Here is a 46531-nt window from a genome sequence, read left to right as displayed (position 1 = left end):
GGCTCGGCCCGCTCCAGCAGCGCCTCGTGTTCGGCGTCGTCCGTCACGGTCTCGGCCTCGGAGATCAACAGCACGGGCACACCCGCCTCGATCCGATATGCACGTCGCAGCCGCGGGTTGTACAGCCGGTCACCGATGAGAAGAAGCGGGCCGCGGTCCTCCGGGCACACCAGGATGCTTCGAAGCTTGCGGTCGAGCACGACTCAGCCGAGCGGAATCTGAATGGTGCCGTTTTGATTCGGATCGATGCCGTAGCCGGGCATGTTGCCGCCCGGGATGGTCTGCGGGTTCAGCACGGGGCCACCGCCCGCTGCCGCCCCTCGGGCTTGATTGCGCTTCTGATACGCCACCGTCTGCTCGAGGGCGGTGATCATCGGCACCTGGTTGGGGCGCTTCTCCATCGCGGCCTGAAGGTCGGTGATGTTGCCCTTGGAGGGGACGTAGCCAAGGGCGCGCAGCTTCATCGCGGTGTGGATGAGCTTCGAGACCTGGCCGCCGGCGGAACCGGTGTCGTACTGCTGGTAGATGTCGTCGAGGACGTCCGCGTTGGCGGTGCCGACGCCGGTGCCGATCAGGAGCCCGGCGGCCAGCGCACTGCTGGCCACGGCCCCTGTGACCGCACGACGCCAGCCGGTCGTCTTGCTGGACTGCGATCCCATCAATCCTCCATCGTGCAGGGTTCCCCGACCCTAGCGGCCGCGTGCCGCCAGCGGGAGCCTAACAAAGCGCCGCGACTGGGGCACCCCATTCACGTCTGGCCACTCGCCTCACTCGCGTCACTCGTCTGGGTCACGCCCCCGAGCTCGGCGCGGACGGCAGCGGTCAGCCGCCTGTACCCGCCCGTCTCCTCGTCGAGGTACCAGGCGTGGCGGGATGGCTTCGGAATCCCCGCGGCGCGCAGCGGGCCAAGCAGCGGCCGGTACGACGCGCTGAGCCTCATCTCGGTCACGTGCACGATGTCCGGCGGGCTCCCGACCGGAAGCGTCGCGAGCGCCGCGTCGAGGTCTGCGGTCGGCACGCTGCCGCCGGGGCTCAATGAGATCGCCGTGACGGCGAGCTCCCGGCCGTCGACCTCGACGCGGTAGGTGGCCGCGAGGTCGACGGCGCCGATCCGTCCGACGGCGTGGTTGATCGTGGCGCCGTAGACGGGTCCCCGAGCGGTGTGAATCACGGACCGCCGGGTGTCGACCAACCAGAAGTCACCGTCGTCGTCGCGGCGGAACAGGTACTCCGTCGACACCCAGGTGTCCGCAGGTGCGAAGACGCCGCGCTTCACCGACGCCGTCGGATCCACCGGCCCGCGCGGGCGGGCCAACAGCACGCCGACCTCGTTCGGGCCCGCGAGTCGGACGAACCCGCGCTCGTCTTCGAGGATCAGGTCGTCGACGGCGTCGTAGGCCGCCAACTCGATCTGGCCGCCGCCGGGCAGTGGCCTGCCCTCGCTGCCGATCTTCGCGGCCGACACGTTGGCCAGCACGGCTTGGCCGTCGGTGGTCGCGAAGAACTCGACGACGTGGGCGGGCGCGAACTCCTCCTCGACGCGCTTCCACAACCCGGTCGGCATGCCCGAACCGATGAACAGCCGGACCGGATGGTTGCCCCGCAGCGAGAACGCCGGATCGTCGATGACCTCCCGCAGCATCGCCCACGTGTAGGACACCACCGTCACGCCGTACTGCCTCAGCTCGTGGACGAACCGGTCGGGGCGCAGCCCGCGGGACAGCGCGATGCGGGTACCGCCGACCACCGCGCCGCCGAGGCTGACGAGCAGCCCGGACTGATGATGCAGGGGGGTCAGGCAGTAGACGGTGTCGCCGCCGCCGAGGTTGGCCGCAGAGGCAGTCCCGAACGCCGACAGCGCCCACCGGAAGTTCGTGATCTGGCGGGCGACGAGCTCGCCGCCGACCGTGGCGAACGCGACGTACGCCAGGTCCCTGGCGAGGCCAGGGTTCGGCCGATACCAGCCGGGCAGCGCGACGACGTCGGGATCGATCTTCTCCATGTCGACGACGTCGTCGTCGGCGGCGAGATCCAGATCTCGTGCCTCGCCGCCGCCGAGGACCAGCACGCGCAACGGCAGCTTGCGAGCGGCATCGAGGTGGACGGGGTCGGCGATGACGTCGGAGACCGAGCCGATCCTGGCGGCCTCCGTGAGGTCCGCGTCGGGTGGCATCAGGACGGCCACCGCGCCGAGCCGGGACAGCGCGGCGATCGCGACCAGCGCGCTGGGCCTGGTCTCCATCAGCACTCCCACGTGCGCACCTTGCCGCACGCCGACGTCGATGAGGCCACGCACGACGTTGTTGATGCGGCGGTCCACGGCCTCGTAGGTGTGAACGCGCCCGTCGAACAGCAGGAACTCGCCCTCCGGCGTCGCCCGCGCCTGCTCACTCATGATGCGGCCGAGCGAGATGCGGGTGTGCTCGTTGATCTGACCGAGCCGCGCCAGGCGGGGCAGGGTGCGCGCCGTCTCGACGACCAGCGCACGGGCCGACTTGTTGGCCGCCACGACGGCCGATCCGGCGGCCTTGGCGACGCCGAACGTCATCTCCGCCGCGGCGCCCGCACCGTGTGCGATGCGCGATGCCAGTGGCACGCCGGTCTCGTTGGTCTGGGTGGGCTGCAACGCCATCGGGAGAACGCCTTCGGGCATGTCGCCGTCACCGGAGATCCACTTCACCCACGCCGCCACCGTCGGCCACGTCTGCGTCGCCGCCTTTGACCCGACGACGAGCCCGAAATGCCCTGTGCGGATCAGGTATTCGTAGACATTTGCCTGCGGCGAGGCCCGCTTGATGCCTCGCACCGACGCGGGCTGACCGATGTCGTCGACCTCGCCGACGACCGCCAGAACCGGGCAGTCGATGTCACTGAGCGTGACCAGGTCGCCGCGAATGGCGAACCCGCCACTCATCATCCGGTTGTGCGCGATGAACTGCTTCAGCAACTCGGCGATCGCCGGGCCCGACCACGCGATCCACCCCTCGGAGGCCAGGAAGCGCCGTTGCTGCTCGCGCGGCAGCAGGGCCTCGCGGTCGTGGAGCTGGCGCACGAAGTCGATGCGCGACTGCGCCGTCTTGATGGGATCGAGCATCTGGAAACCCGCGCGTGCCAGCCAGCCGGGAATGTCGATGCGGCTGAAGACGTGGTCGGCCATGAAGTCCGCCGCGCCGACCGCCAGTCCGGCAGGCAGATTCATCGGCAGCGCGGCCAGGGTGTCGACGGGCGAACCGAACCCGACGATGCTGGCCAGGTCCTTGGACCGTCGATACGCAGCGGTCTGATACGCGAACATCCCGCCCTGGGAGTAACCAGCGAGATGGACGTCGCGGTCTGTGACCTTCTTCACGGTATCGATGGCTTCGCTGAGTGCGATCACGTGGTCGGCGAGGTTGCGCTGCATGCCACCCTCGACCCGATCCGGCGAGCCGAAGTCAATGACCCAGGGGTCGATGCCCGCTTGGTGCAGGATTCCGACCGCGCCCTCGGCGCGCGTCACGTCCCACATGTCGGCCGACATCATCATCGGGTGGACCATCAGTACCGGCGGCCCGGCTGGCTTGGCGCCCGGCCTGCTGTCCGGCGGAAAGTAGCGGCGCAGCCGGTACATCGGCACGCTCTCGACGATCTGGAACGGTGACGGCACCGCGCCGGTTTCGAGCCCGCCGTAGCGCAGCACCTCGAGACCGTTCTGTGCCGTTGCCACCAACCGGCCCACCGGCCCGGTGATTGCCGAAAGGTCAACCACGACGCTCCCCTTCCGCGCGACTGCCGTCCCTGGTTTGCCATCCCGGAAGCCAACCGTGGCAATCATGGCACAGCAGCCTTGGAGCCCCGCGGCGGTCGCACCCTATGATCGGCGGCTGATGGCGAACCTGATCAACCTCGAGCGCGCGACCGTCGGCTACGGCACGCGCACCCTCCTCGACGGCGTGAGCCTCGGCATCGACGAAGGCGAGGCGATCGGCGTCGTCGGCCGCAACGGCGACGGCAAGACCACGCTGCTGCAGCTCCTGACCGCGACCCGACCGCCCGACTCGGGTCGCGTCACGCACACGTCCGGATTGTCGGTCGGCTACCTCCACCAGTCCGACGACTTCCATCCCGACGCAACGGTGCGCGACGTCATCGTCCATGGGCAGGCCGATCACATCTGGGCCGCCGACGCGGAGACCAGGTCGGTGGTCGAGAACCTACTCACCGAGGTGTCGATGGACCGCGAGGTGAGCAACCTCAGCGGCGGTGAGCGACGCCGCGTCGCGCTGGCGGCGCTCCTGCTCGCAGGTCACGACGTCCTGGTGCTCGACGAACCGACCAACCACCTCGACGTCGAGGTCATCGGCTGGCTGGCAGGCCACCTCTCCAAGCAGACCGCCAAGACGATGGTCGTAGTCAGCCACGACCGGTGGTTCCTGGACGCGGTCTGCACCCGCATCTGGGAAGTGCACGGCGGCACCATCGACGCCTACGAAGGCGGCTACGCGGCGTACGTCCTGGCCAGGGCGGAACGTTCTCGCATCGCCGCGGGCACCGAGGCCCGGCGACGCAACCTGATGCGCAAGGAGCTGGCGTGGCTACGGCGCGGGCCGCCCGCGCGGACCTCGAAGCCGAAGTTCCGCATCCAGGCCGCCAACGAGTTGATCGCCAACGAGCCCGAACCGCGGGATTCGCTTGCGCTACAACGCTTCGCCACGGCGCGTCTGGGCAAGGACGTCTTCGACTTGCACCGGGTGACGCTCGAGTTGGGCGGCAAGCTCCTTCTCGACAAGCTCGACTGGTCGATCGGACCGGGCGTGCGGATCGGTCTCGTCGGCGTCAACGGCACCGGTAAGTCGACGCTGCTCAAGCTGTTGATCGGGGAGATCGAGCCGACGTCGGGCACCGTCAAACGCGGGAAGACCCTGCGCATCGGCTATCTCAGCCAGGCGCTGGTCGAGATCGACGGCGACGAACGCGTCCTCGACGCGGTCGAGAACGCGAAGCGGATCACCGAGCTCGCCGGCGGCAAGGAGGTCAGCACGGCCACCCTGCTCGAGGACTTCGGCTTCACCGGCGACAAGCTGACCACCCGGGTCTCGGAGCTCTCGGGTGGCGAACGCCGCCGCTTCCAGTTCCTGCGTCTACTTCTCGACGAGCCCAACGTGTTGCTGCTCGACGAGCCAACCAACGATCTCGACATCGACACCCTCAACGTCATCGAGGACTACCTCGACGGCTGGCCGGGCACGCTGATCGTGGTTACTCACGATCGGTACTTCCTCGAACGCGTCAGCGACGTGACGTACGCACTGCCCGGCGCCGGCCGGTGCGTGCTCCTGCCCGGCGGCATCGAGCAGTACCTGGCTGACCGCATCGCCGCCGAGAGTACGTCGGCCGCGCGAACCGGAGAGCGTCGCGAGACCGACTCGGCCCGTGAACGTCGTACGGGAAAGGAGCTGTCCCGCATCGAGAATCAGCTCGGCAAACTCGACGAGCGGATCGCGAAGCTGCATCTGGTGATGGCCGACGCCGCCGCCGACCACGTCCGACTCGGCGAGCTCAATGCGGAGCTCGCCGAGGTGATCGCCCGCAAGGAATCCCTCGAGGAGGAATGGCTCTCCTTGGCCGACGACTAGCCCCGGGGCTGCGGCGGCAGCGGGCACTAACGCATGTAGGGGCGCAGGCGGATCCGAAGCTCGTCGGTGGTGTCGCGAACGATGCCGAGTTGCTTGGCCACCTGGACCGGCGCGGTTCCACCCCGAGCGTCGCGGGAGTTGACCGACCCGGCGATGGTCAGCACGTCACGCACCTCGGCCGTCAGGCCGGGATGGATGGCCGCCAACTCGTCGTCGGCCAGTTCCTCGAGTCCGACACCTCGCGCCTCGGCCGCCTTCACCGCGGCACCCGCGGCCTCGTGCGCGACGCGGAACGGGATACCTTGGCGGACCATCCATTCCGCGATGTCCGTGGCCAGCGTGTAACCCTTCGGTGCGAGCTCCGCCATCCGGTCGGTGTCGAACCGCAGCGTGCCGATCAGACCGGCCATCGCGGGCAGCAATAGCTCGAGCTGCCCGACGGAGTCGAAGACCGGCTCCTTGTCCTCCTGAAGATCCCGGTTGTACGCCAGCGGTTGTGCCTTGAGCGTCGCCAACAGCCCGGTGAGGTTGCCGATCAGCCGGCCCGACTTGCCGCGCGCCAGCTCGGCGATGTCGGGATTCTTCTTCTGCGGCATGATCGAACTGCCCGTCGACCAGGCGTCGTGTAGGACGGCGTAGCCGAATTCGGTGGTGCTCCAGAGGATGACGTCCTCGGCCAGGCGTGACAGGTCGACGGCGATCATCGACAGCACGAACGCGGCTTCCGCCGCGAAGTCGCGGGCCGCGGTGGCGTCGATCGAATTATCGGCGGCGGCGGTGAAGCCGAGATCCGCGGCGATCGCGTCGGGATCGAGGCCCAGCGACGAACCGGCAAGGGCCCCAGAACCGTACGGTGACACTGCGGCCCTGTCATCCCAGTCGACGATGCGGTCGACGTCACGCAGCAGGGGGTGGGCGTGGGCCAGCAGGTGGTGCGCCAGCAGGATCGGCTGCGCCGACTGAAGGTGCGTCTTGCCCGGCATGATCTCGGTGGGATGCGACGCGGCCTGCATGGCAAGGGCGCCCACCACGTCGAGCCCGGCATTGCCGACCACCCGCATGGCGTCACGCAGCCACATCCGAAACAACGTGGCCACCTGGTCGTTGCGCGACCGGCCCGCCCGCAGCCGACCCCCGAGGTCGCCGCCGACCCGGTCGATCAGGCCGCGTTCCATGGCGCCGTGCACGTCCTCGTCACTGGGCAGCGGGCCGAAGCTACCGTCGGCGACGTCCTCGCCGAGGGAGTCCAATCCCGCCAGCAGGCCGTCGCGCTGCTCCTCGGTCAGCAGTCCGGCGCGGAACAGCACCCGCGCGTGGGCCTTCGACGCCTTCACGTCGTACGGCGCCAGCACCCAGTCGAAGTGCGTGGACTTGCTCAGCGCGGCAAGGGCGTCGGAGGGACCGTCGGCGAATCGGCCGCCCCACAGCGAACCCTCGTTGGTGCTCACTTGCCGCCCAGGTCCCGGCGCGCCGCGATCTTCGACGACAGCCCGTGCACGTGCACGAAGCCCTTCGCGCTGGACTGGTCGAACGTGTCGCCCTCGTCGTAGGTCGCAAGGTTGAAGTCGTACAGAGACTCCGTGCTGCGCCTGCCGTTGACGGCGATGTGTCCGCCGTGCAACACCATCCGAATCTCCCCCGTCACGTGCTCCTGTGTGTCGGCGACGAACGTCTCGAGTGCCCGCTTCAGCGGCGAGTACCAGAGGCCGTCGTACACCAGCTCGCCCCAGCGCTGGTCGGTGGTCCGCTTGAACCGGGCCAGTTCACGTTCCAGCGTGACGTGCTCGAGCTCGGTGTGGGCGGTGATCAACACCATGGCGCCGGGTGCCTCGTAGATCTCGCGGCTCTTGATGCCGACCAGCCGGTCCTCGACGACGTCGAGCCGTCCCACGCCCTGCGCCCCGGCGCGCCGGTTCAGCTCGACGATGGCCTCCAGCACCGTCACCGGCCTCCCATCGATCGAGACCGGCTTGCCTTTCTCGAAGCCGACGATGACCTCGTCGGGCGAGTTCCAGTTGACCGTCGGATCCTCGGTGTAGTCGTACACGTCCTTGGTCGGCGCGTTCCAGAGGTGTTCCAGGAAACCGGTTTCCACCGCGCGACCCCACACGTTCTGGTCGATCGAGAACGGGGACCGCTTGGAGACGTTGATCGGGATGGCGTTCTCCTCGGCGAAGGCGATGGCCTTCTCCCGCGTCCACGCGTAGTCGCGGACCGGAGCCAACACGTCCAGGTCGGGTGCCAGCGAGGCGAATCCGACCTCGAAGCGCACCTGATCGTTGCCCTTGCCGGTGCAGCCGTGCGCGACGGTGCCGCCACCGTGCTGGCGCGCCGCCTCCACCAGATGCTTGACGATCAGGGGGCGACTGATCGCCGATACCAGCGGGTAGCGGTCCATGTAGAGCGCGTTGCTCTTGATGGTGGGAAGGCAGTACTCCTCGGCGAACTCGTCGCGGGCGTCGACCACCACCGCCTCGACGGCGCCGCAGTCCAGCGCGCGCTGGCGCACGACCTCCATGTCCTCACCGCCCTGTCCGAGGTCGATGGCCACGGCTACGACCTCGCGGCCGGTCTCCTTGCCGATCCAGCTGATCGCGACCGAGGTGTCAAGACCACCGGAATACGCCAGGATGACGCGTTCGGACATGTTTTCAATCTCCTTTGGGCTGGGGGATTTTGGAAGTCTTTGGGCTACTGCAGGTGTTCGAGGGTGCTGGCGAGCTCGGCACCCGTCATGGGTTCGCGCGCCACCACCAGAATGGTGTCGTCGCCGGCGATCGTGCCGACGACGTAGGGCAGGGCCGAGCGGTCGATTGCACTGGCCAGGTAGTGGGCCGCACCGGGCGGGGTGCGGAGCACGGCGAGATTCCCGCTGGCATCGGTGGACACCAGAAGTTCGCCGAGAAGTCTCGACATCCGGTCGGTGCCGCCGGACACGCCGCGGACGGGGCTGCCATCCTCCGGCACGATGTACACCCCGGTACCGCCGTCGGCGCCGCGCAGCTTGACGGCGCCGAGTTCCTCGAGGTCCCGCGACAGGGTGGCCTGCGTGACCTCGATGCCCTCTTCGGACAGCATGGCGGCCAGCTCACTCTGGCTGCGCACGGAGTGTGACGACAGCAGCGTCACGATCCGCGCCTGCCGTCCGGCCCTCGTCGCGGTCGTCATGCGCCGCGCTCGCCGATCACGAGCGCTCCAGCAGCCATACCAACAGGGCCTTCTGCGCGTGCAGACGGTTCTCGGCCTCGTCCCACACGAAGCTCTGCGGTCCGTCGATCACGTCGTCGGTGATCTCGTGTCCGCGATGGGCCGGAAGACAGTGCAGGACAACGGCATCCGGGTCGGCCAATGCCACCAGATCGCCGTTGACCTGGAACGGACGGAAGGGGCGGACCCGATCCAGGCCGTCGTTCTCCTGTCCCATCGACGTCCAGGCGTCGGTCACGATGACGTCCGCACCCGTGGCTGCCGCCTTCGGGTCCGCGGTCACGGTGACGCTGGCCCCGGTCTCGACGGCGCGGCGTTCGGCCGCCGCGACGAATTGGCGCGCCGGGTCGAAACCCGTTGGTGCAGCGATGGTCACGTGGATTCCCGCCGTGACACCGCCCAGCATCAACGAGTGGGCCATGTTGTTCGCCCCGTCGCCGAAGTAGGACATCCGCAACCCCGCCAAGCTGCCCTTGCGCTCGACCAGCGTCTGCAGGTCGGCAAGTACCTGGCAGGGGTGAAACTCGTCGGACAACGCGTTGACGATCGGCACCGTCGAGCCCGACGCCATGGCGGCCAGGCGTTCCTGGGCGAAGGTCCGCCAGACGATCGCATCGACGTACCGGGACAGCACCCTCCCGGTGTCCTCCAACGTCTCCTCGCGGCCGAGTTGCGTGCTTCGGCCGTCCACGACGACGGCGTGGCCGCCCAGCTGAGCGATGCCCATCTCGAACGAGAAGCGCGTCCTGGTGGAGTTCTTCTCGAAGATGACCGCGACGCCGCGCGGACCCTCCAGCGGCCGCGCGCTGAACGGCGCCTTCTTGAGTTCGGCGGCCAGCGCCAGGACTTCGGCCTGCTCGCCGGGCGTGAGGTCGTCGTCGCGGAGGAAGTGGCGGCGTGTCGATCCCGCTCCGCTTCTCGCCCGGGGTGTCATGGCGTCTCCGCTGCGGTGTCGAGGACGGCGGGCAGTGCCGTCAGGAACGCGTCGATCTGCGCGTCGGTGACGACGAGTGGCGGCGCGAGCCGGATGACGTCGGGAGCGGCGGCATTGACGAGGAAGCCCGCGTCGCGTGCGGCGACCTCGACGGCCTTGCCCTTGGGCGCCGTCAGCACGATGCCGCGGAGCAGACCGCGGCCCCTGACGTGGTCGACGAGCGGATGTCCTAGCGCTTCGACGCCATGGCTGATCGTCTTGCCGAGCACGTCGGCGCGACTGATCAGGTCCTCCTCGGCGAGTGTCTTGAGGACCGCGAGTGCGGCGGCGGTGCAGACCGGGTTGCCGCCGAAGGTACTGCCGTGGAGCCCAGGGGTCAGTAGGTCGGCGGTGTCACCGATCGCCAAGCACGCGCCGATGGGCAATCCGCCGCCGAGCCCCTTGGCCAGCGTGACCACGTCGGGGGTGACACCGTCGTACTGATGGGCGAAGAACGTGCCGGTGCGCCCGACCCCCGTTTGCACCTCGTCGAGGACCAGCAGCGCACCATGCCTCGCGGTGATCTCCCGCGCCGCGACGAGGTAGCCCGCGGGCGGCGTGACGACCCCGCCCTCCCCCATGATCGGCTCGAGGAACACCGCGGCGGTCTCGTCGGTGACGGCGGCCTCCAGCGCCTCGACGTCACCGTAGGGAACGTGAGTGACGTTGCCGGGCAACGGCTCGAACGGCGCCTGCTTGGCCGGCTGCCCGGTCAGCGACAGGGAGCCCATCGTGCGTCCGTGGAAGGCGCCTTCGGCGGCAACCAGATTCGTGCGTCCCGTCAGCCGGGTGATCTTGAAGGCGACCTCGTTGGCCTCGGTTCCGGAGTTGCAGAAGAAGACCCTGGCCTTGACGTCACCGCCGAGGTGCGACACCAGCGCCTCGGCCAGTGCGATGCCCGGTTCGGTGGCGTAGAAGTTCGAGGTGTGGCCCAGCGTGTTGAGCTGAGTGGTGACCGCCTCGATCACGGCGGGGTGGCGGTGTCCGAGCACGTTGACCGCGATGCCGCCGAGCAGGTCGACGTAGGACTTGCCGTCGGCGTCGGTGACCACCGCGCCGTCCCCGCTGACCAGCGCGACTTGCGGCGTGCCGTAGTTGTCCATCATCACTGCCTGCCAACGCTCTTGCAGCTCTTGAGTATTGGATGTCACTTCACCACCCCACCCTTCCCGTCGCTTCGCTCGCCCTGGATCTTCGTTCCAGATCCTTCGTTCGTGAACAGTTCCACCAGCACGCAGTGCTCGACGCGACCGTCGATGACGTGTGCGCTGGGCACCCCACCTGCGACCGCCCGCAGGCAGGCCTCGATCTTGGGCACCATGCCCGCCTCCAAGGACGGCAGTAGGGCGGTCAGCGTGGTGACGTCGATCTCGCTGACCAGCGAGGAGCGGTCCGGCCAGTCGGTGTAGAGGCCCTCGACGTCGGTAAGCACCAGCAGCTTCTCGGCACCCAATGCCTCGGCCAGTGCGGCGGCCGCGGTGTCCGCGTTGATGTTGTGCACCACGCCCTCGGCGTCCGGCGCGATCGTGGACACCACCGGGATGCGGCCCGCGGCGATCAGATCCAGCACCGCCGCGCTGTTGACCGTCTCGACGTCGCCGACCAGGCCGATGTCGGTCAGCACACCGTCGACCGCCACACTGCGCCTCACCGCGGTGAACAGGTGCGCATCCTCGCCGGTGATCCCGACGGCATAGGGGCCGTGGGCGTTGATCAGACCGACCAACTCTCGGCCGACCTGCCCGAACAGCACCATCCGTGCCACGTCGAGGACTTCGGGTGTGGTGACCCGGAACCCGCCCTTGAAGTCACCTGCGATGCCGAGCCGTTTGAGCATGGCGCTGATCTGCGGACCGCCACCGTGGACGACGATTGGGTGAATCCCGCAGTTGCGCAGGAACACCATGTCCGCGGCGAACGCCGCCTTGAGGGCGTCGTCGGTCATCGCGTTGCCGCCGTACTTGACGACGACGATCTTTCCGTGCAGCTGCTTGAGCCACGGCAGCGCCTCGGCCAGCACCGCACCCTTGGTGTGCGAGACGGTCGAATGCCCTTCGCGCGAGCGCTCACCGGCACTCACGACGAGTAGGCCGAGTTCTCTTCGACGTAGGCGTGGGACAGATCGGTGGTGCGGACGGTGGCCTCGCCGGATCCGACGCCGAGATCCACGGCGATGCTGATGTCGGCGCCCGCCAGATCCACGTCACGGGCACCTGGCGCACCGGTTCCGTCGACGCACACGGGAAAGCCGTTGAACGACACGCCGATCCGGTCGGGCGCCATGTCGACCGGCGCCATCCCGACCGCAGCAAGTACCCGGCCCCAGTTGGCGTCGGAGCCGAAGATCGCGGTCTTCACCAGGCTGTCGCGGGCGATGACACGGGCGGCGACCAGGGCGTCGTCCTCGCTGGCCGCGCCGGTCACGGTGACCGCGACGCGCTTGGTGACGCCCTCCGCGTCGGCCTGCAACTGCGCGCACAAGTCGTCGCAGACGGCCAGCACGGCCGCATCGAGGTCGTCCTGGGAGGGGGCGATCTCGCTGGCACCCGATGCCAGCAGCAGCACGGTGTCGTTGGTCGAGCAGCTGCCGTCGATGTCGAGCCGGTCGAAGGTGCGTGCGGCGGCGTTGCGCAGCGCGCGGTCCAGGGCGTCGGCGTCGGCGACGGCGTCCGTCGTGATGACGCACAGCATGGTGGCCAGCGAGGGCGCCATCATTCCTGCGCCCTTGGCCATGCCTCCGACGGTCCAGCTGCCCGAGTGGTGCAGCGCAACCTGTTTCGGCACGGTGTCGGTGGTCATGATGGCCTGGGCCGCCTCCGCGCCTCCGGTGAGGCCACCCGCCATCTCGTGCACGACGTCCCTGACGCCGGCGAGCACCTTGTCCATCGGCAGTCGATCGCCGATCAATCCCGTTGAGCAGACCGCGACTTCGATGGCCCCGGTCTCGGTGCCCCAGTCCGACAGTGCGCTGGCGACGGCCTCGGCGGTGGCGTGCGTGTCCTGGAAGCCGAGCGCACCGGTGCATGCGTTGGCACCACCGGAGTTCAGGATCACGGCGCGCAGCCGCCTGGTGGTCATGACCTGCTGCGTCCACAGCACCGGCGCGGCCTTGACCTTGTTGCGGGTGAACACTGCGGCGGCGCCGTAGTCGGGGCCCTCGTTGAACACCAGCGCGAGGTCGGGCTTGCCGGAGGCCTTGATGCCCGCCGGGATGCCCGTGGCGCGGAATCCCGAGGGTGCCGTCACGCCCTGCGAGCGGACGAGTGCGTGCGTCTGCGTCTGTGTCACGGTGCCACACCCACGATCGAAAGTCCTTCCGTCTCCGGCCAGCCCAGCGCCAGGTTCATTGATTGCACGGCCGCCCCGCCCGTGCCCTTGACCAGGTTGTCGATGGCGCACAGCGCCACCAACACCCCTGCGTCGGCGTCGACGGCGACGGCGACCTGAGCTGCGTTGCTCCCGATCACCGAGCCCGTCGCGGGCAGGCGGCCCTCGGGGAGGAGGTGAACGAATGGTTCACCGCCATAAGCCTTTTCGTATGCCGCACGCACCTCGGACAGCGACGCACCGGTGCGTGCCGTGCAGGTCGCCAGGATGCCCCTGGCCGTCGGGATCAGCACGGGCGTGAACGACACCGTGACGTCCTTGTCGGTGACCTTGCGCAGCCCCTGGGCGATCTCGGGCGTATGGCGGTGGGCGCCACCGACGTTGTACGCGCGGGCCGATCCGATCACCTCGGAGGCCAGGAGGTCGACCTTGGCGGCGCGACCGGCACCGGAGGTCCCGCTGACGGCGACGACGGTGACGGCGGGTTCGACGAGGTCCTCGGCGACGGCGGGCAGCAGCGCGAGCAGGGCGGCCGTCGGGTAGCAGCCCGGCACGGCGATGCGCTTCGTGTTCTTCAGTGCCTCGCGGCCGCCGGCGAGTTCGGGCAGCCCGTACGGCCAACTGCCCGCATGGGCGGACCCGTAGAAGCGTTCCCATGCCGTGGCGTCGGTCAGCCGGAAGTCGGCGCCGCAGTCGACGATCAGGGTGTCGGCGCCGAGCTGGTCGGCCAGCGCCGCGGAGTGGCCATGCGGGAGGCCGAGGAATACCACGTCATGGCCGGCGAGCACGGCCGCATCGGTGGGCTCGAGCACGCGATCGGCGAGCGGCAGCAGATGCGGATGGTGTTCGGTGAGGCTGGTCCCCGCGCTGGAGGCCGCGGTCAACGCTCCGATGGTCAGCCGGCCGTCGGCGTACGCCGGGTGGCCGAGCAGGAGCCGCAGAATCTCGCCGCCGGCATACCCGCTGGCACCGGCAACCGCCACTGAAACCATGCAGCGATTCTGCATTGTTATGCAGTCAGGTGCAAATTCATTATCTAGCTCGCGGTCAGCGGCGTTGTTGGGCGCCGACACGCGCGGTCGCGACCGCCACGGCGGCGTCCCGAGCCGCGCTGGCCTCGTCCTCGGTCAACGTCCGGTCGGCGGCACGGAACCGCAGCGCGAGGGCCAGCGATTTGCGCCCCTCGCCGAGCTGCGGACCCACGTAGACGTCGAACAGGCTGACGGCTTCGAGCAGCTCGCCCGCGCCGTCGCGGACCGCGTCGACGACGTCCTGCGCGGCGACGTCGTCGGCGACGATCAGGCTGACGTCCTGGAACACGGCCGGGAACGGCGAGACCGCGGGCGCAGGCAGCGGCTCGGTGACGGGAACGGCGCTGAGGTCGAGCTCCACGGCACACACGCCCTTCGGCAGCCCGGTCCGCTCGATCACCGCGGGGTGCAGCTGGCCCGCGTGGCCGACGACCGCGCCGTCGAGCACGATCTCCGCGCACCGGCCAGGGTGCCATGGCAACCTCTGCGCGGCGCGGAACTCGAAGTCGACGTGGCACGCGCGGCCGATGATGCGCACGGCCTCGAACGCGTCCGTGGCGTCGACGGCACGACCGGGCCCCCACGGACCCGCGGGTTCCCGCAAGCCGGTCAGGACGACACCGACGTGGAGCGGTTGCCACGGCAGCGCGTCGTCGATGGCTGCGATCTCGGCGTCGGTGGGGCGCCGGTCGACGGGAATGGGATCCAGGGTCTTGGTTTGCGGGGTCGCAATGACCACCTGCTCGATGCCGAACAGGGCGTCATCGGGCGCACCGCGGGAGACGTTGCGCACCAACGCCTCCAGAAGGCCGGGCAGCAACGTCGTGGCCAGGTGTGGCCGGTCGGCCTCCAGCGGGTTGAGCACCGTCATGGTCGCCCGGCGTGGATCGTCTGCGGGCAGCCCCCAGGCGTCAAGGATTCCGGCGGGCAGGAACGGCGTCGGAAGGATCTCGACGAAGCCGTTGAGCGCCAACGACTTCCCGATCGCACGGCGCCGCTTCTGGGCTGGCGAGAGGCCCCGTCCCGCCGGAGCGGTCGGCAGCACCGACGGCACCTTGTCGAGACCCTCGAGCCGGAGCACCTCCTCGACGAGGTCGGCGGGCTGCTTGAGGTCGGTGCGCCAGCTCGGCGGGGTGACGGTGACGTACCCGTCCGAAACCTCCGCGACGCCGCCGATCTGAGTGAGTCGACGCACCGTGGCACCGGCCGGGTATTCGACTCCTGCCACGCGGTCCGGCAGGTCCTCCGGCATGCCGACCGGCGGGGGCGACCAGTCATCGCGCGGCGGGTCGCCACGCCAGTCGGTCAGCTTCGGCTCGACGGTACCGCCCGCGATGTCGGCCAAGAGGGTGGCGCAACGGTCGAGGGCGGCAACGGAGATCGCCGGATCGACGGTCCGCTCGTAGCGGCGGCCCGCCTCGCTGACGAGGCGTAGTCGGCGCTGCGTGCGCGACGTCGCCGCGGGGTCCCACACCGCCGCCTCGAGCAGGACGTTCGTGGTGCTGTCGCGAACCTCGGTGGTACCTGCGCCCATCACGCCGCCGATGGCCGCGGTGGCGACGTCGTCGACGATCAGGACGTCGCCCGAATCGAGGGTGCGCTTGACGTCGTCGAGGGTCACGACCGTCTCCCCCTGCGTCGCAAACCGCACGTCGAAGGCACCGGTGATGAGGCTGCTGTCGTGGGCGTGCAGCGGGTGGCCGAGTTCGAGCATCACGTAGTTGGTGACGTCGACGGCGGGCGAGATCGCGCGAATCCCGCTGAGCATCAATCGGCGTCGCAGCCACCACGGTGAGACGGCATCGGGGTCGATGCCCGTGACGGGGCGCAGACCGAAGCGTTGGACGCCGGTGCCGGGTTGGACGGTCAGCGGCCACGCCTCGCCCGTCACGGGAAGCGGCTCGACGTCGGCGGGGTCGACGAAGTCCAGGTCGTACGCGCAGGCGATCTCTCTTGCCATGCCGCGCACGGACAGGCAGTAGCCGCGGTCCGGTGTGATGGCGAGATCGAACACGACGTCGTCGAGCCCGACGACGTCGGCGGCCGGATCGCCGGGCTCGGCAGTGCCCGGGGGAAGGACGACGATCCCGGAGTGATCGCTGCCGAGGTTGAGCTCGGACGCCGAGCAGATCATCCCGTCCGAGACGTGGCCGTAGGTCTTGCGGGTGGCGATCTCGAAGTCACCGGGTAACACGGTGCCGGGCAGCGCCACGATGACGAGGTCACCGACGCTGAAATTCGTTGCCCCGCATACGATGTCACGAGGCTGACCGTCGACGTTGCGCGAGCCGACGTCGACCTTGCAGGCCCGGATCGGTTTCTTGAACTCGGTGAGCTCCTCGATCTCGACGACTCGACCGATGGTCAACGGTCCCGTCACGGGCCCGACGGGGACGACGTCCTCGACCTCGTGGCCGACGCTGATGAGCGCCCGCTCGAGCTCGGCGGGCGAGACGTCCCATCCTGGGGCGCCGGCCTGCACGACCTCGCGCAGCCAGCTGTAGGGAAGGCGCATCAGGCCTCGACCCCGAATGGCAGGGAGAACCGCACGTCGCCCTCCACCATGTCGCGCATGTCGGGAATCCCGTTGCGGAACTGGAGGGTTCGCTCCAACCCCATGCCGAAGGCGAAGCCGGAATACGCTGAAGGGTCGATCCCACAAGCCCGCAGGACGTTCGGGTTCACCATGCCGCAGCCACCCCACTCCACCCAGCCCGCCCCGCCCCTCTTGTTCTCGAACCAGACGTCGACCTCGGCCGACGGCTCGGTGAACGGGAAGAAGTGCGGCCGCAACCGGGTACGGCCCTGGGGCCCGAACTCGGCGCGGGCGAAGGCATCCAGCGTGCCGCGCAGATTGGCCATCGTCAGGCCGCGGTCCACCGCCAGGCCCTCCACCTGGTGGAAGACGGGCGTATGGGTGGCGTCGAGCTCGTCGGTGCGGAATGTCCGGCCGATCGACACGATGTAAACCGGCAACTCCCGTTCCAGCAGCGCCCGGATCTGCACCGGCGAGGTGTGGGTCCGGAGGACCTGCCTCGATCCGTCCGGCGCCACCTGGAAGGTGTCCTGCTCGCTGCGCGCGGGGTGATCGGGCGGAAAGTTCAGTGCGTCGAAGTTGAACTGCTCGGTCTCGACCTCGGGTCCCTCGGCCAGTTCCCAACCCATCGCGACGAAGACGTCGGCGACGTGGTCGGCCAGGATCGTGATGGGGTGGCGGGCGCCGATCGGCTGGCGGGTCGAGGGAAGTGTGACGTCGATCCGCTCGGCGACCAGGGCTGCGGCATCGCGCTCGGCGCGCAGCACCTCGATGCGGGCGTCGAACGCGGCTTGGGCCTCGGCACGGACGACGTTCACGCGGCGACCGGCGTCGGCGCGCTCGGTCTTGGGCAACGAGCCAAGCGCCTGGCGCGCCAGTGCGATCGGTGAGCGGTCGCCGAGGTGCTCGGTCTTGGCGCGGGCCAACGCGTCCAGGTCGGCGGCATCGTCGAAGGCCTGCCGGGCCGCGGCGACGGCCGACGTCAGGGCTTCCTGCGACAGTCCCGACGGCTCCGGCTGATCAACCACCCGGCGATCATAGCCACGGGCCGGTTGTGACTCGCGATACCCTCACGCCGTGATCACACGGCCCGTGATCGTCGCAGGTGTCTGGCTCGCCGCCGTGCTCAGCGTGGCGGCGGCCGTCAACGTGTCCTGGTGGTGGGCGCTGCCCGCCGGCGTCCTTGTCGGGCTCGCGGCGCTGGGCACCTGGGATCTGATGCAGACGCGGCACACGATCCTGCGGGTGTATCCCATCCTCGGTCACGTCCGGTTCCTGATGGAGTTCATCCGGCCCGAGATCAGGCAGTACTTCGTCGAGTCGAACACCGAGGCGACCCCCTTCGACCGCGAGACGCGGGATCTGGTCTACGAGAGGGCCAAGGGCACCAAGGGTGACGAGCCGTTCGGCACCGAACGCGACGTCAACGCCATCGGCTACGAGTTCCTGCGGCACTCCATCCGGGCGCACTTCGCCGAGACCCTGGATCCGAGGGTGCGCCTCGGCGGCCCCGATTGCGCGCAGCCCTACGACATCGCGATGCTCAACGTATCGGCGATGAGCTTCGGCGCGCTGTCCGCGAACGCGATCGAGGCGCTGAATGCGGGCGCGGCGCGGGGCGGTTTCGCCCACGACACCGGGGAAGGCGGTATCAGTCCCCATCACCTACGCGCCGGTGGCGACCTGATCTGGGAGATCGGGTCCGGCTACTTCGGCTGCCGCGACGCCGACGGCCGCTTCGATCCGGTCGCGTTCGGGGAGAAGGCGACGCTGCCGTCGGTGAAGGCGATCTCGATCAAGCTGTCACAGGGCGCCAAGCCCGGGCTCGGCGGCGTGCTGCCAGGTCCGAAGGTGAGCGCCGAGATCGCCGCCACCCGCGGCGTGCCGATCGGCAGGACCGTGGTGTCTCCGCCCGCGCACAGCGCCTTCGACACACCGACGGAATTCGTGGAGTTCATCGCAACGCTGCGACGCCTGTCGGGAGGCAAGCCCGTCGGCTTCAAGCTGTGCATCGGAGCCAGAACCGAGTTCCTCTCGATCTGCAAGGCGATCGTGGCCACCGGCATCGCCCCGGACTTCGTCATCGTCGACGGCGGCGAGGGCGGCACGGGCGCGGCGCCGCAGGAGTTCGAGGATCACGTCGGGATGCCGCTGACCGAGGGGCTGATGCTGGTCCACAACAGCCTGGTCGGCACCGGGTTGCGCGACCGCATCCGCATCGGCGCGTCGGGCAAGGTGGCCAGCGGCGTGGACATCGTCAGCCGGGTGTGCCAGGGCGCGGACTTCCTGATGGCGGCGCGGGCCATGATGTTCGCGGTCGGCTGCATTCAGGCGTTGAAGTGCAACACGAACCACTGCCCTACCGGCGTCGCGACGCAGGATCCCGCGCGAGCGCGGGCACTCGACGTGCCCGACAAGACCATTCGGGTGTTCAACTATCAGCGCGCGACGGTGGCCAGCGCCGCGCAGATCGTCGCGTCGATGGGGCTGGACGGCTTCCACGAACTGTCCCCGGCGATGTTGAACCGCCGTATCGAGGGCCAACGCACCAAGACCTACGCCGAGATCTACGACTGGTTGATGCCCGGCGAGCTGCTCGAGGATCCGCCCGAGGCATGGCGCTCGGACTGGATAGAGGCCTCCGCGAGCGAATTCACGTGAGGCTGGTGTCCGGGCGCTAGCGTTGACCGCGTGGTCGAACTTCACGTGGAACGGACGATCGCAGCACCTCCGGAGCGCGTCTTCGAGTGGCTGGCCAACCCTGCGAGCCTGACGGCGGTCCCGCTCGTAATCAGGGCCGGCTGGGTGAAGGGAACCTCGGCGCCCGCCGCGGGCGCGGTGCGCGAGGTGACGGGGATCGGCATCTGGTTCCGGGAGGAGATCACGGCGTACGACGCGCCGCGCAGCTACTCGTACCTGATCCTCAAGTCGTTCCCGGTGTTCCGCCACGACGGTGGCACCCTGACGTTCACGCCCAAGGGCGACGGCACCCACGTCGACTGGGACTCGAGCTACACCCACCCCGCCCTCGCGGGCGGACGAGCCATGGAGGCGATCAGCGCACGCCTGCTCAGGTGGTCCTTCAACCAGATCCTCGCCGGCTGCGCCAAGCGCCTGGGCTAGCCCCAGGCGCGCACGGCGGAATCGGCACCTTGGCAACCTTCCGAGCAAAGGATTCCATTGTAGAAATGTAAATTTCGTGCGGAATCGCTTGCGAAGGTGGTCCACATCGGCGATGGTTTATCGACAGCGCACGCGCAGCAATGGGCGATGTACGCCTCCGGGGGGAGCCGCTGCACGTGCCCAGCACGAGGAGATCGTCCTGACCGGCACCGACACCACGGCCGTCCATCCCAAGATGGCGAAGAACGCAGGCTCCAGCGACCCCGGGCGCCCCGTCATCGAGATCGACCACGTCACGAAGCGGTTCGACGACTACGTCGCGGTGGCGGATGCGGACTTCTCGATCGCGTCGGGCGAGTTCTTCTCGATGCTCGGCCCTTCGGGCTGCGGCAAGACCACCACTTTGCGCATGATCGCCGGCTTCGAGACGCCCACCGAGGGAGCGATCCGCCTCGAAGGCGTCGACGTGTCGACGGTGTCGCCCCACAAGCGCAACGTCAACACGGTCTTCCAGCACTACGCGCTGTTCCCCCACATGACCGTCTGGGACAACGTCGCGTACGGGCCGCGCAGCAAGAAGGTCGACAAGTCCGAGCTCAAGCGGCGCGTCGACGAGATGCTCGAGATCGTCCGCCTCGGCGACTTCGCCAAGCGAAGGCCAGCGCAGCTCTCCGGCGGTCAGCAACAGCGCGTCGCCCTGGCTCGGGCACTGGTCAACTACCCAAGCGCCCTGCTGCTCGACGAGCCGCTCGGCGCGCTGGACCTGAAACTCCGGCACGCCATGCAGTTCGAGCTCAAGCGCATCCAGCGCGAGGTCGGGATCACGTTCGTCTACGTGACCCACGACCAGGAGGAAGCGCTCACGATGAGTGACCGCATCGCCGTCATGAATGCAGGCACCGTCGAGCAGATCGGCAGCCCAACCGAGATCTACGACCGGCCCGCGACGGTGTTCGTCGCCAACTTCATCGGCCAGGCCAATCTCTGGCCGGGTCGCCTGTCCGGAATGGACGGTGCGCTCGCTCAGCTATCGGTGCTCGGCACCACGCTGCGGGCACGCCCTGGCGACACCACGATCGAGCAGGGCGGCCACGCCACCCTGATGGTGCGCCCAGAACGCATTCGCGTGTCCATGGAGGCACCGGCGGGCGACCTCGCGACGGTCACCGCCACCGTTACCGACCTCGTGTTCCAGGGCCCGGTCGTGCGGCTGTCGATGGATGCCCCCGACGGCTCGCCGATCGTGGCCCACGTCGGCCCCGAGCAGAACCTGCCGCTGCTGCGCCCCGGCGACCAGGTGCACGCCGCCTGGGCACCCGAGGCCTCTCTCGTGTTGCCCGCGGCCGACATTCCGACCACCGAGGACCTCGAGGAGATGTTCGACGCTCCCCCAGAGCCCTGACGGTTCCCCGCGCACTCTGGATCAGCTCGTCTCCGACAGGCCCTCCCCCAAGCACCTCCCCGAAGCACCACGAAAGGCACTTTCCATGGCGAACGAGATCGACCCCCGACTGATGTCCCGGCTCGCGTCCTCGCGCACCTCGCGACGCAGGTTCCTGGGTGGTGGCGCGGCCGCGGCGGCGGCCTTCGCGCTGGGCCCGTCGTTCCTGGCGGCGTGCAGTTCGGGCGGCGGCGGCGGGGGCGGCGAGGTCTCCTCCGCACTGCGGATCTCCAACTGGCCTGCCTACATGGCACCCGGATTCGTCGACGAATTCCAGAAGTCCTCGAGCCTCACCGTGGACTACAAGGAGGACTTCAACGACAACGAGCAGTGGTTCGCGAAGGTCAAGGAACCGCTGCAGCGCAAGCAGGACATCGGCTGTGATCTCGCCGTCCCGACGACGTTCATGGCCAGTCGCCTGCAGCAGCTGGGTTGGCTCAACGAGCTCAACAAGTCCAACATCCCCAACATCGACAACCTGCGCCCCGACCTGCTCGAGGCCAGTGTGGATCCGGGGCGGAAGTTCAGCGCGCCGTACATGTCGGGGTTCGTCGGGCTCGGCTACAACAAGGCCGCGACCGGCAGGCCGATCACCAAGATCGAGGATCTGTGGGATCCAGCCTTCAAGGGCCGGGTCAGCCTGTTCTCCGACCAGCAGGACGCGCTCGGCATGATCATGATGTCGCAGGGAAATTCGATCGAGCAGCCCACCAACGAGACGGTGCAGAAGGCGGTCGACCTCGTCAGGGAACAGAACGACAAGGGTCAGATCCGCAAGTTCACCGGCAACGACTACATCGAGGACCTCGCCTCGGGCAATCTCGTGATCGCCCAGGCCTATTCGGGTGACATCGTCCAGCTCAAGGCCGACAACCCGGACATGGAGTTCATCCTCCCCGAGTCCGGTGGAACGACGTTCGTCGACACCATGGTCATCCCGCAGACCAGTCAGCATCAGGACTGGGCAGAGACCTGGATCAACTACCTGTACGACCGTGCCAATTACGCGAAGTTGGTGGCCTTCGTGCAGTACATCCCCGTGCTGTCGGACATGACCGACGAACTCGCCAAGGTGGATCCCGACGCTGCCAACAACCCCCTCATCAACCCGCCCGCGGAAATGATCGCCAATGCGAAGGGCTGGCCGGGCCTCACCGACAAGCAGACCCAGGACTTCAACACCGCATACGCGGCCGTCACCGGCGGCTGAGGTCGGCGATGGCTGGAGTAGCCAGTAGCAGTCGACAGCGGAGCAAGATCGCGCCGTATCTGATGGTGCTGCCCGCGCTGGCGTACCTCGCGGTGTTCTTCGTGGTGCCGTTCTGGTCGCTGCTGCGCACGTCGCTGTCGTCGCAGGGCGGGTCGGTATTCGTTCCGACACTGTCGTTTTCGTGGGAGTTCGGCAACTACGCGCATGCCTTCTCGGTGTATCAGGACCAGATCGTGAGGTCCTTCGTCTACGCGCTCATCGCCACGGTGCTGTGCATCCTGCTGTCGTACCCGCTCGCGTACTTCATCGCGTTCAAGGCGGGTCGCTACAAGAATCTGATCCTTGGGCTGGTCCTGCTCCCGTTCTTCGTGACGTTCCTCATCCGCACCCTGGCGTGGAAGACCATCCTCGCCGACGACGGCTGGGTGGTGAGCGTGCTCGGAAACATCGGGTTGCTGCCCAGCGAGGGCCGGTTGCTGTCGACGAGTTGGGCGGTGGTTGGGGGCCTGACCTACAACTGGATCATCTTCATGATCCTGCCGCTGTACGTCAGCCTTGAGAAGATCGACCCGCGACTGCTCGAGGCGTCCCGCGACCTCTATTCGTCGAATGCCAGGTCCTTCGGGAAGGTGGTCCTGCCGCTGTCGATGCCGGGCGTCCTGGCCGGCAGCCTCCTGGTGTTCATCCCTGCCGCAGGCGATTTCATCAACGCCGACTACCTGGGCAGCCCGCAGACCACGATGATAGGCAACGTCATCCAGAAACAGTTCCTGGTGGTCAAGGACTACCCGGCGGCCGCCGCACTGAGCTTCGTGCTGATGGCGTTGATCCTCGTCGGCGTGCTGCTCTACACGAAGGCACTCGGCACGGAGGATCTGGTATGACGGTTCCCGGCACGTCTCAGGCCGTCGAGGTCACCGACCGCGGCGCATCGACACCACCCCGCGCCAGGCGTCGCTTCAACCTCGGCGACGTCACGCTGCGCGTCGTCGCCGGGCTGGTGATGCTGTACTTGTTCCTGCCGATCTTCGTCATCATCCTGTTCTCGTTCAACGACCCGGCAGGCAAGTTCAACTACACCTGGCGGGGTTTCACGCTCGAGAACTGGCTGGACCCGTTCAAGTATCCGGCCCTTGCCGAGGCGCTGAAATTGAGTATCAACATCGCCGTCGTCTCGACGCTGATCGCCCTGGTGCTCGGCACGTTGGTGGCCATTGCGCTTGTCCGGCAACGCTTTCGAGGCAGCAAGGCCGTCGACACGTTCCTGGTCCTGCCGCTGACGGCGCCAGAAGTGGTGATGGGCGCCTCGCTGCTGGTGCTGTTCCTCGACTTTGGTTGGGCAACCGGCTACACGACGATCCTGATCGCCCACATCGCCTTCGAGATCAGCTTCATCGCGATGACCGTGCGGGCCAGGGTGCGCGGCTTCGACTGGACGTTGGAGGACGCGTCCATGGACCTTGGCTCCAGCCCCACCAGGACCTTCTTCAAGGTCACCCTGCCGCTGATCGTGCCGGGCATCGTCGCCGCCGCGATGCTGTCGTTCGCGCTGTCACTGGACGACTTCATCGTCACGTACTTCGTCAGCGGGTCGACGGTCACGTACCCGCTCTACGTGAACGCATCGGTCAAGGCGGCGGTGCCGCCGCAGATCAACGTCCTCGCCACCGCGATCCTGGTCGGCAGCCTGCTGCTGGTCGGTCTCGGAACCCTCTACCGCCGCAAGCGAATCGACGGCAAGTAGCTCATCGATCGAGTCGGACGGTGACCGCCACGCGGCCGCGATCGTCGCGGTTGGCGACGGCGTGGCCGGTCCGGTCGCGGCCGTCGAACCCGACGAGCGTGATCGGTCCGCCGTCGCCGAGGAAGTTGCGCCACCACTGCTTGGCGTCGGGCATGGCGACCGAGATGACGATCGAATCACCGGAGCGCCGATACCCGACCGGGATCTCGAAGGTCTTGCCCGACCGTCGCCCGACGTAGCGGACCGTGACGAGCCCGCGCCGCACCAATCCGCCGATCACGGGGACGTCCATCAACGTCACGGCCAGCGTGTTGAACGCCTTGACGAACGTGTTGTCGGAGAGTGCCATTCCGCCAAGCGTAGCGAAACTCAGGTGACGTCGACGAGGACCGGCGGTCTGGCCCCGCTGCGCGCAGCACCGATTCCGGCGGCGACGACGAGGCAGATGCCAGCCACGCCGGTCATTCCCGGGGCCTGTGCGAGCACCAGGAAGCCGACCAGCATGGCGAACGCGGGCTCCAGGCTCATCAGCGTGCCGAACGACGCCGCCGTCAGCCTGCGGAGGGCCAGCAGCTCCAACGTGAAGGGGATCACCGGCAATAGGATCGCAAGACCGATTCCGAACAGCAGGATCTCGGGTGTGATGCGCGGAATCACCGACGACCCGACGACGAGGGTGGAGAACACCCCCGCCACGCCCATCGATACGGCCAGCCCGTTGATGCCCTCCACGCCGTCGCCAACCCGCTGGGTCAACAGGATGTAGCAGCCCCAGCAGATCGCGGCGGTCAGGGCGTAGGCGACGCCGATCAGGTCGATGGCCCCCGCCCAGGGCTGCGTGAGCAACACCACCCCGGCCGCGGCGAAGCCCGGCCAGACGAACCGATTCCGGCCCCTGCCCCTGATGACCGCGACGCCCAGCGGGCCGAGGAACTCCAGGGCGCTAGCGGTGCCGAGGGGGATCCTGGACACCGCGGCCATGAACAGCAGGGTGATGGCTGCGGTCACGATGCCGAGGACGACGCAGGTCAAGAAGGTGGTCCTGGTGAACACCGAAGGGCGCGGACGGACGATGATCGGCAACAGCACGCCGGCCCACGCCAGCCTCAGCCAGGCGGCTCCCTCAGCGCCGATCTGATCGATCAGTCCGATGGACAGGGCGAGCCCGACCTGAACGCACAGCATCGAGCCCATCGCCATCGAAGTGCCGCTGCGCGCCGAGTTCGTGGTCGCCACCGCTTCGAAGGCCATGACGACATTGAAGGCCACCACGACTGTTCACGTCCACGTGATTTATCCGGACATACCGTTCACGAAAGCCGAACGATTGAACGGGGATCAACGAAGCCCGGGCCGATGGTCGTTGCTGGTGAAGTCGATGTGCGCCGCCGGGTTGCCGACCGCGGTGACCATGCCCGAGCCGAATGGGCCGTCCTCGTCGAACAACGTGGACGTGCCGACCGAGATGCCATCGGCGGCCCAGTGCGAGTCGGCCTGTACCCCGATCCAGTCGCCGCGCGGCAACCGCACCAGACCGACGGTGAGGTCGCCGTTGATGTAGCCGATGCCCGCACTGCCCAGATTGGTCACCAGGCTGGTGTGCTCGGCGGTCATCGCGGCGCTCGCGAACGGTGGATTCTTCCGCCCCTCGACGACGTCGATGGGCTGGCTCAGGAACCGCTTGCGTGACGCGTTTTGATGATCGGCGATGGAATCCGACCACTCCCCCTGGTCGCTGCCCATGTAGGTGTACCGGGCGGGGTCGAGTGACGGCGGAGTGAAACTCGGCGCGGTGGACCATTCCTCGCCCAGCGGAGGCGACGACCGCCGGTACTGAACCACCGTGGCCCGTACGACGGCGACACCGTCCTGGACGATCTCGCACTCCGCGTTGCGCACCCGCCTGCCGTCCCTGATCAGCCGGGTCGAGACCACGGTCGGCACCCCTCGTGCCCGCCGGAACAGATCGACGGTGAGCCGCGCGGGTAGGAAGTCGTCATCGCCGTACCGGTCGTCGAGCACCGTCGCCGCCAATCCGGCCAGGGCGGGACCATTGAGATGATCAGCGCCCCAACTGCTTTGCGCATTCGCCGTCGGCTGGAAGGTGTCCTCGGCGGTTTGCGTGAAGTGTGCTGGGCGAACGGTCATCCCCGCATCGTCGCACAACGTCGGCTGGGATTCGGCGGAGGGCGTCCGCCGGGAGAGCGGCGTCACACGTCGATGCCGAACTCCTTGATCTTGCGGTAGATGGTGGCGCGGGAGATGCCAAGTGCCGCGGCGGCATCGACCTTGCTGCCGCCGTTGTCCTCGAGGCTGCGCACGATCGCGTCGCGTTCGAGCGCCTCGATCTGGGTCAGCATGTGCCTGCTGAGAGCGCGGACGGTGGGCGGCAGTTGGTCCACCTCGACGACCCCCGAGCGCTGCCTTCCGACCACGTCGCGGAGCACCTCGCGCAGTTCCTCGACGTTGCCGGGCCAGCTGTACTTGCAGAGCTGACGCATGGCCGCCGACGATAGACGCACGTCCGATCCTCGGCTCAACTTACGGAGCAGCAGCGGAACGAGCTCGTGCAGATCCTCGATTCGATGCCGCAGCGCAGGCACGGGCACGGTCTGGCCGATGAACGTCAGAACCGATGTGCCGGAATCGGAATCGGCATCCGCCCCGCCAATCGTCACACCGATCCAGCCGCTCTCCTCACGCCCCTGGCACAGCTCGGCGATTGCGACCTGCTGAGCTTCGTCGAGCAGGTCGACGTCTCGAATGATGATGCTGAAGTCGTCGTCGTCGAGCTGTGCCGCGAAGGCCTCCATGGCGTGCGCGCCGTCGTTGAAGTCGGCAGGGGTCAACACCCGGGTTGGCCGCCGAATGTGCAGCGCCGCAGCGGCTTTGAGCACGGCATAGCGTCCTGAGCCGGGCTCCCCCGATACCGCGACCCACTGCCGCTCGTCGGCGTAACGCGAGATGACCGCGCAACTGCGCCGCCACGATGAGCTGGCCCCGGCGATGCCGGGCAGCTGGTCGACGCCACGCCGCGCGTGCGTCACGGGCGGCGCCTGCGTGTCAAGGAGGTGCACGTAGCAGACCGCCATGTGAATCGGCTGCTGGTCGGGGAAGTCGTCGGTGCACGAGATTCGGGCACTCCTGCCGCTGGGCAGCGGAGCCAGCAGATGCCGCCCGTTGGCCAGCTGACCGAAGTCGGCGGCATGCTCCAACAGCGCCGCCTGGTCCTGCACGTCCAGCGCCCACCGCAGTCTGCGGTTCATCAGCACCACGTCATCGCCCATCGCGAGGACCTTGGACTGCGGCGATCGACGGCACGCGCGCAGGTAGGCGTTCAACAGCGCCGTCTCCTTGGCGCTGGCGCGCGCCAGCAGGCGGCCCTCGATCTGGTCGGACGCCGACTTCGCCAACGTCGCCAACAGCGGTCCCCCGTCATCGACCCAGCCCGTGAGGTCGAGCGCGCCGACGAGCGCGCCCGACACCGGATGGATGATGGGCACGCCCGCACAGGCGAGTTCGCCGAGGCACTCGGCGTAGTGTTCGGCGCCGCGCACCAGCGTGGGTTGGCGAGTCTCAAGCGTGGTGCCGATGCCGTTGGTTCCCGCGAACTCCTCCGAGTAGCTGTAGCCGGGCGCCAGATGCACGTCGTCGAGCATCTGGTTGAGCCGGTTGTCTGCGGAGATGCGCCGGAGCACCACGCCGTCGGCCGACGTGAGCACGACGCTGATCGGCTCGTCGATCAACCCCTCGGCCAGCTGCCGCAGCACCGGATCCGCGGCGTCCACCAGGGGGCTGTCCAGGTTGGGTTCGCGGACGAAGGGTAGTTCCAGCCGGTCGGCGGGGACGTTGAGCGCCCGGGAACGGCGCCAGGACACGGAGATGCTCTCCCGCACGGCCTGGTCCAGGTCGTGGTCGGTCAGAAAACGTTCACGGGCACGCCGGGCGTGCCTCGTACCGAGGGGCTGCTCGATCATCGAAGCGCCAGGCTACTCCGATCGAGTGTGACGCCGGTCTCAATTTGAGACGAGCGGGCCCCGCACCCCCGGCAGCGGAGGTGACAACGACAGAGGTCACCAGGTGTCAGTAGATGTTGGATGGGCGGACCATTCCCTCGGCGAGATCTCCGAATCCGGGCGCCATGATCGCGCCGGGCTGGCCGAACACCTCCTCCACGACCGCGGTCTCGGTGGTGATCAGCAGAGCCGCGATCGACGCCGCGCTCTCCAACGCCGCCCGCGTCACCTTGAACGGGTCGATGATGCCTTCGTCGAACATGTCACCGTACTCACCGCTCAGCGCGTTGAAGCCGTGGCCGAGCGGCAGGTCGGCCACGACGTCGACCACGTCGTCGCCCTCGAACCCGGCATTGATCGCGATCCATCGCAGCGGCTCGGCGAGCGCACGCCGCACCACGTCGCGGCCGATCGCCTCGTCGCCGACGAGTTCCAAGGTGTCGAGCGCGCGGTGTGCCTGGGCAAGCGCCGTGCCACCACCGGAGACGATGCCCGCCTCCAGTGCCGCCCGCGTCGCCGCGAGCGCGTCCTCGACGCGAAGCATGCGTTCCTTGAGCTCCACGCTGGTGGCCCCGCCCACACGGATCACCGCCACGCGACCGGTGAGCCGGGCGATGCGCAGATCGAGGCTGTCCTGGTCGGCGTCGAGCTTCGCCCTCTCCCGCTGCGCCTCGAGCTGGGCGACCCGTGCGTCGACGCGGTGCTGCTCCCCGTGATTGCCGACGATGGTGGTGTCGTTCTCCGTCGCGGTGAGGCGATCACACGACCCGAGGTGCGCCAGGGTGATCTCCGACAACTCGATCCCGGTGTCCTTCGCGATGACGTGGCCGCCAAGAGCCACCGCGAGGTCCTCGAGCTCGGCCACCCGCCGATGACCGAAACCGGGGGCCCGCACCACCACGGACTGCATGGTCTTGTGCATGTTGCCGCCGACCAGCAGTTGAAGCGCGGGACCGTCCACGTCCTCGGCGATCACCAGCAGCGGGCGGTCCGCACGCTTGGCGACCTCGATGGTCGGCATGATCTCCTGGACCTGGCTGATCTTCTTGTTGGTCAACAGGATCAGCGGATTGTCGAGCACCGCCTCCATGCGTTCGTGGTCGGTGACCATGTAGCCGGAGATGTAGCCATGGTCGAATTCGATGCCGTCGACCACGTCGACCCCCATGCCGAGGGTGTCGCTCTCCTCGGTGGTGACGACGCCGGACTTGCCGACGTGCTCGACCGCCTGCGCGATGACGTCGCCGATCGCCTCGTCGTCACTCGCCGCGAGGGCGGCGATGCGGCGGAGGTCGCTGGTGCCGCTGACCTGAACACTGTGCGCGCGAAGGGATTCCACGACGACAGGCACGGTGCGCTCGATACCGCGACGCACCCGCATGGGGTTGGCGCCTGCGTCGACGGCCCGCAGGCCCTCACGGACCATCGCCTGGGCGAGCACGGTCGCCGTCGTGGTGCCGTCACCGACCACGCCGTTGGTCTTCATCGCGACTTCCTTGACGAGCTGGGCGCCCATGTTCGCGAACGGATCCCGGAGCTGAATCTCCCTGGCGATCGTGACGCCGTCGTTGGTGATCGTCGGCGGACCGGTCAGCTTCTCCAGAACGGCGTTGCGCCCCTTCGGGCCCAACGTCACCTTGACCGCATCCGCGAGCGCGTTCACGCCTTGTTCCAGACGTGCTCTTGCGTCGGAGTTGAACCGCAATTCCTTTGCCATCGTGATGACTTCCTTGTCAGTGGGCTGGTGGGTGAAGCGGGTTAGGAGACGAGAACGGAACCGAGCACCGCGGAGACGGGCATGGAGTTGCCCGCGTCGTCGACGAGCACTCGACTGTTCGGGCACATGCTCAGGCCCATCGTGAACCGCAGCCGCATCAGCGCAGTCCGTCGGTCCCCTGCCGGTAGGTCGCGCAGCGCGAGCGCCTGAATCTGGGCGACTTCCATGGGGTTCCGTTGCAGCAACTCGGCAACCGCGCGCTCCACGGCCACCGCGTAGGCGGTCTGATGCATCAAGCTCTCCATTCGGTCCAGATCCGTTGTGATTCGGCAGGTCCCATCGATTGGCGTGATTCCGTCACCGTGAGATGACGACCTTGAGGGCGTCATGGGTATCGGCGTGCGCGAACACGTCGTACGCGTCCAACATCTGGTCGAGACCAAACGAATGGGTCCCGAACTCTGCGGCGTCGATCTTCCCGTGGGCGACCAGATCAAGAAGGGTGGCGATGGTGGTGCCGTTGACCAGTCCGGTCGTCACGGTGAGGTTCTTGATCCACAGATCCTCGAGGTGGAGTTCGACCGACTTGCCGTGGACACCGACGTTCGCGACGTGCCCACCAGGGCGGACCACCCTGGTGCACAGATCGAAGGTCGCCGGGATGCCGACGGCTTCTATCGCCACGTGCGCACCCAGACCGTCGGTGAGTTCCATGACCCGCTCAAGCACGTCTTGTCGCTCACTGTTGATCGTCTCGTCGGCGCCGAATCCCGTTGACCGCTTGAGTCTCGACTCCGAGATGTCCACGGCGATCACCATGGCGGCACCGTGAAGACCGGCGGTTCGGATCGAGGACAGACCCACCGGGCCTGCGCCGACGACCACCACCGTGTCCCCTGGCTTGACCCGAGCGCTCTGGACGCCGATCTCGAATCCGGTCGGAAGGATGTCGGCCAGGAAGATGGCCTGCTCGTCGGGCACCGTCGACGGAAGCACGTGCACGCTGGTCTCGGCGTACGGCACCCGCACGTATTCGGCCTGCGTGCCGTCGATCAGGTGCCCGAAGATCCATCCGATGCCACCGACTGACGCACAGTGCGACGGCATCGCGGCCTTGCACGGTGCGCATTTGCCGCAGGAGGTGATGGCGGGCACCAGCACACGATCACCGACGGCCAGCGACGTTACCGCCGGACCGATTTCGGTGATCGTACCGATCGCCTCGTGCCCGAGCACCCGCCCCGGTGTCACCGCGGGCACATCCCCCTTCAGGATGTGCAGGTCGGTCCCACAGATCGTTGTGGTGTCCACCCGGACGACGACGTCGGTGGGGTCGACCACCTGCGGATCGGGCACGTCCGTCCACGCCATCGAACCTGGGCCACCGAAGACGAGCGCCTTCACGACCGCGCCGTGAGGTCGAACCCGATGTACTCGGCCGCGTCCTCGGGGCTGGCGAACAGAATCGTCTTGTCGTCGAGGTGCACCATGCGGCCGTAGTGCGTGGAGCTGATCTCCTCGAAGATCGAGCCGTCGAACTCCTGGCCGAGCGCCTCGGTGAGTTCGTCGTAGTCGAAGTCGAGCAACCGCACGCCGTCGACACGGATCATCGACGGGTACTCGGTGAGCTCGACGCCCTCCTTCGCCCCCATCACGTCGGCTACGACGCGTCCGATGGGGGTGTTCATCAGGGTGACGCCACACATGTTGGAGAACGCGGTGGCCGATCCGAATTGCATGGTCATTTGTCGAGCTCCTCGGGGATGTCGAGATCGATGTCGGTGAGCAGGGCCGAGAACTTCGACTCCGCGGCGTCCAGGCTGGTAGCGAACGTGACGGCCCTGTCGGCAGGCGTGGACCAGATCGGTTGCAGGGCGCGGGCTGCGGCCAGGCAGCGCGGTACCCAGATCGACAGCCACTCACCGAACAAGGCCTTGTTCGCGGCACCGTACTCGGGATCACGGGTCAGCAACCGGAACAGGTTGCGGGTGTAGTTGAGGTCCCGGTCGTAGTCGTTCTCGCCGGTGCCGACGATGGTCGGGGTGATGTAGTCACCGTTGCGGGCGGCGATCTGCATGACCAGCTCGCTGCGAAACAGAGAGCCAACGAGCTGCTCGAACACGATGTTGGTGGCGAACAACAATTGGCACCAATCCCCCACTGCCGTCAGTTGTTCGACGACCTCGCGGGTGGGCTGCCATTCCGGGTCCTCCTGCCACACGGCGCGGTGCACGCTGCCGTCGAAGGCCTCCGTCGCCTCGGACATGTCGAGGTTGAAGAGCGCAAGATCCTGGGCGAAGCGCATCTTGTGCGCGGCGTTGACGGCGACCGCGGTGTTGATCATGTTGGTGGGGCCGGATCGCTGGATCGACGCGAACACGTGCAGCGCCAAACCGTTCTCGGCGTGCATCCACGCTCCGAGGTTGCGTTGCAGGAACGTCAACCACGCCGAGTTCCAGCCGTCGTACACACGGGCCCGCTTGGCATTCTTCAGGCACAGCTCGACCTGCCGCACGACCGCCGAATTATTGCGGTAGATGGTCTGGTTCCATTCCTCATTGGGGTCGAGGAAGGCATGCCAGTTCGACGATTTCGCGCTCGTCCACTCGTGCGGGTAGCCACCTGGTCCATCACCGAAGCCGTAGAGCCAGCCCTGCGACAGGTGTCGCTCGGGGTCGGGCTGCACGTCGACCGTTACGTCCTCGTACATCGTCGCGCGCATCTTGGCCGGCTTGAAGTAGGAGTAGCTGCGGCTCTTGGAGCTGGGGAACTCGAGCGCACCGGCTTCTGAGTCGGTGAACTCGATCTTTGGGAAACTGCGTTCCTTTGGCTTTTCGGGGGCTGACATCGGTGATTCCTCTCGGGCGGACGGGGCTGGGTGGGAAGAGCAATCGAGTTGGGCTGGAACCGGATTGGGGAATTGCGGGTGTGCGGGCTGCGGGTGTGCGGGCTAACTGAAGAGCGGGCTGGTGAAGCTGTCGTAGAACACCTGATCCTTGGGCACCGAGCTGGCCTCGAGGAACACCAGTGCGGCGTCGACCATCGGCGGGGGTCCGCAGAGGTAGACCTCGGTCTTGCCAACGGCGGCCTCGTGGCGGGCCACCACGTCGGTGACCATGCCCTCCTCGACCGTGACGAAGTCGGGAAGGTCCCCCTCGAGCGACTCCGACAGACAGGCGATGAACCGGAAATCGGTCAAACCGGTTCCCAATTGCAGGATTTCGTCTAGGTAGAACAGATCCGCCGCAGTACGCGCACCGTAGTAGAAGCGGACCGGTCTGGTGTTCTCCGTTTCGTTCATGTGCCGAAGCAGCGACAGGATCGGCGCCATTCCGGCACCCCCACCGATGCAGACGACGGGAAGGACGTGGCCCTCCTTGAGGGTGAACGAACCGTAGGGCCCCGTCAGCGACAGTTCGTCGCCGACGCCGAGCTGACCCGTGCGATCTCCCGAGTCGCTGCGCTCCTGCCCTCCGTCGAGCAGTGACGAGAACTTGCCGCCGGGATACTTCTTGATCAAGAACTCGACCTCGTCGGTCTTCGACTGGGTGGTCGCCATCGAGAAGGACCGGTGCTCGTCGCTGCCGGGGATGTGCAGGTCGGCATACTGCCCTGGCTTGAACTCGAACACCGCGGGCTCGATCGGCGTCAGGCGCAGTGACACGATGTCCCTCGTCATCGGTTCGATGCCGGTCACCCTGGCGCGAACGTCCTGGATCGGAATGCCGCCGAGCAGTTCGTCCTCGTCGAAGTTGAGCAGTTCGATGGTGCAGTCGCTGTAGGCACGCGACTTGCACAGCAGGACGAACCCCTCGTCGACCTCCGAGTCGTTGCACGCGAAGGTCGAGTAGTCGGCCATCTGGATGTCGCCGTCGAGCACGTAGGACTTGCACGCCGAGCACCGACCCTCTCGACATCCGTGCATCAGGTGGATGCCCTGACGGAACGCGGCGTCGAGGATGCTCTCGTCCTCGCTGACGTCCATCTCGATGTCGACTGGCTCGAAGCTGATCTTGTGCGTGTCCGCCATGGCGGGGGCCTCCTAAGTTTGGTGATTTCGGCGTGTTCGCGACCGGCGAGAGGTCACGAACACGCCGAAATCGCAACTCCGACGGGCTAGTGGGGGGTGGCGCCGGCGCGGTACGCCGCGACGTGGGCGTTGCGCTCGTCGTCATCCATCTGGTTGAGCAGCACGTTCGGGCTGTTGAACGTGTTGCCCCGCACGTCGCTCAGCTTCCACATCTTGGAAGGATCCAGATTGAGGTGCGGCTGGCCGACCAGCGTCTCGCCGTCATCGCGGACATAGCCGAGATCGCTGACGATGTCGGCGAGGTCCTTGCCGTGATGCAGCGTCTCCCATTCGCGGAATCCGGTGAGCTTGCCCATGTTGGGGGTGGGCCTGCCCTCGTATTCGTCACGGAAGGCGACCGCGTCGGTCCAGTAGCAGGTCTCAGAGCAGTACGTGCGCCACTGACCGTCCACCTTCTCCACCACCATGTCCTCGCGGATCAGCGCGGGCACCATGCACGTCCAGCAGCGGTGCGGGTACTGGTAGCCGACCTCCTCGAAGGCGATGGGCTTGTTGCGGCCCGGGTACGCCAGACGGTTGTAGTTCTCCCACCACTTGCCGTACTTCGAGTACCAGCCCGGGTACTTGTGCTCGAACCATTCGAAGTCGGTGTCGGTCATGGTGTCGATGCGCCAGTAGTTGACCGGCCAGCCGGTGGCGAAGAACCGGGCCACCTCGTGTACGTAGCCCTTCTCGGTGATGCGCTTCCACGCCTCTTCGACCAGATCGTGCGGGATGGTCAGGCCGTACTTCTCCAGCGGCAGAAGGTAACTGCGGTAGTAGTCGTCGTAGATCCACCGCCGCCACATCTCGGCGTAGCTCTCGCGGTCCTTGCGGCGATCCTTGGTGCCGTACTCGATGAACGTGCCGATGGCGGCGTCGACCACGCAGTGGTTGTTCCACCAGGCGTAGCGCAGATCGCGTTCCAGCAGCGGGCGGTTGCGCTCGTCGGCGAGTGCCATCAACAGGATCGAGTAGCCGTTGGAGATGTGCCGCGACTCGTCGGACTGCACCGAGTGGAACACCGTCGGCAGCAGGTAGTCGCCGTTTGCGGCGGCCTCGTCGGGCATCGCCACGAAGAGGGTGTTGGTGAAGGCGGTTTCGGCGACCACGGTCAGGTAGATGTTCGCGGCGGTGATCGCGTCGCCGGTGATGAATCCCTCGCCGAACTGGCGGCCGATGGTGCCCGCGTAGTTGTTCGCGAACGCCTTCTCGGTCATGTCGAACCCGGCCGGGTCGATGTAGTTGTTCATGTACAGCTTCTTGAGGTTCATCTGGATCGTCGAGTGCCGGACCTCGTCGATCATCTGTACGGCCAGACCGTTGTGGATCTCGGGATTGGGCACCGCGTCGATCGCCATCGGCATTGCCCTGGCCGCCGAGATCTCCGGGAAGGGGATGATCGACAGGAACAGCTTCTGCCACTCCAGCCAGCGCTGTTGCACCTGGCGGAACATGTTTCCGCGGATGGCGCCGTCCATGGCGCCGTAGACGCGGTTGTCCTTCTCCTCTTCCATCGGGAAGTAGGACCGCATGATCTGCTTGAGCGGATCCTTCTTGGGTGCCTTCTCGAACGTGTAGTCGGTACCGAACCGCGTTGCCGGAGTCGCGAAAGTCGGCTCCCACGTCAGTTCACTGATCTTTGCGTGTGCCTTGGTCAGGCTTTGTCTGCTCAACGCGAGCCTCCTGATAGATGGGCCATGCATCCGCCGGGCTTGGGGACGATGCGGAACTGATGAAACAGGCTGGTTCGGCGCAATTACGTCTCACTTTGAGATCCACGTCACATTTCCGGCGTGGAGCCGGGGCGACCGGGTGGCGAGGCGGCGCTACTGAATGTCCAGCGGCGAGTGGCGGCGACTCATCACCAGTCGATCCCGTGCGCGCACGCGTTGCGAACCACCTGCGACCCGCTACATGGACCGCGTAGCTGGGCAGCATTGTTCGGGCGCCGCTCATCGGGCACCGTCGATGGCGTGAGCGATACAGCTGCAGTCGTGGCACCCGTGGCGTTGCTGGCCCTGACCCGGCCGTTGCTCGGCGAACTCCTTCGACCCAGCGACCCCGCTCGGCTACGTCGCGTCGCGACCCTGCTCGACCAGTCGGTGGACGCCGTCATTCTCGGCGTCGATCTGGTGACACCGGAGCACCCGGCGACGCCCTCCGGCGCTGCCGGGGTCGCCGGCGCCGCCGGGGTGGCCGGGGTCGACCCAACGATCGCAGCGATCACGCTCGCGCACCTCACCACGCGGGTCGGTCTGATCGTGACGGCCGCGCCGCATCGCGATCATCCCTACAACCTGGCCCGACGGTTGGCGAGTATCGACCACGCCTCCCTGGGACGCGCGGGCCTGCTGATCGCTACCCGCGATTCCGATGCGCCGGCCGGATCACCCTGGACCGCATCGGAACCTGGCGACGCCGCGGCGGATGCAGTCACGGCCATCCGGGAACTCCTGCGCAGCTTCCCGATCGACGCCATCGTCGGGGACCGCCGCTCCGGGGTCTTCGCCGAGTCGCACCACATCCTCGCCGTCGATCATCGTGGTGCCTTCAATGTCACTGGACCACTTCAGGTTCCGTGGAGTCCACAGGTATGGCCACCGGTACTGGCCTGGTTTGACGCGGCGGGACCGGTCGCCATGGTCGCCGACGTCGTGCTCACCGAACACGACTCACGTTTCACCCTGCACCGACCCGCGCACCTCGACGAACTCGACGAACTGCTGTCGGCACCACTTTCGGCGGCCAGGCGCCGCGGCACGACACTGCGCGAACGCCTCGGCCTCGACCCCGCGACCCCGCCGACGCGCGGCAGAGCCGTGTTCCCCAACCCGGCAGCGCAGGTCGACCGTGTGAGCGCGTCATGACGGGTCACGTGATCCTGAACGTCAACGTGCTCGACGTCGGCATCACCCACGACGCCTGGCGTCACAATGCGCTGGACCCCCTGGCGTTCGTGGACATCGCCTATTTTCAGAACGTCGGCCGCATCGCCGAGCGTGGTGCACTCGACGCGTTCTTCCTCGCCGACGGCCCGGGCATCCGAGAAGACCCGCGGTACAAACCGCTTCGCAGCCTTGAGCCCACGCTCATTCTCGGTGCGGTGGCGGCGGTGACGGAGAACCTCGGCCTGATCGGCACGGCGTCATCGACGTTCAACGATCCGTGGGAGCTTGCCCATCGATTCCAGTCCCTGGACTTCGTGTCCGGTGGCCGCGTCGGATGGAATGTGGTCACCACCTATAGCGAGCAGATTGCGGGCAACTTCGGGCTCTCGGAATTGCCGGATCGTGACTCGCGATACCGCCGGGCCGGTGAATTCGTCGATGTCGTGCTGGGATTGTGGCGGTCGGTCGACGGTGGACCCGCAGTCGATCACCACGGTGAGTACTTCGACATCGATGGCACTCTCCCGGTCCCACGCTCCGCGCAGGGGTACCCGGTGCTGGTCCAGGCCGGTGGGTCGCCTGCCGGACGAACACTCGCGGGGCGGAAGGCGAACGCCGTCTTCTCCGCCGAGCTCAGCCTGCAGGCCGGCATCGATCACTACGACCACGTGAGGTCGGTTGCGGCGGCCGCGGGCCGAGATCCGGCACACGTCAAGATCCTGCCCGGACTGATCACCGTCATCGGCAGTACCGAGGAGGAGGCACACCGCAGGCATGCGGAGTCCACCGCCGCCGCTCCTGCCGACTTTCCCGTCGAACGTCTCGCCTCGACGCTCGGGGTGGACGCGGCCACCATCGACCTCGACGCCCCACTCCCGCAGCACGTGCTCGCCGGGCCACCCGACCCCACCCACTTCGGTGCTTCGCTTGGCTTCCGCGAGTCGGTGGTCCGGCTCGCCGCAGAAGAACGACTCACCGCGAGGAAACTGATCGATGCGCTGGCCGGCGGCGGCGGACACCGCAAGATCGTCGGCACCCCGGAGCAGGTCGCCGACACGATCGAAGCGTGGTATCGCGCCGGAGCGGCCGACGGTTTCAACCTGATGCCCGACCGGTTTCCCGACGGCCTTGAGATCTTCGTCGACGAGGTGATTCCGTTGCTCCGGCGACGCGGCCTGTTCCGTCACGGGTACGAGGACCGAACCCTGCGCGGCCGTCTCGGCATTCCGGCCGGACACCGCACCGAGGTGACGGCGTGATGACGGCGGCGCCCTAGCGCCGCGCCCCCGCCAAACCGGCTGCCTTGGGGATCGAGTCCACCAATGCGCGGGTGTACTCGTGCTGCGGGTTGGCGAAGACGTCCTCGATGGCCCCGGTTTCCTTGACCTCGCCACGCTGCAGCACCGTCACGGTATCGGCGAATTGACGCACCACGCTGAGATCGTGGGAGATGAACAGGTAGCTCAGGCCGAGCCTGGCCTGCAACTCGATCAGAACCTCCAGCAGCTGCGACTGCACGGTGACGTCGAGCGCCGAGGTTGGTTCGTCGAGGATCAACACCTTCGGGCTGAGGCTAAGCGCTCGGGCGATCGCGACCCGCTGCCGCTGCCCACCGGAGAGCTGGCGCACCCGGCGGCGCAGGAACGAATCGTCGAGCCCCACCAGGCCGAGCACCTCGGACACCCGTTGTCGGCGGTCCCTTCGCGAACCCAGTCGGTAGCGCAGCAGCGGCTCGCCGACCAGGCGGCCCACCGAGTAGGTCGGATCCAGTGAGTTGAACGGGTTCTGATAGACGAGCTGCAGATCCCGGTGCGCATCTCGGAGCTGTTTGCGACCGAGGTGCGAGATGTCCTGACCGGCGACCAGTACCTGGCCCTGGTCGGGTTCGAGCAGTCGGAGAATGACCCGCGCCAACGTCGACTTGCCTGATCCGGACTCCCCCACCAGGGCGTGGGTGCGCCCCGGCGGGATCGCGAACGATACCCCCTTGAGTGCCTCTGTCCGATCCTTGCCGTGCCCGAACGTCTTGTGGGCGTCGATGACCTCGAGCGCCAAGAGACCGTCGTTCGGTTCGGGTCGATGACGCACAATCTCAGCGAACTTGTCGACGTTGAGGCTGGGCACGTCGCTGATGAGCTGTCGCGCGTACGCCGAACGGGGGCTCTGAAGCACCTCGGCGGACGGGCCGTACTCCTGGACCTCGCCGGCACTGAGAACGATCACCTTGTCCGACCGCTCGGCGGCGAGGGACAGGTCATGGGTGATCAGCAGAACCGAAAGCCCGCTCTCCTCCTTGAGCCGATCCAACAGGTCGAGAATGGTCTTCTGGATCGTGACGTCCAGAGCGGAGGTCGGCTCGTCAGCGACGACGAGTTGAGGCTTCTGCGCGATGGCGATGCCGATCAACACCCGCTGGAGTTGGCCCCCGGACAGCTGATGCGGGTGAGAGTGCAGGGCCCGGTGCGGATTGGCGAGACCGACCAGCTCAAGGAGTTCCCTTGCTTGCTCCGGATATCTCTTCGGGTCGGCGAACTCGGGCAGGCCGGACGTGCGGTAGGCCTCGAAGATTTGATGGTCGATGCGACGGACCGGGTTGAGCGACGAGGTGGGATCTTGTGGCACGAAGCCGATCTGACGACCGCGAATCCGGCGGAAATGCCGTTCGGATGTCGCAATGATGTCGCGGTCGCCGAATCTGGCCGTGCCAGCAACCGCGACGTGGGGATCGAGCAACTTGAGGATCGCGTTGACGACCGTCGACTTGCCGGAGCCGGATTCACCGACGATCGCGACTGTCTCGCCGGCGTGGACGTCGAAGGACACCCCCGACACGGTCGGCGTGGTGAGATAGCCGCTGTAGGCGACCGCCAGGTCGCGCACCGTCAGAAGCGGCTGTCGAGGCGAAAGTGGTTCCTGCCGAAGCTGATCGGTCATTTCCGTGGACGTGGACATCAGTTTCCCCTGCCGATCGACTTGCTGAGCTGGTTGAGCGAAATCACCGAGGCAACCATGACGAGGCCGGGCGCGTACACCAGCCATGGATAGCGGTACAGGAAGTCCTTGCCCTCGGCGACCAGCAGTCCCCAGTCCGGACTCGGTGGGGGGTTTCCATAGCCGAGGAAGGCGAGACCGGAGATGCTGATGATCGACAGCCCGAACTGCAGAACGGCCAGCGCCAGCACCGACCGGTACGCGTTGGGTAGGACATGGGCGAACAGCACCGTGAATCTACTGCCGCCGATGAGGTAGGACGATTCGACGAACGCCTGGTTCTTCACGCGAAGCACCTCCGACCGGATCAGCCTGCCGAACACGGCGATCGACGAGATACCCACGGCGATGGCCGCATTGACGGTGGCGAAACCCATGGACACCACGACGATGACGGCCAGCAGGAAGCCGGGGATGGCCAGCAGTATGTCGATCAGCCGGCCCAACACGGCGTCGGAGGTGCGGCCGAAGAATCCGGCGATCAGTCCGATCAGACCACCGACCAGCAGTCCGATCGCGACGGCGAAGAGCGCCGTGAGCACGGCGGATCGCGTACCGAACACCACGCGGGCGAAGATGTCGCGCCCCAACTGGTCGGTGCCGAAGAGGTGGTCGACGGAGGGTGGTGCGAACTTGTCGGCGGGGACGCCCGCGTTCGGATCGTAGCCGGTGAACAGTTCGGGGACGAGCGCCCAGGCCAGGACCACGAGGAGCACCAGCAGCGCCACCGCGGTGTAGACGTTGCGGATTCTCACCTTTGCGGCGGGCAGCCGCGGTGTCCGACGCCGCAGTGTCCGACGCGGCAGGGCCGCAAGAGCTACCACTGGGTCGTCTCCCTTCCTCGGACGTGAATGCTCATCGTGTCGCCGCCACCTGGCGCAGCCGCGGATCGAGCAGCGGGTAGACGAGGTCGACCACCAGGTTGATCGCCAAGAACAGGACCGCGGCGAGCGTGACCGCTGCCTGCAGTACGGGAACGTCCTGCTCGGTGGCCGCCAGCTCGATGATGCTGCCGACCCCGGTCCGCCCGAAGATGGCTTCGGTGATGATGGATCCGCCAACCAGGTCGCCGACGATGATGGCGGCGATCGTCAGGGTGGGTAGCGCGGCGTTGGGTAGCAGGTGTCGGCTCAGCAGCCTGAACCTGGTGATGCCCTTGGAGATCGCGACGGTGGCGTACTGCTCGGCACGGGCGCCGTCCAATGCGGTGATGAACACCTGCGCGATGGGTGCCGAGGCCGGAATGGCCAGGGTGAGAGCGGGATAGATCAGTGCGTTCAGGCTTTGGTAGTCGTTGATGCGGAAGAAGCCGAGCTGGAAGGAGAAGACGTCGATGACGATCAGGCCGATGAAGAAGTTCGGCATGGACAGAAACAGCGATGGGAACGCCCGCAGCAGCCCTCCACCGAACCGGGGGGGCAGGTAGAAGGCAGCGATCGCGATGCCGAAGGCCAGGATCGTCGCGAGGACGAAGGCCGTGCCTGCCAGCTGCAGGGTGGACGGGATGCCGTCCCAGAGCACCGCAGTCACCGGCCTGTTCGCACTGAGCGACAAGCCGAAGTCACCGTGACTCAGCCGGGCCAGCGCGACACCCAGTTGCTCCCAGAGCGATCGGTCGAGGTGGTAGTAGGACAGCAGTTGTTCGATCTCGTCTTCGGAGTAGTTGAACTCGGGGTTGCGCAGATGACTGGAGACCGGGTCACCCGGCAGCACCGTGACGATCACGAAGACGACGACGTACACCCCGAGGACGGCGAGGATCGCCTGACCGATGCGCGAGGCGACGTACTTGGCGGTGGGTGACACGATCTGTTGCACTTTCCGTTTCGGTCGGGGCGATCAGGCGTCTAGCCAGGTGTCGTACAACCGGATCCGGCCGTACCCGTCAGCCGAGATTCCCTTCAGACTTCCGGCGGCAGCGAAGTTCTGCGGGAACTCGTGGACGGGAATGAAGTAGGCATTGTCGATGACGTACTGCTGAGCCCTTGCCGACGCCGCGAATGCATCGGCGTCGGTCCTGGCCGCGACGATTGACTCCAGGATGCGATCCAGCTCCTCGCTGGGCGCCTTGAACTGGTTTTGCTGGCTCGAATGCCACCACCTCCAGAGGAAGCTGGGATGTGGTGCTGCCCAGTGGATTTCATACAACGAGACGCTGGGATCGGAGGTCACCGTGTTGTAGTTGGTGAAGTCGACGTTCTTCAGTTCGAGCTTGACCCCGACCCGCTTCCACTGCTGGGCAATGAGCTGGAGATCCGCCTCAGACGTGGTGATGAACACCGACGGGTACTCGATGACGCCAAGCTGTTCGCCGTTCTTGGTCCGGTAACCGTCGTCGTCACGATCGGTCCAGCCGGCCTCGTCCAACAAGCGGTTCGCCAGATCCGGGTCGTAGGCGAACTTCGAGCTCAGATCGACGGCGCCCGGGGTGTTGATGTTGAGCGGACTCTTCGCCACCTTCCAGGCGGGACTGTAGAGCGTGTCGACGATCTCCTGTCGGTCGATGGCGTGTGTCAGCGCCTGGCGCACACGGACGTCGTCGAGATGCTTGGCCGTCAACCGGATGTGCAGGCCCCACACGCTGCCCGGGATGAACGAGTCGAGCACCGTGAAGCCGGAATCTGCGAGCCGCTGCTCCTCACTGGGCTGGGTGTAGTGGATGACCTGCACCTGCCCGGAGTCGAGTGCGCCGACTCTCAGCGAATCCTCTTGCAGCTGTTGAACCGTGATCTTCTCCAGATACGCCGGCCCTTGATGGGGCGCATCGGGGCGCGGCCAATCGTAATCGTCGCGGCGGGCGAGCACGATCTCCTTGTTCGGCACCCACGAATCCACGACGAACGGGCCGGTGGCGTACGTGTTCTTGAGATCGCCTTGTTCCTCAAGGCTCAGTTTGAGCGTCGCGGGGGCCAATATTCCCGTCGTCGACGTCCCGGCCAGGATCGGGATGAAGCTGGGGCATGGCTCCGTGAACCGCACGACGACCTCGTCCTCCCCCACCGCGTCGGCATGCCCGTAACTCGCCGGTATGTTGGCAACCCGCAGGAGGCCGCGTCCTTCGTCTCCGAGCCCCTGCAGGTTCAGGTTCAGCGCGACGGACTCCGCATCGAGTTTCTCTCCGTTGGAGAAGGTGACGCCGGGCCGCAGCGTGATGGTGCATTCGGTGAAGTCGTCGTTGTTGGTGTAACCGGTGGCCAGGTGCGGCTGGAGCTTGCCTGCCGCGTCGAAGTAGAACAGGTACTCGACGAACTGCGCCCACACCTGAAGCGTGTGCCAGGAGTTGATCTGCTGCTGCGCATACGACGGATTGAGGTGGGCGTTCAGATAGAAGATCTCACCCCCGGGACGGGGCGTCGAACTGCCATCTCCTGCAGACGAGTTCGGCTGTCCACCGCGGGGGCTGCAGGAGATCAGGATCCCCGATGCGGTCAGCAGAGCACCGAGGCCCAGGAACTGGCGCCTGTCAAGGGAGTGCGTCATGACGTCCGAGAACCGTCCTTCGGTCGAGGGTTGGCGGCGGGCAGCGGGTCGGCAACGGCAGCGGGTCAGCAACAGCAACGGGTCAGCAACAGCAACGGCCCACCGTCGCTGCGCAGCGTCCGCGGACGGAACGGGCCATGAGCAAAGTCTCCTCAACCCGCGGTCGAGAACCAACGCCGCCTGGCTACTGGTATAGCGGCACGTCAACTTAAGAGTGGCACCCTTGGTGCGGCACACGTCAGCGACGCGACGCCGCTGCCCTCGCGCTGAGGATGATCGGTTCCTGCGTCGTGAACACGTCGCGAAACGTCTGCGGTTCCTTGGGAAGTGGGGTGAAGTAGCCCGCATGCCGAAGCTCGGGCAGCAGCCGCTGCGTGATGACGTCCAGACCGTCGGGATAATGCGTCGGCCAGACGTTGAAACCGTCGGTGAGGTCGGCATCGAACCGGTCCGCGAACTCGGCGACGACGTCATCGACCGTTCCGATGACCGTCCAGTGGCCCGAACTGTTGGTGACGAACTCGACGAGCTCGCCCAGCGTGTACTTCTCGTCGATGGCGAGGCTCTTGAAGATCTCGTAGCGGCCCTGCCTACGGACGATGTCGTCTGGCGGCGGGATGTCGGCCGGATCGATGGTGTCGGCGCGGGCCAGCCGACTGAGATCCGCTCCTCCGAGCAACTGCGCGACGCGGCGACGGCCGGTCTCGAAGTCACTCGGCTGACGTAGCCGCGCGGCGAGTTCCCGTGCCTGCTTTCGCGTTTCACCGATGATGGGAATGACGCCGGTAAGCACCGTCGGCCTGGTGCCATCGGACCGAGCCCGCCGGGCCCGGTTTCTCAGGTCGTTGAAATAGTCCTCGGCGAGCAGCCTGCTGGGCTGGGCGGCGTAGACGAAACTGGCCACGTCGGCCGCGAACTGACGCCCGAGGTCCGACGAGCCCGCGGTGCCGATCGCCGGCGCTCCCTGCGGCGACCGCGGGACGTTCAGCGGGCCTGCGACCGAGAAGTGGTCGCCAACGTGATTGATGGGCACCACCCCGTCGGGGCGGAAGTACAGTCCCGAGGCGGCGTCCTCGATGACCGCGTCCGGCTCCCAGCTGGTCCAGAGCTGGCGAAGGACGTCGGTGAACTCCCTGGCGCGCGCGTACCGGTCCTTCGGGTGAGGGAGGGTACCGCCGAAGTTCTCCTCGCCCGTGAACGACGTCACCAGATTGACGCCCACCCGACCGCGACTGAGGTTGTCGAGCGAGTTGACTGTGCGCGCAACGTTGTACGGCTCGTTGAAGGTCGTCGATGCCGTCGCGATCAGTGCGATCCTGGTGGTGTGGACGGCCAGCCCCGCCAACAGGGTCAACGGCTCGAAGCCGCGGGGTACCTGTCGCGCCTCGTCGAGCGAGAGCCCGTCGGCCAGCAGCAGCCCGTGCACTCCGGCTCGTTCGGATTCCTGCGCCACCCGCAGGTAGTGGTCGAAGGATTCGAGGTAACGCCGCCCGGACGGGACCAACTTCCACGCGTTGTGCTGGCCGGTCCCGAGCATGATGGTGTAAAGCGGCGTGCGACCTCCCGTCATGTGAGCTCCAGACGACGACGCAGCAACTGCCGTGCTTCCTTCGAGCTGCCGTGGCGCAGCAGGCTTCCTGCCGAGCCGACGAGAAGCTTCGAGTAGTCGTGCTCGGGATCGCGAATGAGCTGGGCCGTGTCGGCTTCCTCGACGATCTCGCCGCGCCATAGGACATACGTCCGTTCGGTGATTGCCGCCGCCGAGCCGATGTCATGCGTGATCAGGAGCAAGGCGGTGCCGTGGCCGGTCAATCCCGTCAAGAGGTCGATCGTCGACGCTCGGTTGGCCGCATCGAGCGCGCTGAGTGGCTCGTCGAGGATCAAGAGTTTGGGACGTTGAATCAGAGCGCGGATCAGCCCGACCCGTTGGCGTTGACCGCCCGACAATTGGGCAGGGCGCTTGTCCACGAGCGACTGGCTCAACCCGAATCGATCGAACAACTCCCGACCGCGCTCGACGGCCGCGGCGCGTGAGGTCTTCGACCGCACCAACACGGGTTCGATGACCGAGTCCCCCACTGGGACGGCGGGATCCAGGCTCTGCAAGGTGTCCTGGAACACGTAGTCGATCTGCCCGGAGCGCCGAAACGCCGTGCGCTCGGAACCCCGCAGTCCCACCAGGTCGCGCTCCTCGAACAGGATCTCGCCGGAGCGCGGCTTCACCACGCCGAGGATCGCCCGGGCCAGAGTGGTCTTGCCGGAGCCGGATTCACCGATGATGGCGACCGCCTCCCCCGCTCCCACCGTCACGCTGACGTCGGTGAGAACGTCGTTGCGTCCCCGACGGCTGCGATAGGAGACGTCGACGTTCTTGACTTCCAGCACGAGCTGCTCCTAACCGGCCGACGCGGCCTGCGGGTGCCCTGCGACCCGGTCGATCCCGTACTTCGTGTGCGAGTCGATCAGCAGACGCAGATAGTCCGACTTCGGTGCACTCAGCAGTCGCTGGGTGGGACCGGCTTCCACGACGACCCCATTGCGCAGCACGATGACGTCGTCAGCGAGCCTCGACACCACCGCCAGATCATGCGACACGACGATGATCGACATGTCGCCGTCGTCCCTGAGATCGGAGATCAGGTCGAGGACCTCAGCCTCGACGGTGACGTCGAGCGCGGTTGTCGCCTCGTCGGCGATCAGAACGTCTGGGGAGCGGGCCAGCGCCAGCGCGATCAGAATGCGCTGCAGCGTGCCGCCACTGAGCTCGTGACGATACCGCGTCAACACCTGCTCGGCGTCCCTGATGTTCACCGCCTGCAGCGCGAGAAGCGCCCGGTTGCGGCGCTCGCCGCGGGGCAATTTCAATGCCACCCGGTAGAACTCGTTGAAGTGCTGGAGAACGGTGTAGGACGGGTTGAGATAGCTGCCGGGATCCTGGAACACCGCGCCGAGCCGGCTCGTCCACAGGGACCGCCACTTCTTGGCCTCGAACGTCCCGGCGTCTTCGCCGAACAGCTCGATGGTGCCGGAGGTCTTGCGGACGCCCCCCGGCAGCACTCCGAGGATCGCCTTGACGAGAAGGGTCTTGCCGCTGCCGGATTCGCCGACGATGCCGAGAACCCGTCCCCGCTCCAGCGTGATGCTGACGTCGGTGAGGATG

39 protein-coding genes and 1 pseudogene (1 of these 40 running past the window's edge) are annotated in these 46531 nt (G+C 67.1%); 9 read left to right on the top strand and 31 right to left on the bottom strand.

Annotated features, from left to right (window positions below; all coding sequences use genetic code 11):
* The 3 genes from ABW137_RS18230 to ABW137_RS18220 all read right to left on the bottom strand — a co-directional run.
* A partial coding sequence (locus ABW137_RS18230) for a Trm112 family protein (RefSeq protein WP_526402481.1) occupies positions 1–200 on the bottom strand: 200 nt, incomplete at its 3' end.
* A 3-nt stretch (positions 201–203) separates the two neighbouring features.
* Positions 204–659 (bottom strand): hypothetical protein, encoded by a 456-nt coding sequence (locus ABW137_RS18225; protein ID WP_526402479.1) that lies wholly within the window; start codon positions 657–659, stop codon positions 204–206.
* 89 nt (positions 660–748) lie between these two features.
* Entirely contained in the window at positions 749–3748 is a 3000-nt protein-coding gene (locus tag ABW137_RS18220) for an AMP-binding protein (protein WP_526402477.1), read from the bottom strand.
* A gap of 118 nt (positions 3749–3866) precedes the next feature.
* Here ABW137_RS18220 and ABW137_RS18215 point away from each other — a divergent pair, with 118 nt between their 5' ends.
* Positions 3867–5615: an ABC-F family ATP-binding cassette domain-containing protein gene (locus ABW137_RS18215; RefSeq protein ID WP_526402489.1), complete on the top strand. Its 1749-nt coding sequence runs from the start codon at positions 3867–3869 to the stop codon at positions 5613–5615.
* A 26-nt stretch (positions 5616–5641) separates the two neighbouring features.
* Here ABW137_RS18215 and argH read toward each other — a convergent pair whose 3' ends face one another.
* From argH to pheS, 10 genes and pseudogenes are all read right to left on the bottom strand, one after another.
* Complete coding sequence (gene argH, locus ABW137_RS18210) at positions 5642–7063, bottom strand: argininosuccinate lyase (protein WP_526402475.1); 1422 nt, start codon at positions 7061–7063, stop codon at positions 5642–5644.
* Entirely contained in the window at positions 7060–8262 is a 1203-nt protein-coding gene (locus tag ABW137_RS18205; RefSeq protein ID WP_526402473.1) for an argininosuccinate synthase, read from the bottom strand. Before ABW137_RS18205 ends, argH begins: the two co-directional genes overlap by 4 nt.
* A gap of 44 nt (positions 8263–8306) precedes the next feature.
* Positions 8307–8786: pseudogene (locus tag ABW137_RS18200) on the bottom strand (arginine repressor); the annotation flags it as partial.
* A 13-nt stretch (positions 8787–8799) separates the two neighbouring features.
* Positions 8800–9756: an ornithine carbamoyltransferase gene (gene argF / locus ABW137_RS18195; RefSeq protein ID WP_526402471.1), complete on the bottom strand. Its 957-nt coding sequence runs from the start codon at positions 9754–9756 to the stop codon at positions 8800–8802.
* Complete coding sequence (locus tag ABW137_RS18190; RefSeq protein WP_526402469.1) at positions 9753–10946, bottom strand: acetylornithine transaminase; 1194 nt, start codon at positions 10944–10946, stop codon at positions 9753–9755. The genes argF and ABW137_RS18190 overlap by 4 nt, the downstream gene beginning before the upstream one ends.
* The gene (gene argB / locus ABW137_RS18185) at positions 10943–11875 is read right to left on the bottom strand and encodes an acetylglutamate kinase (protein WP_526402467.1); all 933 of its coding nucleotides are present in this window, start codon (positions 11873–11875) and stop codon (positions 10943–10945) included. The genes ABW137_RS18190 and argB overlap by 4 nt, the downstream gene beginning before the upstream one ends.
* Positions 11872–13083 carry a bifunctional glutamate N-acetyltransferase/amino-acid acetyltransferase ArgJ gene (gene argJ, locus ABW137_RS18180; protein WP_526402465.1) on the bottom strand — a complete coding sequence of 404 codons (1212 nt, stop codon included), beginning with the start codon at positions 13081–13083 and terminating at the stop codon, positions 11872–11874. Before argJ ends, argB begins: the two co-directional genes overlap by 4 nt.
* Complete coding sequence (gene argC / locus ABW137_RS18175) at positions 13080–14129, bottom strand: N-acetyl-gamma-glutamyl-phosphate reductase (protein ID WP_526402463.1); 1050 nt, start codon at positions 14127–14129, stop codon at positions 13080–13082. The genes argJ and argC overlap by 4 nt, the downstream gene beginning before the upstream one ends.
* Positions 14130–14169: 40 nt before the next feature.
* Positions 14170–16668 carry a phenylalanine--tRNA ligase subunit beta gene (gene pheT, locus ABW137_RS18170; protein ID WP_526402461.1) on the bottom strand — a complete coding sequence of 833 codons (2499 nt, stop codon included), beginning with the start codon at positions 16666–16668 and terminating at the stop codon, positions 14170–14172.
* Positions 16668–17717 (bottom strand): phenylalanine--tRNA ligase subunit alpha, encoded by a 1050-nt coding sequence (pheS, locus tag ABW137_RS18165; RefSeq protein ID WP_526402459.1) that lies wholly within the window; start codon positions 17715–17717, stop codon positions 16668–16670. The genes pheT and pheS overlap by 1 nt, the downstream gene beginning before the upstream one ends.
* A gap of 52 nt (positions 17718–17769) precedes the next feature.
* On the opposite strand from pheS, the gene ABW137_RS18160 reads away from it, so the two are divergent.
* From ABW137_RS18160 to ABW137_RS18135, 6 genes are all read left to right on the top strand, one after another.
* Entirely contained in the window at positions 17770–19350 is a 1581-nt protein-coding gene (locus tag ABW137_RS18160) for an FMN-binding glutamate synthase family protein (protein ID WP_526402487.1), read from the top strand.
* Positions 19351–19380: 30 nt separating this feature from the next.
* A complete protein-coding gene (locus ABW137_RS18155) occupies positions 19381–19812 on the top strand; it encodes an SRPBCC family protein (protein ID WP_526402457.1) in 432 nt (143 codons plus the stop codon).
* Between the two features lie 235 nt (positions 19813–20047).
* Positions 20048–21214, top strand: coding sequence for an ABC transporter ATP-binding protein (locus tag ABW137_RS18150; protein ID WP_526402485.1), 1167 nt, complete (start codon positions 20048–20050; stop codon positions 21212–21214).
* A gap of 85 nt (positions 21215–21299) precedes the next feature.
* Positions 21300–22463: a polyamine ABC transporter substrate-binding protein gene (locus tag ABW137_RS18145; protein ID WP_526402456.1), complete on the top strand. Its 1164-nt coding sequence runs from the start codon at positions 21300–21302 to the stop codon at positions 22461–22463.
* 8 nt (positions 22464–22471) lie between these two features.
* Complete coding sequence (locus ABW137_RS18140) at positions 22472–23347, top strand: ABC transporter permease (protein ID WP_526402454.1); 876 nt, start codon at positions 22472–22474, stop codon at positions 23345–23347.
* A complete protein-coding gene (locus tag ABW137_RS18135; protein ID WP_526402452.1) occupies positions 23344–24207 on the top strand; it encodes an ABC transporter permease in 864 nt (287 codons plus the stop codon). The genes ABW137_RS18140 and ABW137_RS18135 overlap by 4 nt, the downstream gene beginning before the upstream one ends.
* Position 24208: 1 nt before the next feature.
* Here the strand turns inward: ABW137_RS18135 and ABW137_RS18130 are convergent, their stop codons facing one another.
* The 11 genes from ABW137_RS18130 to ABW137_RS18080 all read right to left on the bottom strand — a co-directional run bounded on the left by ABW137_RS18130 (position 24209) and on the right by ABW137_RS18080 (position 35685).
* Positions 24209–24556 carry a hypothetical protein gene (locus tag ABW137_RS18130; RefSeq protein WP_526402451.1) on the bottom strand — a complete coding sequence of 116 codons (348 nt, stop codon included), beginning with the start codon at positions 24554–24556 and terminating at the stop codon, positions 24209–24211.
* A 20-nt stretch (positions 24557–24576) separates the two neighbouring features.
* Complete coding sequence (locus ABW137_RS18125; protein ID WP_526402449.1) at positions 24577–25458, bottom strand: EamA family transporter; 882 nt, start codon at positions 25456–25458, stop codon at positions 24577–24579.
* A gap of 87 nt (positions 25459–25545) precedes the next feature.
* Complete coding sequence (locus ABW137_RS18120) at positions 25546–26355, bottom strand: acyl-CoA thioesterase domain-containing protein (protein WP_526402448.1); 810 nt, start codon at positions 26353–26355, stop codon at positions 25546–25548.
* 62 nt (positions 26356–26417) lie between these two features.
* Positions 26418–28184 carry a sigma-54-dependent Fis family transcriptional regulator gene (locus tag ABW137_RS18115; RefSeq protein WP_526402446.1) on the bottom strand — a complete coding sequence of 589 codons (1767 nt, stop codon included), beginning with the start codon at positions 28182–28184 and terminating at the stop codon, positions 26418–26420.
* Between the two features lie 106 nt (positions 28185–28290).
* Positions 28291–29940, bottom strand: coding sequence for a chaperonin GroEL (gene groL / locus ABW137_RS18110; RefSeq protein ID WP_526402444.1), 1650 nt, complete (start codon positions 29938–29940; stop codon positions 28291–28293).
* Positions 29941–29981: 41 nt separating this feature from the next.
* Positions 29982–30233, bottom strand: a complete 252-nt coding sequence (locus tag ABW137_RS18105; protein ID WP_526402442.1) for a hypothetical protein — start codon at positions 30231–30233, stop codon at positions 29982–29984.
* 64 nt (positions 30234–30297) lie between these two features.
* Positions 30298–31344, bottom strand: a complete 1047-nt coding sequence (locus ABW137_RS18100) for an alcohol dehydrogenase catalytic domain-containing protein (RefSeq protein ID WP_526402440.1) — start codon at positions 31342–31344, stop codon at positions 30298–30300.
* A complete protein-coding gene (gene mimD / locus ABW137_RS18095) occupies positions 31341–31685 on the bottom strand; it encodes a propane 2-monooxygenase effector subunit MimD (protein WP_526402439.1) in 345 nt (114 codons plus the stop codon). Before mimD ends, ABW137_RS18100 begins: the two co-directional genes overlap by 4 nt.
* Positions 31682–32788 (bottom strand): ferritin family protein, encoded by a 1107-nt coding sequence (locus ABW137_RS18090; protein WP_526402437.1) that lies wholly within the window; start codon positions 32786–32788, stop codon positions 31682–31684. Before ABW137_RS18090 ends, mimD begins: the two co-directional genes overlap by 4 nt.
* Positions 32789–32890: 102 nt before the next feature.
* A complete protein-coding gene (locus ABW137_RS18085; protein WP_526402435.1) occupies positions 32891–33970 on the bottom strand; it encodes a 2Fe-2S iron-sulfur cluster-binding protein in 1080 nt (359 codons plus the stop codon).
* A gap of 86 nt (positions 33971–34056) precedes the next feature.
* Positions 34057–35685, bottom strand: coding sequence for an aromatic/alkene/methane monooxygenase hydroxylase/oxygenase subunit alpha (locus ABW137_RS18080; protein WP_526402434.1), 1629 nt, complete (start codon positions 35683–35685; stop codon positions 34057–34059).
* A 300-nt stretch (positions 35686–35985) separates the two neighbouring features.
* Between ABW137_RS18080 and ABW137_RS18075 the strand changes: the two genes are divergently transcribed.
* Both ABW137_RS18075 and ABW137_RS18070 read left to right on the top strand, forming a co-directional pair.
* On the top strand, positions 35986–36879 hold the full coding sequence (locus ABW137_RS18075) for an LLM class flavin-dependent oxidoreductase (RefSeq protein WP_526402432.1): 894 nt from the start codon (positions 35986–35988) through the stop codon (positions 36877–36879).
* Positions 36876–38159, top strand: a complete 1284-nt coding sequence (locus ABW137_RS18070; RefSeq protein WP_526402430.1) for an LLM class flavin-dependent oxidoreductase — start codon at positions 36876–36878, stop codon at positions 38157–38159. Before ABW137_RS18075 ends, ABW137_RS18070 begins: the two co-directional genes overlap by 4 nt.
* A gap of 13 nt (positions 38160–38172) precedes the next feature.
* Here the strand turns inward: ABW137_RS18070 and ABW137_RS18065 are convergent, their stop codons facing one another.
* The 7 genes from ABW137_RS18065 to ABW137_RS18035 all read right to left on the bottom strand — a co-directional run.
* Positions 38173–39852 carry a dipeptide ABC transporter ATP-binding protein gene (locus ABW137_RS18065; protein WP_526402428.1) on the bottom strand — a complete coding sequence of 560 codons (1680 nt, stop codon included), beginning with the start codon at positions 39850–39852 and terminating at the stop codon, positions 38173–38175.
* Positions 39852–40715, bottom strand: a complete 864-nt coding sequence (locus ABW137_RS18060) for an ABC transporter permease (protein ID WP_526402426.1) — start codon at positions 40713–40715, stop codon at positions 39852–39854. The genes ABW137_RS18065 and ABW137_RS18060 overlap by 1 nt, the downstream gene beginning before the upstream one ends.
* Before the next feature lie 31 nt (positions 40716–40746).
* Positions 40747–41697 (bottom strand): ABC transporter permease, encoded by a 951-nt coding sequence (locus ABW137_RS18055; protein ID WP_526402424.1) that lies wholly within the window; start codon positions 41695–41697, stop codon positions 40747–40749.
* Positions 41698–41730: 33 nt separating this feature from the next.
* The gene (locus ABW137_RS18050) at positions 41731–43371 is read right to left on the bottom strand and encodes an ABC transporter substrate-binding protein (RefSeq protein ID WP_526402422.1); all 1641 of its coding nucleotides are present in this window, start codon (positions 43369–43371) and stop codon (positions 41731–41733) included.
* Between the two features lie 238 nt (positions 43372–43609).
* Positions 43610–44941, bottom strand: a complete 1332-nt coding sequence (locus ABW137_RS18045; RefSeq protein ID WP_526402420.1) for an NtaA/DmoA family FMN-dependent monooxygenase — start codon at positions 44939–44941, stop codon at positions 43610–43612.
* Positions 44938–45756, bottom strand: a complete 819-nt coding sequence (locus ABW137_RS18040) for an ATP-binding cassette domain-containing protein (RefSeq protein WP_526402418.1) — start codon at positions 45754–45756, stop codon at positions 44938–44940. Before ABW137_RS18040 ends, ABW137_RS18045 begins: the two co-directional genes overlap by 4 nt.
* A gap of 9 nt (positions 45757–45765) precedes the next feature.
* Positions 45766–46531, bottom strand: the 3' portion of a protein-coding gene (locus ABW137_RS18035) for an ATP-binding cassette domain-containing protein (RefSeq protein ID WP_526402416.1). 53 nt of this gene lie beyond the right edge of the window; 766 of the gene's 819 nt are visible here — the last part of the coding sequence; its start codon lies off the right edge, out of view; the stop codon is at positions 45766–45768.

This window comes from Mycobacterium sp. (assembly GCF_040509115.1).
Lineage (GTDB): Bacteria > Actinomycetota > Actinomycetes > Mycobacteriales > Mycobacteriaceae > Mycobacterium.
The sequence above is the reverse complement of the archived record's forward strand: the minus strand, read 5'-3'. Positions and strand labels throughout refer to the sequence as shown.

Bases quoted from the DNA above. Each gene is read 5' to 3' on its own strand.
- ABW137_RS18135 (WP_526402452.1), top strand. From the start codon at position 23,344: ATGACGGTTCCCGGCACGTCTCAGGCCGTCGAGGTCACCGACCGCGGC.
- groL (WP_526402444.1), bottom strand. From the start codon at position 29,940: ATGGCAAAGGAATTGCGGTTCAACTCCGACGCAAGAGCACGTCTGGAA.
- ABW137_RS18090 (WP_526402437.1), bottom strand. From the start codon at position 32,788: ATGTCAGCCCCCGAAAAGCCAAAGGAACGCAGTTTCCCAAAGATCGAG.
- ABW137_RS18085 (WP_526402435.1), bottom strand. From the start codon at position 33,970: ATGGCGGACACGCACAAGATCAGCTTCGAGCCAGTCGACATCGAGATG.
- ABW137_RS18145 (WP_526402456.1), top strand. From the start codon at position 21,300: ATGGCGAACGAGATCGACCCCCGACTGATGTCCCGGCTCGCGTCCTCG.
- ABW137_RS18120 (WP_526402448.1), bottom strand. From the start codon at position 26,355: ATGACCGTTCGCCCAGCACACTTCACGCAAACCGCCGAGGACACCTTC.
- ABW137_RS18215 (WP_526402489.1), top strand. From the start codon at position 3,867: ATGGCGAACCTGATCAACCTCGAGCGCGCGACCGTCGGCTACGGCACG.
- mimD (WP_526402439.1), bottom strand. From the start codon at position 31,685: ATGACCATGCAATTCGGATCGGCCACCGCGTTCTCCAACATGTGTGGC.
- ABW137_RS18070 (WP_526402430.1), top strand. From the start codon at position 36,876: ATGACGGGTCACGTGATCCTGAACGTCAACGTGCTCGACGTCGGCATC.
- argC (WP_526402463.1), bottom strand. From the start codon at position 14,129: ATGCAGAATCGCTGCATGGTTTCAGTGGCGGTTGCCGGTGCCAGCGGG.
- ABW137_RS18205 (WP_526402473.1), bottom strand. From the start codon at position 8,262: ATGTCCGAACGCGTCATCCTGGCGTATTCCGGTGGTCTTGACACCTCG.
- ABW137_RS18125 (WP_526402449.1), bottom strand. From the start codon at position 25,458: ATGGCCTTCGAAGCGGTGGCGACCACGAACTCGGCGCGCAGCGGCACT.
- ABW137_RS18045 (WP_526402420.1), bottom strand. From the start codon at position 44,941: ATGACGGGAGGTCGCACGCCGCTTTACACCATCATGCTCGGGACCGGC.
- ABW137_RS18130 (WP_526402451.1), bottom strand. From the start codon at position 24,556: ATGGCACTCTCCGACAACACGTTCGTCAAGGCGTTCAACACGCTGGCC.
- ABW137_RS18140 (WP_526402454.1), top strand. From the start codon at position 22,472: ATGGCTGGAGTAGCCAGTAGCAGTCGACAGCGGAGCAAGATCGCGCCG.
- ABW137_RS18115 (WP_526402446.1), bottom strand. From the start codon at position 28,184: ATGATCGAGCAGCCCCTCGGTACGAGGCACGCCCGGCGTGCCCGTGAA.
- argF (WP_526402471.1), bottom strand. From the start codon at position 9,756: ATGACACCCCGGGCGAGAAGCGGAGCGGGATCGACACGCCGCCACTTC.
- ABW137_RS18050 (WP_526402422.1), bottom strand. From the start codon at position 43,371: ATGACGCACTCCCTTGACAGGCGCCAGTTCCTGGGCCTCGGTGCTCTG.
- ABW137_RS18105 (WP_526402442.1), bottom strand. From the start codon at position 30,233: ATGCATCAGACCGCCTACGCGGTGGCCGTGGAGCGCGCGGTTGCCGAG.
- pheT (WP_526402461.1), bottom strand. From the start codon at position 16,668: ATGCGCCTTCCCTACAGCTGGCTGCGCGAGGTCGTGCAGGCCGGCGCC.
- ABW137_RS18065 (WP_526402428.1), bottom strand. From the start codon at position 39,852: ATGTCCACGTCCACGGAAATGACCGATCAGCTTCGGCAGGAACCACTT.
- ABW137_RS18150 (WP_526402485.1), top strand. From the start codon at position 20,048: ATGGCGAAGAACGCAGGCTCCAGCGACCCCGGGCGCCCCGTCATCGAG.
- ABW137_RS18225 (WP_526402479.1), bottom strand. From the start codon at position 659: ATGGGATCGCAGTCCAGCAAGACGACCGGCTGGCGTCGTGCGGTCACA.